Origin of the sequence: Actinomadura sp. 1N219 (assembly GCF_044326405.1) — a bacterium.
Classification (GTDB): Bacteria; Actinomycetota; Actinomycetes; order Streptosporangiales; family Streptosporangiaceae; genus Spirillospora.
In genome coordinates, this window is sequence record NZ_JBIRAY010000010.1 from 340,398 (window position 1) to 396,187 (window position 55,790).

57 protein-coding genes (2 of these 57 cut by a window edge) are annotated in these 55,790 nt (G+C 72.5%); 12 read left to right on the top strand and 45 right to left on the bottom strand.

Features of this window, described 5'->3' with window-relative positions; all coding sequences use genetic code 11:
* Positions 1-530 carry the 3' portion of a ferritin-like domain-containing protein gene (locus ACH35V_RS28790; protein WP_395976869.1) on the top strand. It extends 52 nt beyond the left edge of the window, so the window shows 530 of its 582 coding nt (coding positions 53-582); its start codon lies off the left edge, out of view; it ends in the stop codon at positions 528-530.
* On the opposite strand, the gene ACH35V_RS28795 is transcribed toward ACH35V_RS28790, so the two are convergent.
* The 29 genes from ACH35V_RS28795 to ACH35V_RS28935 all read right to left on the bottom strand — a co-directional run bounded on the left by ACH35V_RS28795 (position 479) and on the right by ACH35V_RS28935 (position 27,781).
* Positions 479-1,909, bottom strand: coding sequence for an FAD-dependent oxidoreductase (locus ACH35V_RS28795; protein ID WP_395976871.1), 1,431 nt, complete (start codon positions 1,907-1,909; stop codon positions 479-481). The genes ACH35V_RS28790 and ACH35V_RS28795 overlap by 52 nt on opposite strands.
* The gene (locus ACH35V_RS28800) at positions 1,906-2,700 is read right to left on the bottom strand and encodes an alpha/beta fold hydrolase (RefSeq protein ID WP_395976873.1); all 795 of its coding nucleotides are present in this window, start codon (positions 2,698-2,700) and stop codon (positions 1,906-1,908) included. The genes ACH35V_RS28795 and ACH35V_RS28800 overlap by 4 nt, the downstream gene beginning before the upstream one ends.
* Positions 2,700-3,548: a cupin domain-containing protein gene (locus ACH35V_RS28805; protein WP_395976875.1), complete on the bottom strand. Its 849-nt coding sequence runs from the start codon at positions 3,546-3,548 to the stop codon at positions 2,700-2,702. The genes ACH35V_RS28800 and ACH35V_RS28805 overlap by 1 nt, the downstream gene beginning before the upstream one ends.
* Before the next feature lie 2 nt (positions 3,549-3,550).
* Complete coding sequence (locus tag ACH35V_RS28810) at positions 3,551-3,820, bottom strand: hypothetical protein (protein WP_395976877.1); 270 nt, start codon at positions 3,818-3,820, stop codon at positions 3,551-3,553.
* Entirely contained in the window at positions 3,813-4,832 is a 1,020-nt protein-coding gene (locus ACH35V_RS28815) for a class I SAM-dependent methyltransferase (RefSeq protein ID WP_395976879.1), read from the bottom strand. Before ACH35V_RS28815 ends, ACH35V_RS28810 begins: the two co-directional genes overlap by 8 nt.
* On the bottom strand, positions 4,829-5,833 hold the full coding sequence (locus tag ACH35V_RS28820) for an ABC transporter ATP-binding protein (RefSeq protein ID WP_395976881.1): 1,005 nt from the start codon (positions 5,831-5,833) through the stop codon (positions 4,829-4,831). The genes ACH35V_RS28815 and ACH35V_RS28820 overlap by 4 nt, the downstream gene beginning before the upstream one ends.
* A complete protein-coding gene (locus tag ACH35V_RS28825; RefSeq protein ID WP_395976883.1) occupies positions 5,826-6,812 on the bottom strand; it encodes an ABC transporter ATP-binding protein in 987 nt (328 codons plus the stop codon). The genes ACH35V_RS28820 and ACH35V_RS28825 overlap by 8 nt, the downstream gene beginning before the upstream one ends.
* Positions 6,809-7,696: an ABC transporter permease gene (locus tag ACH35V_RS28830; protein WP_395976885.1), complete on the bottom strand. Its 888-nt coding sequence runs from the start codon at positions 7,694-7,696 to the stop codon at positions 6,809-6,811. Before ACH35V_RS28830 ends, ACH35V_RS28825 begins: the two co-directional genes overlap by 4 nt.
* Positions 7,693-8,700 carry an ABC transporter permease gene (locus ACH35V_RS28835; RefSeq protein WP_395976887.1) on the bottom strand — a complete coding sequence of 336 codons (1,008 nt, stop codon included), beginning with the start codon at positions 8,698-8,700 and terminating at the stop codon, positions 7,693-7,695. The genes ACH35V_RS28830 and ACH35V_RS28835 overlap by 4 nt, the downstream gene beginning before the upstream one ends.
* Entirely contained in the window at positions 8,697-10,211 is a 1,515-nt protein-coding gene (locus ACH35V_RS28840) for an ABC transporter substrate-binding protein (RefSeq protein ID WP_395976889.1), read from the bottom strand. Before ACH35V_RS28840 ends, ACH35V_RS28835 begins: the two co-directional genes overlap by 4 nt.
* Before the next feature lie 199 nt (positions 10,212-10,410).
* Entirely contained in the window at positions 10,411-11,208 is a 798-nt protein-coding gene (locus ACH35V_RS28845; RefSeq protein WP_395976891.1) for a VOC family protein, read from the bottom strand.
* Positions 11,205-12,032, bottom strand: coding sequence for an IclR family transcriptional regulator (locus ACH35V_RS28850; protein ID WP_395976893.1), 828 nt, complete (start codon positions 12,030-12,032; stop codon positions 11,205-11,207). Before ACH35V_RS28850 ends, ACH35V_RS28845 begins: the two co-directional genes overlap by 4 nt.
* Before the next feature lie 5 nt (positions 12,033-12,037).
* A complete protein-coding gene (locus ACH35V_RS28855) occupies positions 12,038-13,519 on the bottom strand; it encodes an aldehyde dehydrogenase family protein (protein ID WP_395976895.1) in 1,482 nt (493 codons plus the stop codon).
* A gap of 1 nt (position 13,520) precedes the next feature.
* A complete protein-coding gene (locus ACH35V_RS28860) occupies positions 13,521-14,942 on the bottom strand; it encodes an aldehyde dehydrogenase family protein (protein WP_395976897.1) in 1,422 nt (473 codons plus the stop codon).
* Positions 14,939-16,147, bottom strand: a complete 1,209-nt coding sequence (locus tag ACH35V_RS28865) for an FAD-dependent oxidoreductase (protein ID WP_395976899.1) — start codon at positions 16,145-16,147, stop codon at positions 14,939-14,941. The genes ACH35V_RS28860 and ACH35V_RS28865 overlap by 4 nt, the downstream gene beginning before the upstream one ends.
* On the bottom strand, positions 16,144-16,869 hold the full coding sequence (locus tag ACH35V_RS28870) for a hypothetical protein (protein ID WP_395976901.1): 726 nt from the start codon (positions 16,867-16,869) through the stop codon (positions 16,144-16,146). The genes ACH35V_RS28865 and ACH35V_RS28870 overlap by 4 nt, the downstream gene beginning before the upstream one ends.
* On the bottom strand, positions 16,866-17,150 hold the full coding sequence (locus ACH35V_RS28875; RefSeq protein ID WP_395976903.1) for a hypothetical protein: 285 nt from the start codon (positions 17,148-17,150) through the stop codon (positions 16,866-16,868). Before ACH35V_RS28875 ends, ACH35V_RS28870 begins: the two co-directional genes overlap by 4 nt.
* Before the next feature lie 14 nt (positions 17,151-17,164).
* Positions 17,165-18,169 (bottom strand): class I SAM-dependent methyltransferase, encoded by a 1,005-nt coding sequence (locus tag ACH35V_RS28880; RefSeq protein ID WP_395976905.1) that lies wholly within the window; start codon positions 18,167-18,169, stop codon positions 17,165-17,167.
* Positions 18,170-18,341: 172 nt separating this feature from the next.
* Positions 18,342-19,163: an HpcH/HpaI aldolase/citrate lyase family protein gene (locus tag ACH35V_RS28885; RefSeq protein ID WP_395976907.1), complete on the bottom strand. Its 822-nt coding sequence runs from the start codon at positions 19,161-19,163 to the stop codon at positions 18,342-18,344.
* Positions 19,160-20,314, bottom strand: a complete 1,155-nt coding sequence (locus ACH35V_RS28890) for an acyl-CoA dehydrogenase family protein (protein ID WP_395976909.1) — start codon at positions 20,312-20,314, stop codon at positions 19,160-19,162. The genes ACH35V_RS28885 and ACH35V_RS28890 overlap by 4 nt, the downstream gene beginning before the upstream one ends.
* Entirely contained in the window at positions 20,314-20,673 is a 360-nt protein-coding gene (locus ACH35V_RS28895) for a Zn-ribbon domain-containing OB-fold protein (RefSeq protein WP_395976911.1), read from the bottom strand. The genes ACH35V_RS28890 and ACH35V_RS28895 overlap by 1 nt, the downstream gene beginning before the upstream one ends.
* Positions 20,670-21,812, bottom strand: coding sequence for an acetyl-CoA acetyltransferase (locus ACH35V_RS28900; protein ID WP_395976913.1), 1,143 nt, complete (start codon positions 21,810-21,812; stop codon positions 20,670-20,672). Before ACH35V_RS28900 ends, ACH35V_RS28895 begins: the two co-directional genes overlap by 4 nt.
* Positions 21,809-22,213, bottom strand: coding sequence for a MaoC/PaaZ C-terminal domain-containing protein (locus ACH35V_RS28905; RefSeq protein ID WP_395976915.1), 405 nt, complete (start codon positions 22,211-22,213; stop codon positions 21,809-21,811). Before ACH35V_RS28905 ends, ACH35V_RS28900 begins: the two co-directional genes overlap by 4 nt.
* Positions 22,210-22,701 (bottom strand): MaoC family dehydratase N-terminal domain-containing protein, encoded by a 492-nt coding sequence (locus ACH35V_RS28910; RefSeq protein ID WP_395976917.1) that lies wholly within the window; start codon positions 22,699-22,701, stop codon positions 22,210-22,212. The genes ACH35V_RS28905 and ACH35V_RS28910 overlap by 4 nt, the downstream gene beginning before the upstream one ends.
* Complete coding sequence (locus ACH35V_RS28915) at positions 22,698-23,732, bottom strand: RidA family protein (RefSeq protein ID WP_395976919.1); 1,035 nt, start codon at positions 23,730-23,732, stop codon at positions 22,698-22,700. The genes ACH35V_RS28910 and ACH35V_RS28915 overlap by 4 nt, the downstream gene beginning before the upstream one ends.
* A complete protein-coding gene (locus tag ACH35V_RS28920; RefSeq protein ID WP_395976921.1) occupies positions 23,729-25,060 on the bottom strand; it encodes an MmgE/PrpD family protein in 1,332 nt (443 codons plus the stop codon). Before ACH35V_RS28920 ends, ACH35V_RS28915 begins: the two co-directional genes overlap by 4 nt.
* Positions 25,057-26,286: a CaiB/BaiF CoA transferase family protein gene (locus ACH35V_RS28925; RefSeq protein WP_395976923.1), complete on the bottom strand. Its 1,230-nt coding sequence runs from the start codon at positions 26,284-26,286 to the stop codon at positions 25,057-25,059. The genes ACH35V_RS28920 and ACH35V_RS28925 overlap by 4 nt, the downstream gene beginning before the upstream one ends.
* Positions 26,283-27,266, bottom strand: coding sequence for an LLM class flavin-dependent oxidoreductase (locus ACH35V_RS28930; RefSeq protein ID WP_395976925.1), 984 nt, complete (start codon positions 27,264-27,266; stop codon positions 26,283-26,285). Before ACH35V_RS28930 ends, ACH35V_RS28925 begins: the two co-directional genes overlap by 4 nt.
* On the bottom strand, positions 27,263-27,781 hold the full coding sequence (locus ACH35V_RS28935; protein ID WP_395976927.1) for a MaoC family dehydratase: 519 nt from the start codon (positions 27,779-27,781) through the stop codon (positions 27,263-27,265). The genes ACH35V_RS28930 and ACH35V_RS28935 overlap by 4 nt, the downstream gene beginning before the upstream one ends.
* A 152-nt stretch (positions 27,782-27,933) precedes the next feature.
* On the opposite strand from ACH35V_RS28935, the gene ACH35V_RS28940 reads away from it, so the two are divergent.
* Positions 27,934-28,977, top strand: a complete 1,044-nt coding sequence (locus ACH35V_RS28940) for a nitrilase-related carbon-nitrogen hydrolase (protein ID WP_395976929.1) — start codon at positions 27,934-27,936, stop codon at positions 28,975-28,977.
* Positions 28,978-29,002: 25 nt separating this feature from the next.
* Positions 29,003-29,455, top strand: a complete 453-nt coding sequence (locus ACH35V_RS28945; protein WP_395976931.1) for a DUF3598 family protein — start codon at positions 29,003-29,005, stop codon at positions 29,453-29,455.
* Between the two features lie 23 nt (positions 29,456-29,478).
* Here the strand turns inward: ACH35V_RS28945 and ACH35V_RS28950 are convergent, their stop codons facing one another.
* On the bottom strand, positions 29,479-30,207 hold the full coding sequence (locus ACH35V_RS28950) for a FadR/GntR family transcriptional regulator (RefSeq protein ID WP_395976933.1): 729 nt from the start codon (positions 30,205-30,207) through the stop codon (positions 29,479-29,481).
* A gap of 131 nt (positions 30,208-30,338) precedes the next feature.
* Here ACH35V_RS28950 and ACH35V_RS28955 point away from each other — a divergent pair, with 131 nt between their 5' ends.
* Complete coding sequence (locus ACH35V_RS28955; RefSeq protein ID WP_395976935.1) at positions 30,339-31,856, top strand: class I adenylate-forming enzyme family protein; 1,518 nt, start codon at positions 30,339-30,341, stop codon at positions 31,854-31,856.
* 55 nt (positions 31,857-31,911) lie between these two features.
* On the top strand, positions 31,912-33,198 hold the full coding sequence (locus tag ACH35V_RS28960) for a DUF4437 domain-containing protein (RefSeq protein WP_395976937.1): 1,287 nt from the start codon (positions 31,912-31,914) through the stop codon (positions 33,196-33,198).
* A gap of 76 nt (positions 33,199-33,274) precedes the next feature.
* Here ACH35V_RS28960 and ACH35V_RS28965 read toward each other — a convergent pair whose 3' ends face one another.
* The 7 genes from ACH35V_RS28965 to ACH35V_RS28995 all read right to left on the bottom strand — a co-directional run bounded on the left by ACH35V_RS28965 (position 33,275) and on the right by ACH35V_RS28995 (position 39,989).
* A complete protein-coding gene (locus ACH35V_RS28965) occupies positions 33,275-34,006 on the bottom strand; it encodes an ABC transporter ATP-binding protein (protein ID WP_395976939.1) in 732 nt (243 codons plus the stop codon).
* Positions 34,003-35,835: an ATP-binding cassette domain-containing protein gene (locus ACH35V_RS28970; RefSeq protein ID WP_395976941.1), complete on the bottom strand. Its 1,833-nt coding sequence runs from the start codon at positions 35,833-35,835 to the stop codon at positions 34,003-34,005. Before ACH35V_RS28970 ends, ACH35V_RS28965 begins: the two co-directional genes overlap by 4 nt.
* Positions 35,835-36,704, bottom strand: a complete 870-nt coding sequence (locus ACH35V_RS28975) for a branched-chain amino acid ABC transporter permease (RefSeq protein ID WP_395976943.1) — start codon at positions 36,702-36,704, stop codon at positions 35,835-35,837. Before ACH35V_RS28975 ends, ACH35V_RS28970 begins: the two co-directional genes overlap by 1 nt.
* Positions 36,701-37,891, bottom strand: coding sequence for an ABC transporter substrate-binding protein (locus ACH35V_RS28980; protein ID WP_395976945.1), 1,191 nt, complete (start codon positions 37,889-37,891; stop codon positions 36,701-36,703). The genes ACH35V_RS28975 and ACH35V_RS28980 overlap by 4 nt, the downstream gene beginning before the upstream one ends.
* 193 nt (positions 37,892-38,084) lie before the next feature.
* Positions 38,085-38,942 carry an IclR family transcriptional regulator gene (locus ACH35V_RS28985; protein WP_395976947.1) on the bottom strand — a complete coding sequence of 286 codons (858 nt, stop codon included), beginning with the start codon at positions 38,940-38,942 and terminating at the stop codon, positions 38,085-38,087.
* A gap of 13 nt (positions 38,943-38,955) precedes the next feature.
* Positions 38,956-39,300, bottom strand: a complete 345-nt coding sequence (locus ACH35V_RS28990) for a hypothetical protein (RefSeq protein WP_395976949.1) — start codon at positions 39,298-39,300, stop codon at positions 38,956-38,958.
* A 77-nt stretch (positions 39,301-39,377) separates the two neighbouring features.
* The gene (locus tag ACH35V_RS28995) at positions 39,378-39,989 is read right to left on the bottom strand and encodes a hypothetical protein (RefSeq protein WP_395976951.1); all 612 of its coding nucleotides are present in this window, start codon (positions 39,987-39,989) and stop codon (positions 39,378-39,380) included.
* Positions 39,990-40,067: 78 nt separating this feature from the next.
* On the opposite strand from ACH35V_RS28995, the gene ACH35V_RS29000 reads away from it, so the two are divergent.
* A complete protein-coding gene (locus tag ACH35V_RS29000) occupies positions 40,068-40,934 on the top strand; it encodes a VOC family protein (protein WP_395976953.1) in 867 nt (288 codons plus the stop codon).
* A 50-nt stretch (positions 40,935-40,984) separates the two neighbouring features.
* On the opposite strand, the gene ACH35V_RS29005 is transcribed toward ACH35V_RS29000, so the two are convergent.
* Positions 40,985-41,956, bottom strand: coding sequence for a hypothetical protein (locus ACH35V_RS29005; protein ID WP_395976955.1), 972 nt, complete (start codon positions 41,954-41,956; stop codon positions 40,985-40,987).
* Positions 41,957-42,072: 116 nt separating this feature from the next.
* On the opposite strand from ACH35V_RS29005, the gene ACH35V_RS29010 reads away from it, so the two are divergent.
* Positions 42,073-42,519 (top strand): hypothetical protein, encoded by a 447-nt coding sequence (locus tag ACH35V_RS29010; protein ID WP_395976957.1) that lies wholly within the window; start codon positions 42,073-42,075, stop codon positions 42,517-42,519.
* A 20-nt stretch (positions 42,520-42,539) separates the two neighbouring features.
* On the opposite strand, the gene ACH35V_RS29015 is transcribed toward ACH35V_RS29010, so the two are convergent.
* Positions 42,540-42,986: a nuclear transport factor 2 family protein gene (locus tag ACH35V_RS29015; RefSeq protein WP_395976959.1), complete on the bottom strand. Its 447-nt coding sequence runs from the start codon at positions 42,984-42,986 to the stop codon at positions 42,540-42,542.
* Positions 42,987-43,136: 150 nt separating this feature from the next.
* Between ACH35V_RS29015 and ACH35V_RS29020 the strand changes: the two genes are divergently transcribed.
* Complete coding sequence (locus ACH35V_RS29020) at positions 43,137-43,958, top strand: IclR family transcriptional regulator (RefSeq protein ID WP_395976961.1); 822 nt, start codon at positions 43,137-43,139, stop codon at positions 43,956-43,958.
* A gap of 12 nt (positions 43,959-43,970) precedes the next feature.
* On the opposite strand, the gene ACH35V_RS29025 is transcribed toward ACH35V_RS29020, so the two are convergent.
* On the bottom strand, positions 43,971-44,684 hold the full coding sequence (locus ACH35V_RS29025) for a hypothetical protein (RefSeq protein WP_395976963.1): 714 nt from the start codon (positions 44,682-44,684) through the stop codon (positions 43,971-43,973).
* A 103-nt stretch (positions 44,685-44,787) separates the two neighbouring features.
* On the opposite strand from ACH35V_RS29025, the gene ACH35V_RS29030 reads away from it, so the two are divergent.
* Complete coding sequence (locus tag ACH35V_RS29030; RefSeq protein ID WP_395976965.1) at positions 44,788-46,218, top strand: aldehyde dehydrogenase family protein; 1,431 nt, start codon at positions 44,788-44,790, stop codon at positions 46,216-46,218.
* Positions 46,219-46,241: 23 nt separating this feature from the next.
* Here ACH35V_RS29030 and ACH35V_RS29035 read toward each other — a convergent pair whose 3' ends face one another.
* Complete coding sequence (locus tag ACH35V_RS29035; RefSeq protein WP_395976967.1) at positions 46,242-47,072, bottom strand: VOC family protein; 831 nt, start codon at positions 47,070-47,072, stop codon at positions 46,242-46,244.
* A gap of 121 nt (positions 47,073-47,193) precedes the next feature.
* Here ACH35V_RS29035 and ACH35V_RS29040 point away from each other — a divergent pair, with 121 nt between their 5' ends.
* On the top strand, positions 47,194-48,624 hold the full coding sequence (locus ACH35V_RS29040; RefSeq protein WP_395976969.1) for an FAD-dependent oxidoreductase: 1,431 nt from the start codon (positions 47,194-47,196) through the stop codon (positions 48,622-48,624).
* Positions 48,625-48,666: 42 nt separating this feature from the next.
* Here ACH35V_RS29040 and ACH35V_RS29045 read toward each other — a convergent pair whose 3' ends face one another.
* Positions 48,667-50,289 (bottom strand): FAD-dependent oxidoreductase, encoded by a 1,623-nt coding sequence (locus ACH35V_RS29045; RefSeq protein ID WP_395976971.1) that lies wholly within the window; start codon positions 50,287-50,289, stop codon positions 48,667-48,669.
* A 156-nt stretch (positions 50,290-50,445) separates the two neighbouring features.
* Between ACH35V_RS29045 and ACH35V_RS29050 the strand changes: the two genes are divergently transcribed.
* Positions 50,446-51,138, top strand: coding sequence for an IclR family transcriptional regulator (locus ACH35V_RS29050; RefSeq protein WP_395976973.1), 693 nt, complete (start codon positions 50,446-50,448; stop codon positions 51,136-51,138).
* Positions 51,139-51,424: 286 nt separating this feature from the next.
* Entirely contained in the window at positions 51,425-52,729 is a 1,305-nt protein-coding gene (locus ACH35V_RS29055) for an MFS transporter (protein ID WP_395976975.1), read from the top strand.
* A gap of 124 nt (positions 52,730-52,853) precedes the next feature.
* Here the strand turns inward: ACH35V_RS29055 and ACH35V_RS29060 are convergent, their stop codons facing one another.
* The 3 genes in view from ACH35V_RS29060 to ACH35V_RS29070 are tightly spaced (at most 11 nt apart) and all read right to left on the bottom strand, a layout consistent with a single transcriptional unit that may run on beyond the window.
* Complete coding sequence (locus ACH35V_RS29060; RefSeq protein ID WP_395976977.1) at positions 52,854-54,038, bottom strand: homogentisate 1,2-dioxygenase; 1,185 nt, start codon at positions 54,036-54,038, stop codon at positions 52,854-52,856.
* Between the two features lie 11 nt (positions 54,039-54,049).
* Positions 54,050-55,006 carry an MBL fold metallo-hydrolase gene (locus ACH35V_RS29065; RefSeq protein ID WP_395976979.1) on the bottom strand — a complete coding sequence of 319 codons (957 nt, stop codon included), beginning with the start codon at positions 55,004-55,006 and terminating at the stop codon, positions 54,050-54,052.
* Positions 55,007-55,008: 2 nt separating this feature from the next.
* Positions 55,009-55,790, bottom strand: the 3' portion of a protein-coding gene (locus ACH35V_RS29070) for a mandelate racemase/muconate lactonizing enzyme family protein (protein WP_395976981.1). It continues 310 nt past the right edge of the window; the window shows 782 of its 1,092 coding nt (coding positions 311-1,092); its start codon lies off the right edge, out of view; it ends in the stop codon at positions 55,009-55,011.

Consider the following 55,790-nt stretch of genomic DNA (forward strand, 5'->3'; position numbering starts at 1 on the left):
TCCTGATCCAGAGACTGACGACGGCCGCCAGAGCGAAACTGGCCGCCCACTACCGGTGCACGATCCTGCACGCCGGATTGGCCAGTCTGATGGGCGCGCGGCTGCAAGAACTGCTCATGGACGTTCGTGCCGAGCACCTGAACCATTTCGACGCTCTGGTGACCCGGATCTACGAACTGGAGGGCCGCTTACCGGACGACCTCGACCATTTCGCGGCCACCGACCCCGCGGGCGAGAATCTGCCAGGCGATATCGGTGACGATCCGAACGCGCTGGTGGCCGCGCTCATCGACTCCAGCAGGAGAGGGACACGGCTCTACACGCGCCTCTGCGAACTCACCGAAGACAGGGACAATCGCACCTACGACATCGCCCAGGCGATCCTCTTCGAGGAGAGCGAGCACGAGGCCTGGTTCTACGAGTTCCTCGGGACGGGCCCGCCGCCCCGCTTCCAGCGCGGTTTCCGCGGCCGGTCTCCTTACCTGGCTCGGCTGCCATCCAACGATGCCGCGGACAATGCCTCGCCGTAGAGGAGGCCCAATGTCATTGCGGGGGTCGCCATCATTCCGCCGCAGAATGATTTGCCCATGAGCTGTCCGGAGCCCAGCAGTTCACCGGCGGCGCTGAGGTTCGTGAACGGTTCGCCTGCGGTGTCCAGGACGCGCAGATCGGAGTCGACGGCGAGGCCGACGGTGCTGGTCACCGATGAGCCTTGGACGCGGATGGTGTAGAACGGCCCTTCCTCGATTCGGACGGGCCGGTGTCGCCGTCCGAGCGGGTCGGGGCCTCCGGAGTCGAGCGTCGTGTTGTATTCGGCGACGGTTTCGGCAAGGGCGGTGGGCGGGAGCCCGGTTCTTGCGGCGAGGTCGTCCAGTGTTGGGGCACTGGTGAACATCGGGTGGACGTCGAACAGGTCCCGCAGTTCGTCGTTCGTCCGGCCGGTGATCATCGGTGGGGATTCGCGCAGGATCCGGGCGTCGAACACGACGTAGCGGCGTAGCTCGGGTTGGTCGAGAAGGGCGTGCTCGCGGGCGTTGACGCTCGGCTCGTCCTCGGCCACGAAACGGCGGCCCTCGGTGTTGACGTAGATTTCCCAGGGCGCGCGGTCTTGCGGGTGGTGGATGTGGCGGAATTCCAGCTTCGCGCCGAGGCCCGGACGGTCCATCACCACGCCGAAGGAACTCAGGTAGTTCTCGTGGCCGCGCAATGCCGCTCCGGCGCGGCGTGCCGCCTGCAATCCGCCGCCGGTGTTGTACGGGTAGGAATTGGCGCCGTAGGCCGGGTGCCCGCTCAGTTCGTGGAACAACTCGGGGTTGGCGTTGTAGCCGCCGGTCGCCAGCAGTACTGAGGATGCCGGGTAGGTTCGCTCGCCGTCGGGAGTTGTCGCCGTCACGGCCGTCACGCGGCGGTCGGACATGACTAGCCCGGTGAGCCTGGTGTTCAGCGACAGTGTGATGCGGCCCGCGGTGACCTGCGCGTCGAATGCCTTTCGCAGTACTTGCAGGATTGAGCGGCCGAAATCGGGGCCCCAGTAATAGCGCGCCACCGTGTACGGCTCGTGTGCGAACCCTTCGACGGGGTGGTCCGGCATGAACTCCATGCCGTTCTCGGTCAGCCAGTCCAGTGTCCGGGCGGCGTTGTCCACGGCGAGGCGTACGAGTGTCGGGTCGGCGGTGTTCTCGCTGATGCGCATGATGTCGGCGTAGTGCGCGTCCGGCGAGTCGATGATGCCGCGCCGCCGCTGGAGCAGCGTCCCGGCCGCGCTGAGCTGCCCGGACGAGATGTTCAGCGACCCGCCCAACACGTCGGCGGCGTCCAGGACGAGAACCGGCACCCCGCGCTCGGCGGCGGTGAGCGCGGCCATCATGCCGGCCGCTCCCGCGCCGACGATGACGTGCGACGGTGTCACAGGCTCCTCCACAGGTCGCGCAATACGGCCGCGAGCGCGGCGGGGTCTTCGGTGAGGACGAACGTCCCGCCTGGAATTCGGGTGACGGGCGCGTCGAGGATGTGCCCGACCTCGTCGGCCAGCGCCGACAGCGCGTCGGCGTCCGGCGCGATGACGGACGTCGGGCGCCCCGGCGACCGCGCCCCGGCCAGGACGGCGCGCAGGTCCGCGTTCCACAGGGCCACGTAGCCCTCGTACCAGACGCGCCCGGCCTGGACGCGGTCGGCGAAGGCGTCGAACACCAGGTCGGGGTCGGCGTCCTCGGTGAACGCGCGCGCCATGAAGCGCCACACGTCCGCGACGCCCTCGGGTGTGGCGGGCACCGGATTCAGCCGCTCGTACTTGGACAGCTTCGTCCGCCAGTCGAAATACGCCGGATACCCGACGAGCCCGAGGCCGACGACGTCGCCGGGATGCTCGGCCGCCATGACCGCCGCCAGCGCCGCGCCGGTGTGGTGGCCGACGACGACCTTCGGCCCGGGACGCGCCTCCTGGACGGCGTCCCACAGCAGGCCAGCGTGCTCGGCGAGGCTCAGCGGGCGCGACGTGGCGTCGGACTCGCCGAGGTTCAGCATGTCCGGCGCGACGCACGGCAGCGGCGCCAGGCTCCGCATCACCGGCAGCCACAGCCGTCCGGACGCGGGCACCTGGTGCAGGAGCAGCAGGTCAGGGCCGTCGCCGGGGGTGGTACGCAGGTGGACGTAACCCTCCGGGGTGAGGACGAGCCGGCGCTCTACCGGGGGGACGTCCATCAGAAGCACAGGCAGCCGGGCTGGTCCGGGAGGGGCTCGGCGCCGTAGGCGGCCAGGTCGGGCGGCAGGATCGGGCGGTGCTCGGGCGTCCAGGTGAAGTCGACGTCGTGCTCGGTGTAGACGGTGCTGAGCGGGCCGCCCTTGGTGCGGAACAGCATGAGGTTGCCGGTGGGGGAGCCGAACGGGCCGTGCCACTCCTCCGGCGGGCGCCAGAAGTAGCAGCCCGCGCGCATCAGGCCGAGCGGCCCGGCGAGCTCCCCGGCCAGCAGGTACATCTCCTCCACGACCGGGTGCTTCTCCGGCTTGCGGCCCGACCGCAGCGGCATCGTGCCGAGCAGCCACGTCTCCTCGCCGTCGACCGGGTCGCGGCGCAGCCACTTGCGGCCCGCGCCGGGCGGGAACGTCGGGTGGAAGTTGCCGCCCCACTCCCCGGCGAACCCGTCGACCTTGGTGACGAGGCGGCGCTCGTCGAGCATTCCGGCCGGGGCCTCGCCGTCGCGGAGCCGCGGCTCGCCGGAGAAGAACGCGAGCACCACGGCGCCCGTCCGGGACGCGACCCCGGACGTGTTCGTCCCGGCGGGGAAATGCCCGTAGGAGTATTTGCCGTATTCGACGCCGGAGACGGTCAGCGTCCCGTGCAGGACGAGGAATTCCTCGTCCACGTCCAGGTGGTGGACGCCCTCCTCGCGCGCATATCCCGCCGGATAGCGGACGAGGAGGCTGGACGCGCCGCTCTCCTCGTCCAGGCTGAGCAGTTTGCTGTCGATTCCGGGGTCGTTGCGGCCGTAGAGGCCGTCCTTCCAGGGCAGGGCCTGCGATTGGATGAACTCGATGAAAGGGCGTCCCACGGTCAGCTCCCCTTCCGGTCGGCGGGGAGGGGCGCGCGGGCGTCGTCGCGTTCGGCGGCGATGGCGAGCAGCCGCGCGATCGACCGGTTCAGCTCCTCGGCCAGGTCGGCGCCGGACGGCACGCCCAGCCGCCGCTCCAGCTCGCGCACCCGCGCGCGTTCCTCGTGCAGCTGCCCGGCCAGCTCGAACACCATGGCGGCGAGCTGGTCCACCTGGGCGGGGCCCAGCGCGCGGAGCTCCGGCGCGGGGGGCAGGGGCTCGATCTCAGACACGGGCGTCCTCCGGCTTGCGTGCTTCCAGGACGGCCCACGGGAAGTGCCATTCGGCACGGTCGGGCCATCGCGTCGTCTCCAGCCGCCCGGCGCCGCGCTCGTCGAACGCGACCCAGCGCGCGTCCGCGAGCCCGGCGTCCGCGCACAGGGCGAGGCAGTCGGTGTCGAACAGCATCGGCAGGTACGGCTCGTTGTTGCGGTCGCCGTGCTCGACCAGCGCGAGGTCGCGGACGGCGTCGCCCGTCGGGTGGAAGTCCAGGACGCGGAGCACCCCGCCCGGGGCGAGGACGCGCGCGGCCTCGGCGAGCACCCCGGCGACCACCGGCGGAGGCAGTTCGTGGACGAGCATCGTCGCGGTGACGAGGTCCGCCGAGCCCGCGGGCAGCCCGGTGTCAGCGGCGTCGGCCTGGACGTACCGGATGCCGAGCCCTGCCGTCCGGTGCGCGGCCAGCCGCAGCACCGGCGCGGACAGGTCGACGCCGATCACCTCGGCGTCCGGCCAGCGCCGCTTGAACGGGCGGGTGCTCTTGCCGAAGCCGCAGCCGAGGTCCACGATCCGCTCGTACGGCCGGTCGGGGACGGCGGTGTCAGTGAACAAAGTGTGGAACGCGTAGTCGTCGTTCTCGCCGAGCATCACGAGCTTGGCGCCCGCCTCGTACACCAGGGCGTCGCGGTCGGCGCGCCAGATGCCGCCGGGCTGGATGTGGATGTCCACGTCGGTGTACCAGGCGGGCAACCGCAGGCCGGGGTTCAGCTCCAGGCCGGGCGCGGACGCGGGCAGGTCGTCCTCGGCGTCGGCCGCGTCGACGGCGTCCTCGACCGCGCGCCACAGCATCTTCTGCGCGGACCGCTCCAGCCACGCGAACCACGGGTACACCGGCGCGGCGTGGACGGCGGCGCGGTCCGGGTCCGCGCCCGCCTGCCCGACGAGCGCCGGATACAGCGTCCCCGCCCACTGCCGCCGGAGCGCGAGCGCGAATTCCACCCGCGCCTGGCGTGCGACGTCGTTCAACGGACCTCCTCAAGGCCGAGTCCGGAATCCACCTCACCGGGGAAGAAGCAGGCCACCGAGCGTTCCCCGGACACCGTCAGCGGCGGCACGTCGGTCGCGCACACGTCCCGCGCGACCGGGCACCGGGTGTGGAAGACGCACCCGGACGGCCGGTCGATCGGCGACGGCGGGTCGCCCGACAGCACGATCCGCTCCCGGGGCCGCTCGTCCGTCGTCGGCGTCGCCGACAGCAGCGCCGCCGTGTACGGGTGCTGCGGCGACGCCACGACCGACGTCGTCGGGCCCTCCTCCAGCACGCGCCCGAGGTACAGCACGACGACGCGGTCGGAGATGTGGTGGACGAGCGACAGATCGTGCGCGATCAGCAGGAACGCCAGGTCGTCGGTCCTCTGCACCTCGCCGAGCAGGTTGACGATCTGCGCCTGGATGGACACGTCGAGGGCGGACACGGGCTCGTCCGCGACGATCACCGAGGGCCGGGCGGCGAGCGCGCGGGCGATCGAGATCCGCTGCCGCTGCCCGCCGGAGAACTGCGCCGGATAGCGTCCGGCGGCCGACTCCGGGAGCCCGACCTGGCCGAGGACCTCCGCGACGCGGGCGCGGATCTGCTCCCGCGTCCCGAACCCGTGGGCGTGCAGCGGCTCGGCGACGATCCGGTCGACGGTCATGCGCGGGTCGAGGCTGGCGTACGGGTCCTGGAGGATCATCTGGAAGTGGCGGCGCAGCGGGCGCAGCCGCCGCTCGGGCATGTGGGTGATGTCGCGGCCGTCGAAGGTGATCCGGCCGGTCTGCGGGGACGTGGCGCGCATCAGCGCCGTCGCGGCCGTGGACTTGCCCGATCCGGACTCGCCGACGAGCGCGAGCGTCTGCCCGCGGTACAGCGCGAGCGAGACGTCGTCGACCGCGGTGAGCGTCCGCCCGCCGACCGGGAACCGGACGGAGACGCCGGACATCTCCATGATGGGCCGCCGGTCCTTGCCGGCCACGGGCGCGTCAGTCATGGGGGTTCCAGCAGGCCAGGCGGTGCGAACCGGACACGGTCAGGACGGGTTCCTCCGTGCGGCAGGCGTCCTGCGCGCGGTCGCACCGCGGGTGGAAGGGGCAGCCGTCCGGGCGGGCGAACGGCGACGGCGGGGCGCCGGAGATCGCGGCGAGCGTCCGCGTCCGGTCGAAGTTCGGCGCCGCCGCCAGCAGCGCCGCCGTGTAGGGGTGGCGCGGGTGGCGCAGCAGCTCGCGGGTCGGCCCCTCCTCCACGACGCCTCCGGCGTACATGACCGCGACGCGGTCGCACAGCTCGGCGGCGACGCCGAGATCGTGCGTGATCAGGATCATCGACGCGCCGCGCGCCTGGATCTGGTCCCGCATGAGCTGCGTGATCTGCGCCTGGATGGTGGTGTCGAGCGCGGTGGTCGGCTCGTCGGCGAGGATGACCGACGGCTCGTTGATCAGCGCCAGCGCGATCATCGCGCGCTGCCGCAGCCCGCCCGACAGCTGGTGCGGATACGCCCGGACGCGGTCGCCCGGCGAGGGGATGCCCACCGCGGCGAGCGCCTCGACGGCCTTCTCGCGCGCGGCGGACCGGGACACGTCCTGGTGCCGCAGGATCGTCTCCACCAGCACCGACCCGATCCGGCGCACCGGGTTCAGCCCGGTCATGGGGTCCTGGAACACCATGCCGATCTCCGACCCGCGGACGCGCTCCAGCTGCTTCTCGGAGCGTCCGGTGAGGTCCTCGCCGCCGAGCCGGACGGTCCCGGTCCGCGTCAGGCCCGGCGGCAGCAGCCCGATCAGGCTGAGCGCGGTGAGGGACTTGCCCGACCCGGACTCGCCGACGAGCCCGAGGATCTCGCCGCGTCCGAGGCGGAACGACACGTCCTGGACGATCCGGGTGCCGCCGTCGTGGACGACCGACAGGCCGTCCACGTCGAGCAGGGCCTTGTCCATCGTCTGCTCTCTCGGTTCGACGGGCGCGGCTGTCACGGGCCCACCTGCTTCAGCCGCGCCCTGCTGCGGGCGGCCATGCCGTCGCCGACGAGGTTGGCGGCGGTCACGGCCAGGACGATGACGGCGGCGGGCACGAGCACCAGCAGCGGCGACCCGACCAGGTGCTGGCGTCCCTCGGACAGCATGTTGCCGAGCGACGGCGAGCCGAGCGGCGCGCCGATGCCGAGGAAGGACAGCCCGCTCTCGGCGACCAGCAGGTCGGCGAACACGAACGCCCACATCACCATGATCGTGTGCCGCAGTCCCGGCAGGACGTGCGCGAGCAGGATGCGGGGCCGCGTCACGCCGAGGAGCCGCGCCGCGCGGACGTACTCGCGCTGCATCAGGCCGCGCGTCTCGGCGTAGATCACGCGGGCGAAGATGGGCCAGCCCACCACGCCGAGGGTGATCGACAGCGGCAGGAACCCGCGGCCGACCGCCGCCATCGCCGCGACGGCGATGACGAGGTAGGGCAGCGACAGGCACACGTCGATGACGCGGGAGATCGCGGCCTGGACGTACCCGGTGGTCGACCCGGCGAGGACGCCGAGCGTCAGGCCGATGACGGTGACGATGCACGCGGCGGTCGCGGCGACCGACGCCGTCCAGCCGAAGCCGGCGATCGTCCAGGTCAGCAGGTCGCGGCCGACGCCGTCGGTGCCGAGCAGGTGGCCGTCCTCGCCGGGGGACAGCAGCCGCGACTCGACGCCGGTCTTCACGTCGGTGATGCCGCCGAACAGCAGTGCGACGAGCGTCCCGCCGACGAGCACGACCGCGATGCCGAGGCCCGCGATCAGCCGCGCCGACTCCGCGCCCGGCCGCCGGGGGACGAGCCGGCGCCGCACGAGCCCGCGCGGGGCCTCCTCCCGCACCGCCGTCATCGCCGCCCCCGCAGCCGCGGGTCGAGGACGCCGAGCAGCGCGTCGGTGGCCGTGTTCGTCAGGAACACCAGGCCCGCGATCGTGAACACGGCGGCCTGCACGATCGGGAAGTCGAGCTGCCGCACCGAGTCGATCATCAGCGCGCCGAGCCCCGGCCACGCGAAGATGACCTCGATGATCAGCGCGCCGGAGACCAGGATCGCGAGCTGGGTGCCGACGAGCGCGGCGGCGCCGAGCAGGGCGTTCGGCAGCACGTGCCGGAGGATGACGGTGCGCCTGGACGCCCCGGCGGCGCGGGCCGTCCGGACGAAGTCCTCGTCCATGGTCTCGGCGACGTTGGCCGACACGACGCGGGTCAGCCGCGGGACGAGGAACGCCGCCAGCGACACCGCGGGCAGGATCGCCGCCGAGGCCGTCGCGTTGCCGATGCTCGGCAGCAGCCCGAGCTGGACGGCGAAGATCTGGATGAGCACGAGCCCGACGACGTAGCCGGGCATGCCCTGGCCGATGAAGACGAGCCCGGACGCCGCCGACTGGGCGCGGCCGTCGGGACGCGCGCCGATCCACGCGCCGAGCGGGATCGCGATCAGCATGTTGAGCAGCACCGCCAGCATCGCGAGCTGCAGCGTGGCGGGGAGCCGGTTCAGCACCTCGGTGAGCGCGTCCGCGCCGGACTGGACGGACGTGCCGAAGTCGAGCTGGGCGGCGCGGACGATGAACGTCGCGTACTGCTGGACGAGCGGCTCGTCCAGGCCGTACTGCTCCCGGACGGCCGCCACCTGGTCCGGGGTGGCGTCCTGCCCGGCCAGCGTCGTCGCCGGGTCGCCGGTGAGCCGCAGCAGGAAGAACAGCAGTGTCGACACCGCGAACAGCAGCACCACGAGCTGGGCCAGCCGGGACGCGAGCATCCGGGCCAGGCTGCCGGCCCGTCCCCCTTTGCGGACCGGAGCCCCGGCCGCCGCGGCGGTGCCCGCGGCGGCCGGGACGGGTGCCGTGTCCGTCACTTCTTGGCCATCTGGTCGTAGCGGAAGAAGCGGTTGTTGTCCTTGGCGCCCTCAAGGGATGAGGACTTGCCGACGATCGTGATCTGGTGCACCAGGAACAGCGCCGGCGGGTTGTCGTGCATCTCGGCGACGACCTTGCGGAGCTGCTCGTCGCGCTTCTGCCCGTCCATGTCGGTGAGGGCGGCGGACAGGTGGTCGGCGGTCGGCTTGTCGCAGAAGAACGTCGACGGGCGCAGGCAGGTGAAGTTGGTCATTGCCCGGCCCGCGTCCATGGTGGGCAGCGCGTTCCACGACAGGCCGAACGCCTGGGTCTTCCAGGTGTTGCCCGTGTAGTTCTGCAGCCACGTCGGGAACGTCATCTGGTTGAGCGTGAGGTTGACGCCGACCTTGGCGAGGTCCTGCTTGACCGACTGGTAGATGTCGGCGTCACCGGGGAAGGCCCCGACGACGACGTCCGCGCTCATCGCGAAGCCCTTCGGGTGCCCGGCCTGGCCCAGCAGCGCCTTGGCCTTGGCGGGGTCGTGCGGGTACGCCTGCACGTCCGGGTTGTGGCCGCGCACCTTCTCCGTCGGGCCCTGGCCGACCGGCTTGGCCTTGCCGAGCAGCAGGTTGTCGGTGATCGCCTGCTTGTTCACCGCGTAGTTGAGGGCCTGCCGGACCTTCTTGTCGGTGAGCGGCGAGTCGACCGGGTCCTTGCCCTTGACGGTGCGGAACGCCAGCGACATGACCTGGTTGCCCGGGTTGACCTCCGCCTGGATCGACCCCTTCATCTGGTCGACCTGGTCGGGCGAGACGCCGGTGATGAGGTCCACCTGACCGGACTGCAGGGCCTGCAGCCGGGAGGCGGGGTCCTGCATCGCCTGGATCTCCAGGCCTGCCTCCTTCGGCGCCCGCCAGGACTTCTCGAACGCGGTGAGGCTGATCTTGTTGCCGCCCCAGTTCTTGACCTGGAACGGTCCCGTCCCGACCGGCTTCGCGGCGATGCCCTTCACGCCGCCCGCCGCGAGGGCCTTCGGCGCCGGGATCATCAGCTCGGTCACCTTGTTCGGCAGCACCGGGTCCGGGACGGCCGTGGTGATCTCGACCGTCTTCGCGTCCGCCGCCTTGGCGGACTTGACCGTCGCCAGGTCGTTGGACACGACCGACCGCTTGGCCTCGGGGTTCTGCTTCAGGAAGTTGACGACGTCCGCGACGCCCTGGGCCGTCAGCTTCTCGCCGTTGGAGAACTCGACGCCGTCGCGGAGCGTGAAGCTCCACGTCGTGTCGGAGGTGTTCTTCCATTCGGTCGCCAGCCACGGTTTCACCTGGCCGGTGTCGTCCACGAACGTCAGCGGGTCGTAGATCGCGGCGTAGGTGTAGATCCCGGGGGAGACCGCGGAGTTGAACGGGTTGCCCTGGGACGCCGGAAGCGAGTCGACGCCGATCTTCAGCGTCTGCGCGCCGGCCGTTCCGGAGCCGCCGCACGCGCTGAGCGCCGCCATTCCCAGGACGAGGGCCATGCCGCCCCGCACTGCAAGACCGCCTCGCACTGCCATACCGCCCCGTACTGCAATGCTTCTGCCCACCAGGCCCTCCATTTGTTCCACTGAACGGAACAATAAAATCGCTCAGTGGAACGGTAGATTGACGTCCGCCACAGTGTCAAGGGGTCGAAAAGAAGAAACATGCAGGTAACGGAGCCGAATTACGCCGAGCCGTGGCGCGGGCGGATCAGGTGCACGCGATCAGCGCGCCGCCCGCGCCGGGAACGGTCCATGTTCTCTTCGGCCCGTCCCCGCGCAACGTGACGGCGACGATCCCGCCGTCGTACGGCGATCTTCGGGCCCGGACGGCCCGGACGGCCGGGTCGTCCGCGGGGTACTGATCGACCTCCACGGCGCAGCGGTCCGGAAGCTGGAGCGTGCTGACGCGGTGCAGCGTCCCCGCAGGACGGCCGAGCTGCGCGTTCAGCGCCCGCACCGGCAGGGGATGGTCCGTCACCCGCCGTGCGGGCAGCCGGGCCTCCAGCGCGCCGCGCGCCGTCTCCAGATCCTCCGCCGCGAGCACGGCGATGAACACCGGGCCCACCGGCCCGCGCGGGCGCGGCAAGCTGAATCCCTCCGGGGCACGGTCGACCTGCGTCAGATAGAGCGCCTCCCCGGCCGGGCCCGCGACCTGCACCGCCCGCAGCCCACCGCCCGCCCCGACCGGACGCGGCTCGGCCAGCACGCGCAACCCTGCGTCACGGGCCCGCTCGGTCGCCTCGTCCGCGTCGGCCACGAGGATCTCGGCGGCGGCCCACCCGAACGTCGTGAGCGGCTCGGGCACCCGCGCTCCCGGAAGCTCCACGACGTGGACCACGCCGCCCGTGCCGGTGCCGGACAGCACGACCGAGCGGCGGCCGTCCAGCTCGGGCAGCGGGGCGCCGGACGTCCGGTGCTCAGCGCCCGGCTCCAGCCCGACGCCGTCCCGGTACGCGGAGACGGCGGCGTCCAGGTCGGCGGTGACGACGGTGACGGACGCGATCATTCCGAGGGCGCGCCGTCGGCCCGTCCGCCGACCCGTTCGGTCAGGGTCGCGGCGGCCTGCTGCAGCAGCTCCACCAGCCGTTCGACCTCACCGCGGAACCGTTCCAGCGGTCCGGCGATCGAGATCACGGCGAGCGGCGCCCCGGTGGGGCCGAACACCGGCGCGGCCACCGAGCCCGCGCTCGGATCTCGCTCGCCGTAGGAGATCGCGTAGCCGACCTCCGCGATGTGCGCCAGCTCGTCGCGCAGCGTGGGCGGCTGGGTGATGGTGTTGCCGGTCAGCTTGCTCATCGGCTGCGACGCCAGATACTGCTCGCGTTCGGCGGGATCCAGGAACGCCAGGAACGCCTTGGACGACGCGCCCGCGTGCAGCGGGAACGCCGCGCCGAGCTGCACCATCATCTTCACGTCGCGGTCGGGGGTGACCTGGTCGACGTAGACGCGGTGCCAGCCCGACCGGGTGGAGAGCGTCGCCGTCTCCTGGGTCTCCTGCGACAGCCGCGTCAGGACCGGACGCGCCTCGGCGCGGATGTCGATGCGGTCGAGGTAGCCGAGCGCCAGGCTGACGATCCGCGGGCCGAGGCTGTACCGGCGCGTCGACGGATGGAACGTGATGAAGCCCTTGGCCCGGCAGCTCGTCAGGCCGCGGTGCACGACCGCCTTCGACAGCCCGAGCCCTTCGGCGATCTCGGTCACGCCGAGCGTGGGCTGCTCCGCCTCGCCGAGGAAGATCAGGATGTCGAGAACCCTGTCGATCCCCGTGACCGTCTGCCCCTTGACCGGTTCGGCGCTGCCGGCGCCGTCGTTCACGCGCACAGTGGACATCCCGTTCACCCCACCATGTGGAAGCTCTGGTACTGGACATACGCCTCGAACCCCTCGGGCCCGAGTTCCGTGCCGAGCCCGCTCGACCGGCGTCCCGCGAACGGCGCGGCGGTGTTGAAGCCGAACCCGTTGACGCCGACCGTTCCGGTGTCCAGGCGCGCCGCCACGGCGAGGGCGCGGGACTCGTCGGCGCTCCACACCGAACCGGCCAGGCCGTACTCGGTGTCGTTCGCGATGGCGACGGCCTCGTCCTCGTCCGAGGCCGGGATGAGCGTCACCACGGGCCCGAAGACCTCCTCCTGGCAGATCCGCATGCCGCTGCGCGCGTCGGTGAGCACGGCGGGCGTCAGGTAGAACCCGGCGTCCAGATCGGGTGGACGCTCGCCGCCGGACACCAGCCGCGCGCCCTCGGCCACGCCCGACGCGATCAGCCCCTCGACGCGGTCGCGGTGCGCGGCCGAGATGAGCGGGCCGAGCCGGGTCGCGGGGTCGAACGGGTCGCCGACCGGCAGCGACTCCGACACCGCCGCGACGCGGTCGGCGACCTCCGCGAGCAGTTCGCGCGGGACGATGACGCGGCTCTGGATGAAGCAGTTCTGCCCGCTGAAGGTGTAGGCGAGGAAGGGGAGCGCCGCGGCGAAGCGGTCGAGGTCGGCGTCGTCCAGGAGGACGGCGGCGGACTTCCCGCCGAGTTCGAGGACCACGGGAGTGAGCGTTTCGGCGCAGCGGGCGGCGATGTGCCGTCCCGCCTCCGACGAGCCGGTGAAGCCGACGATGTCGACGCCCGGATGCCCGACGAGGGCCTCACCCGTCTCGCGCCCTCCGGTGACCACGTTGACGACGCCCGGAGGAAGCCCGGCCGCGGCGGCGCACTCGGCGAACAGGAAGGCCTCCAGCGGTGCCTGAGGTGGCGGTTTCAGCACCACCGTACCGCCTAGAGCGAGGGTCGGCCCGATCTTGTACATGCCCATCGGGAGCGTCCCGTTGTAGGGCGTGATCGCCGCCGTCACGCCGCGCGGGCCGCGCCGCACGAGCGACCGCCGGACGCTGCCCGGACCTCGCGGTTCGGGCACCGGGCGCAGCTCGTCCACGACGAGCGAGCGGGCCATCCCCGCGTAGTAGCGCAGCAGTTCCGAGGCGCGGTTCGCGCGGGAGGGCGCGCCGCCGACCGGGCGCCCGATCTCGTGGGCGAGCAGGACCGTCAGCTCGGCGTCGCGCTCCTGGAGCAGGTCGGCGAGCCGCTCCATCGCGGCGGCGCGGTCCGCGGGCTCCCAGGTCCGCCAGCCGCGCGGGTCCTCGAAGGCGGCGCGGGCCGATGCGACGGCCGCGTCCACGTCGGCGGCGGACCCGTCCGGGACGCTCCCGACGACCGTCCCGTCGGACGGCGACACGACCTCGACCACCGCGCGGGACGCTGCCGGGACGACCTTCCCGTCCACGAAGACGCCGTCGCGGTGCGCGATCTCGGGCGCGAGTGCGGGACGCATCTCAGTCCTTCCGGTAACCGGCGGGCACGCCGGGCGAGGTGGAGAGCCACACGCTCTTGGTCCAGGTGTAGAGGTGGACGGCGTCGGTCCCGCCCTCGCGCCCGTACCCGGACGCGCCGACCCCGCCGAACGGCACCAGGTCGGACAGGACGCGGTAGGTGTTCACCCAGACCGTCCCGACGCGGAGCGCGCCCGCGAGGCGGTGGGCGCGGCCCGGGTCGCCGGTCCAGACGCCCGCGCCGAGCCCGAACCGGGTGTCGTGGGCGAGGCGGACGGCGTCGTCCTCGCCGTCGAACGGCTCGGCGCACAGCACCGGCCCGAAGACCTCCTCGGTGAGCAGCGGGTCCCCGGCGGCGACGCCGCTGAAGACGGTCGGCGCGACCCAGTTGCCGCCCGCCAGCCCGGGTTCGCCGGGCGTCGCGGCCTGGGCGACGATGTGCCCGCCGCGCGCGGCGCCGTCGCCGACGAACGCGCGGGTCTTGGCGGCCTGGGCGGCGGTGACCTGCGGCCCGACCTGGACGCCCGGCACGCGCGGATCCCCGACGCGCAGCTTCTCGACGCGCCGCGCGACGCGGTCCAGGACGTCGGGGAACGCCTCGCGCTGCACGTACAGGCGCGATCCGGCGATGCACATCTGCCCGCACGACCCGGTGAAGCCCTCCACGATCCCGTCCGCGGCGGCGTCCAGGTCGGCGTCGGCGAAGACGAGCTGCGGGGACTTGCCGCCCAGTTCGAGCGCGGACGGGGCGAAATGCGCGGCCGCCGTGGCGCCGACCCGGGCGCCGGTGGCGTCCGAGCCGGTGAACACCACCAACCGGACGCGCGGGTCCTCGACGAGCGCGCGGCCGAGGTCGCCGTCGCCGTGGACGACCTGCGCGACACCCTCCGGATGCCCCGCCTCCGCGAGGACCTCGGCGACGATCCGGCCGAGCGTCAGCGCGGTCAGCGGGGTCTCGGCGGCGGGCTTGAGGACGACGGCGTTCCCGAACGCCAGCGCGGGCGCGATCTTCTTCGCGGCGAAGAAGTACGGGACGTTCCACGGGATGATGCCCGCGACGACCCCGTACGGCTCACGCGTCGTGTAGGTGTGGAACGGGCCCGGGACCGGCACCACCGTCCCGTGCGCCTTGTCCGCCCAGCCGCCGTAGTACTCGAAGCACGCGGCCGCCCGCTCGGCCTCGCGGCGCGTGTCGGCGGGCAGCTTGCCGGTGTTCAGCGTCTCCAGCTCGGCGATCTCGGCGGCACGCGCCCGCATCCGGCGGCCGATCTCCACCAGCAGCCGCCCCCGCTCGGACGCCGGGACGTCCCGCCAGCGCGGCGCGGCGTCCTCGGCCGCGCGCAGGACGGCGTCGAGACCGTTCGGCGTCGTGGCGGGAACGTCCTCGATCAGCTCGCCCGTGATGGGCGACAGGACGGCGGTCAACGGCTCGCTCCTTCAACTGCGTCGAGCATGCTCATGGCGCTCAAATGGCGCGTGGCCGCAGCCGGATCGGCGGCGGTCGCGGCCAGGTCCCGGAGGCGCGCGAGGCGGGCGTCCCGGTCGGTCGCGTCGACGCCCGCGCGGACGGTCCGGGTCGCGGGCTGGACAACGCGGACGGCGGCGTCCCGGCGGGCGGCGGCGTACGCGCCCGCCTCTGCCTCGCCGTCGCCGCCCGCCCGCAGCGCCGGGCCGAGCCGGGCGGCGAGGTCGAACGCGTCGTGGACGCCGGAGTTCAGCCCCATCCCGCCGGTCGTGCTCGACAGATGGGCGGCGTCGCCCGCCAGCAGCAGGCGTCCGGCGCGGAACCGGTCGGCCACCCGCTGGTGGCTGCGGTACAGCTGGTGCTGCTGGAGCGGGCTCGCGGCCCAGCTCCGGTCCCCGACGAGCAGGTCGAGGGCGGCGGCCAGTTCGGGATGGGTCTCCTGCGTTCCGTCCGCGGACGCGGCGGCGTCGACCGTGGTGCTGGTCGCGACGCGCCACACGTCCGGGGTGCGGATGAGGGACAAGCGTCCGTTGGGACCGCTCCAATAGGAGATGGGGCCCAGGTCGTCCACGACGTCCTCGAAGGGGAACGGCGTTGCGGCGACCAGGCTCTGCGACGGGTAAGTGTCGCCGGGGAAATCGATGCCGGCGAGCTTGCGAAGCGCGCTGTGCGCACCATCGGCGGCGACGACGTACGGCGCGGTCAGGCGCGTGCCGTCGGCCAGCGTCACGGTCGCGTCCGCCGCGTCGTCGTCCGCGCCGGTCAGCCCGATGACGCGTTGCTCGTGGCGCAGGTCCACATGCGGGGACGCGTCGGCCAGCTCGCGCAGCAGCCGCAGCAGCTTGTACTGCTCGTACTGGACGCGGAACGGGAACCGCGTCCGGCCCTCCAGCACGCTGTAAGAGAAGGTCGCGCGGTCGGGCAGTCGCAGGTCGCGGAACTGGAGCCGGTCCACGCGGACGCCGTGCGCGATGGCGTCGGCGGCGGCGCCGATCCGGTCGAGCAGCGCCAGCGTCGGCGGATGCAGCGTCGAGCCGCGCCATTCCTTGCCGACCCCGGCCCGCTCGGCCTCCAGCACGGTGACCGGCACCTGCTCGGCGGCCAGCGCGAGCGCGGCGGCCAGCCCGACCGGCCCCGCCCCGACGACGATCACGGGCGCGGTCATCCGGCCTCCTCGGTCAGCCGGGCGAGCGCCCCGGTCGCGAATGTCAGCGCGGACGACGCGTCCGCCGTGTGCAGCAGCGCCCACGTCCCGGCGAGATTGGACGACAGCAGCAGGGAGCTGGAGGGGGTCAACTCGTCCAGCACATCGAGGCTGGCGGCGCCGGTCCCCGCGACCACGACGGCATGCCCCGGCCCGGCCGTGTCGGAATCCAGGGCGGCCCGCACCGCGTCGCGGACGTCGTCGGCGCCGGTGGTGTAAATGGAACGGCCGCCTTTGATTTCGTGCACGTCCACCTTTATCCCGGCGGCACGCCAGAACTCCGCGCACTCGTCGGTGAGCCAGGACGGGTACGGCGAAACGACTGACACGCGGTCGACGGCGGCGGTGTGCAACGCCTGGACCAGGCCGCCCGCCGAGGTGACGACGGGGACGCCGGACCGCTGCGCGAGCGCGTCCGACCACCGCCGGTCGCCGTCCGGACCGAGGCGGTAGGTCGCGCCGGTGCAGGCGACGAGCACGGCCGCCAGGTCCAGCCCCGACAGGGTCTCGATCGCCTCCCCGGCGTTGTCCCGGTACCAGCCGAGGCGGGCGCGCAGGTCAAGGCCGCGCGGCGCCGCCATCCGCGCGACGTACGGGAGGACGCCCGGCGGCAGCAGCCGCCGGGTCTCGGGCTCGACGGTGGGGTTCGCGGACGGCACCACGATCCCGACGCGGACCGTCACGCGGTCAGTCCGCCGAAGACGCGCCGGATGAAGGCGTCCCGCTCCGCCCGCTCGGCGGCACGGTCAGCGGCGCCGTCGTCCGGCTGGAGGGTGTCAGGCGACTCGACCAGGCCACCGGCCACGAGCTGGGACTCCAGCGCGGCCAGGCGGCGCCGCGTCACCCACAGCTCGGCGGCGAGCTGGACGCTGATGTGCATGAGCTGGTCGTTGACGCCCTCGCCGACGAAGTGGCCGAGCGGCTGCGGGCCGTCCACCCGCCAGGTTTCCGTCTCCTGGGTCATGCCGTGCTCCTGGGTCATGCCGTGCACACCCACGTCGCGGTCCGGCCGTTGGCGAACTCCACGGCTGAGAACAGCCGCTCCAGTTCGGCGCCGATCCCGCCGTGGACGAACCGGAACGCGAACGGCTCGCCGTTGAAGCGGGTGTCGAAGTCGCGGTCGTAGGTCGCCCACGGCTCGGGCGGGTCGTCGGGCTGGCGCATCTCGTGGACGACGAGGACGCCGCCCGGCCGCAGCACGCGCCGCGCCTCCGCGACCGCGCGCAGCGCGATCTCCCAGGGGACCTCGTGCAGGATCGTGCGGAGGTAGGCGACGTCGAAGGAGCCGTCGGGGAGGCGCAGGTCCTCGGCCAGCCGCTGGGCGAAGACGACGTCGGCGCCGAGCCGGACGGCGCGCGCGTGCGCGTACCGCAGCAGCGGCGCGGCGGAGTCGACGCCCCACACCTCCGCGTCCGGCCAGCGGTCCTTGAACGCCACGGTCATGGCCCCGATCGAGCAGGCGATGTCCAGGACGCGCGTCACGGACCCGTCGGCGGGGCCGGGCACCGCGCGGGCGCGGGCGATCTTGGCCTCGTCGCGGTCGTTGGTCCCGAGGTGGAAGACCTTCGTCCCGTAGTGGTAGACGTACCCGGCGAGCGGCTCGTCGTGGTAGCCGCCGGGCTGGCGGTGGAAGTGGACGTCGGCGGAGTAGGCCGGGTGCTCCCAGTCGTCGGCGAGTTCGAGACGGCCGGGGCCGCGTCCGGCGGCGGCGTCCAGCTCGGCCTCCAGCGCGGGGCGCAGCCGTTCGTAGGCGGCCGTCACCCGCGCCCAGTTCATGTCCTGGGTGGAGCGCAGCAGCCGGTTCCGCAGGCCGACCAGCGGCACGGACTCGGCGGCGGCGCGCAGGTCGTCCAGGTTCTCCGGACGCCGTTCGGCGACCCGGTCCCGGACCGCCCCGGCCGCCACGGGGTTGATCTCCGTCAGCGTGAAGCGGCGCAGCCCCTCGACGAAGTCGAGGTGGCTCTCGTCGTCGAACTCCGGCATCGCCGTCATCGTGCCGAGCCGCCCGCGCGGCGCCGCCTCACTCGGACCTGACCCTGGACCCATGGACCGACCCCTCCATCCGGTGTGGTCCGCTCAGCGGAACATGTGTTCCACGATTGTGGTGTGCTGTGACCTTAACAATCGACACGCCCCGATGTACATCCCTGCCGGCTCAGGTGCGGAGCAGGCGGCGGGCGGCGCGGACCACGGCCTCGTCCACGAGGCGGCCGTCGTCCCCGACGAGGACGGCGGAGCCCGCCGCCAGGCTCGACTCGTAGGCGGCGACGAGCGTCCGGGCGCTGTCGAGTTCGGCCGGCGACGGCGTGAAGACCTCGGCGGCGACCGGGACCTGGGCGGGATGGATGCAGGCGCGTCCGCGGAAGCCGAGGCGCTTGAGGCGCTCGGTCGTCGCGCGGAACGCGTCCAGGTCGCGGAACTCGGTGGAGACGGGCGCGAGCGGCGGGCTCAGACCGGCGGCGGCGCACGCGGCGACGATCTGGGAGCGGGCCCAGAGCAGCTCCGACCCGTCCGGGGACGGGGTGACGCCGAGGTCGGCCGCCAGGTCCGCCTCGCCGAGCTGGAGGCTGGTGACGCGGGGCGCGGCGGCGATCGCCGGGGCCGCGAAGACGGCCGCGGCCGACTCCAGGAGCGGGACGACCGGCAACTCCGGCATCCCCGCCGCGGTGAGCACGCCGTCCAGGGCGTGCATCTCGGCGGCGGTCTCGGTCTTGGCGGCGAGAACGCCGTCCAGGCCAGGCCCGGCGATGGCGCGGACGTCCGCGTGGCCGGGCTCGCCCGGGTTGATCCGGACGGTCACGACCGGCCGCTCCGCGGGCAGGCCGCGCAGCCAGGCGGCGACCGACGCGCGGGTGCGTTCCTTCGCCGCCACCGGGACCGCGTCCTCCAGGTCGACGATCAGCTGGTCGGCGCCGGACCGCAGCGCCTTCTCCAGCCGGTCCGGACGGTCGCCCGGGACGTACAGCGCCGTCTTCATCCGACGCTCTCCTTGCCCGACGTCAGGGCCTTGGCGATCACGGTCCGCATGATGTCGTTGGTGCCCTCGCCGATGCTCATGAGCGGCGCGTCCCGATAGAGGCGCTCGACCGCGAACTCCTTCGAATACCCGTATCCGCCGTGGATCTGCATCGACGCGAGCGCACAGTCGATCGCGGCCTCGCTGGCGAACGTCTTCGCCATGCCCGCCTGCATGTCGACGCGGTCGCCCGCGTCGGCGCGGGACGCGGCCCAGTACACCAGCAGCCGCGCCGCCTGCACCTTGATCGCCATGTCGGCGATCTTGAGCTGGACGGCCTGGAAGTCGTGGATCGGCTGCCCGAACGCCTCGCGCTGCCCCGCGTACCGCAGTGCCTCGTCGTAGGCGGCCTGGGCGATGCCGAGCGAGCGTGCGGCGATGTTGATGCGCCCCGTCTCCAGCCCGGACAGCACCTGCTGCATGCCGCGCCCCTCGACGCCGCCGAGCAGGTTCGCGGCCGGGACGCGCACGCCGTCGAACACCAGCTCGCACGACTCGGTGCCCTTATAGCCGAGTTTCGGCAGGTCGCGCAGCACCTCGAAGCCGTCCTCGACCAGCAGCACGGACATGCCGCGATGCGCGGGTGTCGTGGTCGGGTCCGTCTTCACCAGGACGGGCAGCGGGCTGGCGTGCCGCGCGTTCGTGATCCACGTCTTGCGGCCGTCGATCACGTAGTGGTCGCCGTCGCGGCGGGCCACGGTCGCGATGCCCTGCAGGTCGGTGCCCGCGCCCGGCTCGGTGAGGCCGATACCGGTGCGGCGGCGCCCGGCGGCGAGGTCGGGCAGGAAGCGCTCCTTCTGCTCGGTCGTGCCGTGCCGGGCGATCATCCAGCAGGACAGCGAGTGGCTGCCGAGGATCCCGGCGATGCCCATCCACCCTTTGGAGATCTCCTCGAAGACGAGCGCGAACGAGACCATGTCGGCGCCGAGCCCGCCGTACTCCTCCGGGACGGTGAGGCCGAACAGCCCGAGCCCCTTCATCGTCTCCACGATCTCGGCCGGATACCGGTCGGCCGCCTCCCACTCGTGGACCACGGGACGGATCTCCCGGTCGACGAAGTCGCGGAGCGTGTCGCGGAAGAGCCGCTGCTCTTCGGTGAGTTCGAAGTCCATCAGGCGTCCTTGGTGAAGATGGGGAGGTGGCGGCCGTCGGGGAGCGGGCGCCAGCCGAGCCGGACGGGGTCGTCGCAGGCCCACGGGCCGGGTCCGGCCAGCCGGGTGAGCATGATCGGGCCCTCGGCGAGCCTGACCCGGGCGATGACGTAGGGCGTCTCGACGTCCGGGGACGGCGCGCGGTGCACGACGGTGAACGAGTCGACGCTGCCGCGTCCGGACGCCTCGGCGAACGCCAGGTCCGTCCCGCCGCAGCGGGTGCACAGGTCGCGCGGGTAGTGCTGCGCGTGCCCGCACGAGCACCGCTGGACGAGGAGGCGCCGCTCCCGGGTGCCGTCCCACCAGTCGTCCTCGATCACCGGTCCACCCCCAGCAGGACGGTGGCGTGGCTGGACAGGATCCCGCCGGTGCCGTGCGCGAGCGCGATCTCCGCGTCCGGGACCTGCCGGTCGCCCGACTCGCCCCGCAGTTGCCGGACGGCCTCGATCAGCAGCAGCAGCCCGTACTGCCCGGGATGGCAGTACGACAGGCCGCCGCCGTTGGTGTTGAGGGGGAAGTCGCCGCCGGGCCGGATCCGCGCGCCCTCGACGAACGACGCGGCCTCGCCCGGCGCGCAGAACCCGAGCCCCTCCAGCGTCAGCAGCACGGTGATCGTGAAGGAGTCGTACACCTCGGTGACGTCCACGTCGGACGGGTCGAGCCCCGCCATCGCGAACGCGCGCCGCCCGGAGTCGGACGAGCCGGGGCGGAGCAGGTCGTCCGCCGAGGTCATGCTGGTGTTGGTGGTCGACTCGCCGTACCCGAGGACGATCACGGGCGGGCGGCGCAGGTCCCGCGCGCGGTCCAGGGAGGTGACGACGACGGCGCCGCCTCCGTCGGTGACCAGGCAGCAGTCCGCGGCGGTCAGGGGCGTCGAGATCATCGGCGCGTCCAGCACGTCCTCTGTCGTGAGCGGGCCCTTCCCGTAGCGGAACGCCTTCGGGTTCAGCAGCGCCCATTCGCGGGCGGCGACCGCGACCTCGGCGAGCTGCTCCCGCTTCGCGCCATAGACGTGCAGGTAGCGCTGCGCGGCCATCGCGTAGTACGAGATCGGGTACAGCGGCGCGTACGGCGCCTCGAAGACCGCCTCCGGGGTGTGCGCGTCGGTGACGCCGCCGAGCGTCCGGGACCGGGCGGACCGCTGGTTCGACGCGAACGTGATCAGCACGGTCTCGCACTGCCCCGCGTCGATCGCCTGCGCCGCCCGCGCCACGAACATCTCGAACGCCGCGCCGCCGGCGAACGTCGAGTCCGTCCAGGACGGCTGAATGCCCAGGTAGTCGGCCATCTGCGTGGCCGAGAAGCGGGACACGCCGGTCGTGGCGATGCCATCGACGTCGGCGAGCGCGAGGCCCGCGTCGTCCAGCGCGCGAGTGATCGCCTGCGCCTGCAGCCGCAGGATCGACGCGTCCGTCACGCCGAGGTCGGACTCGGCCGCGCCCGCGATCGCCACCGTCACAGCCGGACCTCGCAGCCCGCCGGCGCGACCGCCACGCGTCCGTCGCCTCCGTTATTGACCACCTCGACCTTCTGCTCGATGGTGAGCAGGCCGCCGTCGACGGCGGTGACGACGCCGGTGCAGCGGACGGTCTCGTCCGCGAAGACCAGGTTCTTGAACCGGAACCGCATCTTCGTCAGCCGCGCGGACGGCCCCAGCCAGTCCTGGACCTGTTCGGCGAGCAGCGCGCCGAACACCTGGCCGTCCACGACGGGGGCGGGCAGCTTCCTCGGCTCCAGGAAGGCGGGGTCGTAGTGCATGCGGTGCCAGTCCCAGGTCGCGCCCGCGTAGGCGACCATGTCGGCCAGCTCGAAGCGCCGGACCAGTTCCGGGACGGCGTCTCCCACCGCCACGCCGGTCATGTGATCTCCACGTAGATCAGGGTCTCCTCGTTGGTCGCGAGCGGCTCGCCGTGCTGGTCGGTGTAGTCGGCGGCGGAGGTGACGACGAGCATCGCCTGCCCCCGGCCGTTGACCCGCTCGGTGATGTCGCTGATCCGCCAGGTCGCGGTGATCACGTCGTCCGGGCGGACCGGGCGGTGGAACGCGTAGGAGTTGCCGCCGCGGACGAGCCGCGTCCCCGGCACGTCGAGATGCCAGGAGTGCCCGGCGAACCCGTCGTCGTCCCTGGCGAGCCCGGCGTACTGGTTCGTCTCGAAGATCAGCGTCGGCGGGGCGATCACGCCGCCGTAGCCGTGCTCGCGCGCGTACGCGTCGTCGGTGTAGAGCGGGTTGTGGTCGCCGACGGCCTGCGCGAAGTAGCGGATGGACGCGCGCCCGAGCTCCTCCGGCGCCGTGTAGACGACCTCGCGCCCGACCAGCGCCTTCATCTCGTCGGTCAGGAGGCTCATGAGAGCACCGCCGTGGGCACGACCTCGATGAGGAAGTCGGGGCGCAGCAGTGCCGAGCACACCACCGAGGTCAGTGCGGGCGCGTCGCCGAAGTACTTCGCGCGGATCTCGGCGATCTGGTCGTAGCCGTCCACCGCGTCCGGGGTGATGTACTCCACGAGCCGGACGACGCTCCCGTACGGCGGACGGTCCCCGAGCCCCGCCTCGCGCAGCGTCGCCGCGATGGACGCGTACGTGTACTCCGCCTGCGCGGGCAGGTCGCCGTCGAAGATGCCCTTCTGGGTGGCGGGTTCGAGCGCGCCGAAGCCCGACATGAACAGGGTGTCGCCCGCCGCGACGCCGGGCTTGTAGGTGAGGGTGTCGTACCGCTTCCAGCCGGGGTTGACCGTCCGCAGCTTCGCGGTGGACGCGATCGCGTCCAGCGACACCATCGCGCCCGGCATGACCGGCTGGTCGACGATGATGCCCGCCGCGCCGGGGAACACGCCGTCCTCGGTGCCGAGCAGTTCCTTGCGCGGACGTCCGCAGCGCGGGTACTCGGCGCGGGTCGCGCTCGCCGTGTAGTCCGTCGTCTGGACGAGCGAGCCGAGCCCGAGCCCGGCGGCTTTCAGCAGGTCGGCGGCCTGTTCCAGGCACTGCCTGTACTGCGCGCGGAAGTCGCCGCCGCGCGGGTGGACGCTCGGCAGGTAGACGATCCCGCCCGCGATCCGGAGGCTGCCGCGGTGCATGCCGTCGTCCGGCGCGGCCTCGATCAGCTCGCCGCCGCCGGGATAGGCGGTCAGCTCGACGGACAGGTCCTCGCCGCCGGGCAGCGCCTCCACGGCCACCGTCGCGACCGGCGCGCGATGGCCGCCGAGCGCCGCGCGGCGGGCGTCCTCGACGTCCGGGTACGCGCCGAGCGCGGCGGCGGTCGCGTACTCCACGACGTGGACGACGTCGCCGGGCGCCGCACCGGCGGCCGCCAACTCGGCGGACGCCCGCTCGTAAGCGCCGCCGATCGTCCCGGCGAACGCGGGCAGCCGTATCGTCACTGTTCCTCCAGGGCCTTGATCAGCGGCTGAATCGTGGTGAGGTCGGGCAAGGAGAGGATCCGTTCGACGCTGTCGGCGGAGCCGAGATTGGCGAGCGCCTTGTCCCGTACGAGCCGGTCGATGCCGAGGTCGTCCGGGCCGCCGCCGCTGCGCGGCACCTCGGCGCGGATCTCCGCGCCGTCGCGGGTGACGGCGCGGAGCCGTCCCGGCTGGTCGGCGGCGGCTCCGCCGAAGGCGACGACCTCCGTGCCGACGCGGGCGGCGAGGGCCAGCACGTCGGGACGGTCGATCTCGTCGTAGGTCGCGGCGGTCACCGTCCCGTCGACGACCATCGCGGCGACGCTCCACGGCAGGCTGAACTTGGCGTCGTAGGACGTGCGCGGACGTTCCTTGCCGTCGCCGCAGACGATGGACGCCGCGTCCGGGTGCACCTCGGCGGTGATGCTCGCGACGTCCGCGCCGTGCAGCTGCCGGGCCGCGTCGAGCTGGGCGTGCATAAGCTGGCAGGCGGGATACGGCTTGACGGTGATCCGGGTCAGTTCCCAGCGTTCGCCGAGCCCGTCCAGGACCGCCGCCGGTGGGACGCGGCGTCCGAGCAGCGCCCCGTACAGGCCGTACTCGCCCTCCACGACCGAGCCGGGCCCGGACGCGCCGTGCGAGGCGAGGGACGCCGCGAGCACCCCGCCCCGCGCGGCGAACCCCGGGTGCAGCTGTTTCGTGGACGCGCCCGTGTTGAGGAACTCCAGCAGCCCGCCCGCCTGGCTGCCCGCGATGCCGAGCGCGTCGACGGTCTCGGCGACGCTCAGCCCCCGCAGCCGCGACGCGGTGAGCGCCGCCGCCAGCACCCCGCACGCGGCGGTGGCGTGCAGGCCGCGGGCGTGGAAGCCGTGCGGGACGGCGGCGCCGAGCCGGCACACGGTCTCCAGCCCGGCGACGGCCGCGAGCAGCAGTTCGGAGCCGGTGCGCCCCAGCGCCTCGGCCTCCGCGAGCGCGACCGGGACGACCGGCGCGGACGCGTGCACGAGCCCGCCCGCGTGCGTGTCGTCGAAATCGAGCGCGTGCATCAGGACGCCGTTCGCGAACGCCGCCTCCGCGCGCGTCACGCGCGCCGCGCCGGGCGGCCGCCCGATGATCGTCGCCTCGGGGCGCCCGCCGCCCAGCTCGCGCGCGGTCTGGACGGCCGGGTCCGCCGCGCCCCGCCTAGCCGCCGCGACCGCGCAGCCGAGACCGTCCAGGACGTGCCGGACAGCGGCGTGCCGCACGGCCTCGGGGACGTCCTCGACGTCGAGCCCGAGCGCCCATTCCGCCAGCTCGCGCGCGACCGTCATGCCGCCGGCTCCGGCCCGGCCGCCACCTGCTCCGGGCCGAAAGCCCCGGCCGCCGCCAGTTCCGCGACGCGTTCCCCGGTGAAGCCGAGCACCTCGGACGTGACGTGCGCGAGGTCCTCCCCGCGCCGGGGGGCGCGCCGGTAGACGGGCGGCTCGGCGCCCGCCCGCACCGGGGAGGCGAGGTTCTTCAGCGTCCCGTAGCGCGGGTGCTCGGTCTCCACGACGAGGCCGCGGGCGGCGGTGTGCGGCTCCGCGAGCGCGGCGGCGACGTCGTTGACCGGCGCGCACGGGATGGACGCGGCGTACAGCGGCTCCAGCCATTCGGCGACCGTCCGGTCGAGGAACAGCGGCTCCAGCAGGGCGAGCAGCGCGGCGGCGTTGCGCTGCCGGTCGGCGAACGTGGCGAAGCGCGGGTCGTCCGCCAGGTCGGAACGATCCAGCACGGCGGTGAGCCGCCGCCAGAACTTCTCCTTCGCGCAGCCGACGACGAGCCAGCCGTCCTTGGCGCGGAAGTTCTGGAACGGCACCAGCGACGGGTGCGCCGAATGCCGCGTCCGCGACGGTGCGAACCCCGCGTTCAGGTGCCACACCCCCGGATAGGTCAGCATCGAGATCGCCGTGTCGTACAGGGAGACGTCGCAGTCCATGCCGACGCCGTCGCGGCGGGCCGCGTGGAGGGCGGCGATCATCGACAGCGCCGCGACGTACCCGCCGGAGTAGTCGACGAGCGAGAGCCCGGACTTGGCGGGCGGCCCGTCCGGCTCGCCCGTCAGGTCCATCCATCCGGCGAGGCCTTGCAGGATGTAGTCGTAGCCGGGTTCCTTCGACCGCGGCCCGGTCATCCCGAACCCGGTCAGCGAGCAGCACACGATCCGCGGGTTGAGGTGCTTCAGGTCGTCGTAGGTGATGCGGAGCTTGGCCGGGACGTCGCCGCGCAGGTTCGAGTAGACCGCGTCGGAGACCCGCACCAGCTCCTCGAACACCGTCCGCCCGGCGGCGGTGGACAGGTCGACCGACACCGACCGCTTGTTGCGGTTGAACGCCTCGTGGAACAGCGAGTCCTCGCCCTCGGCGTACGGGGGGACGTAGCGTCCGACGTCGCCGCCCGTCCGCGGGTCCTCGATCTTGATGATCTCGGCGCCGAGGTCGGCGAGGTGCAGGGAGCCGAACGGTCCCGCGCCGTACTGCTCCAGCGAGACGATCCGCACGTCCTCCAGCGGCCTCATGCCAGCTCCTTGATCAGCTCGATGATCCGGGCCTGCGCCGTCCGGGTCTCCGCGGGCGCGAGCCCGTGGGTGGGGGGAGTCAGCTTGATCGTCGTGGCGTGGCCCTCGTACGCGGCGATGCGCTCGGCGACCTGCTCGGCGGTGCCGGAGAGGGTGAGCGCGTCGACCATCCGGTCCGGGACGGCGGCGGCGAGGCCGTCCGCTCCGGCGCCGCCGCGGAACGCCTCGACGACCTTCTCCTGCTCGGCGGCCAGGTCGTGGAAGGCGAAGAAGTCGGCGTAGGTGCGGACGGAGGCGTAGAACCCGGCGAGCCCGGCCGCGCGGCGGCGCGCCTCGGCCGGGTCCGGGTCGATCGAGCAGGCCGCCGACACGACGGCGTCCACGCCGGGACGCAGCAGCGGCAGCGCGCGCTCCCTGAGCCACGCGGGGGAGCACAGCTCGTGCGAGATCCAGCCGTCGGCGATCTCCCCGGCCAGCCTCGTCATCACCGGCCCCATCCCCGCCAGGTACACCGGGAACGGGACGGCGGGGAACGGCCGCTGGTAGCCGCGCACCCGCAGGCTCGCCAGCTCCCCCTCGACGGTCATCGGCTCGCCGGACGCGGCGTGCGCGGCGAAGTGCCGGATGATCGCCACGGTCTCGCGGAGCCGCGCGGCGGGCCGCTCCCAGCGGACGCCGTGCCAGTCCTCGTTGAGCCGCCGCACGCCGGAGCCGAGCCCGAGGACGAACCGCCCGCCGGACAGCTCCGCGAGGTCGAGCGCCTCCAGCGCGGTGGTCATCGGGCTGCGGGTGAACGCCAGCGCGATCGCGGTGCCCACCTGGACGCGCTCGGTGCCCGCCGCGACGGCCGCGGCCTGGACCGTCGCGCTGCGGTGCAGCTCGGGCACCCACACCGCGTCCGCCCCGGCCTCCTCGGCGGCGCGGGCGGCGGCGACCAGCTCGGCGAGGGTCTCGCCCCACGGCCCGTAGGTGATCCTCATGCCGTCAGCGGCCCGGTCTTGGCCTCGGGGAAGTAGTTCTTGTCGTGGGGCGCGTCCCGCTTGTAGACCATGACGGTGCGCGTCCAGGAGACGACCTCGTCGCCGTCCTGGTTCAGGCCGCGGGTGCGGGCGGTGATGATGCCCGCGTAGGGCCGCGACCCCGACTCGCGCATCTCGGTGATCAGCGACTCGGCGTAGACGGTGTCGCCGACGAACACCGGGTGGGTGAGCCGGATGTCCGTCCAGCCGAGGTTGAGCAGCGCGTTCTGGCTGACGTCGAGCACGGACAGGCCGAGGACGAGCGCGACCGTCAGCCCCGAGTTCACGATGATCCTGCCGTTGGGGGAGCGCCCGGCGAAGTCGGCGTTGAAGTGGTTCTGGTTCGTGTTCAGCGTCAGGAGCGTGAACCAGGTGTTGTCGCTCTCGCCGATGGTCCGGCCGAGCGGATGCCGGAAGACGTCGCCGACGGCGAAGTCCTCGTAGTACCGGCCGATCTGGGCCTCGTGGACGGTCAAGCCGCACCTCCTCGGATGCGCCCCTGCCGCAGGGGCTCTCCCGAACCTAAAGGTCAGACTTTTATGGCGTCAACCCCTCGGACCCCTTGCGTGGCCATTCGCATTCCGCTTAGCGTAACGGCGTTCCGACATGGATGGGGAGGTGGGACGTCGTGAACAACGCACCGGACCTTGCGCGCCCGGCCCCGGCGTACCGGGCCCTCGCGCTGCAGACGCGGACGCGGGCCGTGAACGGGCTGTCGCCGGCCGAGGCGCGGGACGCCATGACCGCGTCCATCGCCCGCATCGGCGGCGAGGTCGCCGCCGCGAAACGCTGGGTCGGCCCCGACCTGCGGCTGGCGGTCCTGCCGGAGTACGTCCTCAGCGGCTTCCCGATGGGCGAGCCCATCGAGCGCTGGCGCGACATGGCCGCGCTCGCTCCCGACGGCCCCGAGTACGAGGCGCTCGCCGCCGTCGCCGTCCGCGAGGAGCTGTTCCTGTCGGGCAACGCCTACGAGAGCGACCCGAACTTCCCCGGCCTGTACTTCCAGGCGTCCTTCGTGATCGACCCGTCCGGCGAGACGGTGCTGCGCTACCGGCGCCTGCATTCGCTGTATTCGCCGTCCCCCTACGACGTCTGGGACCGCTACCTCGACCTCTACGGCATGGACGCGGTGCTCCCCGTCGCCCGCACCGAGATCGGGAACCTCGCCTGCATCGCGTCCGAGGAGATCCTCTATCCCGAGCTGGCCCGCGCGCTCGCGCTGCGCGGCGCCGAGGTGTTCTGCCACGCGACGTCCGAGGCGACGAGCCCGATGCTCACCCCGAAGGCGATCGGCCGCCGCGCCCGCGCCGTCGAGAACCTCGCCTACGTCGTGTCGGCGAACAGCGGCGGCCTGCACGGCATCCCGATCCCGGGCGACTCGACGTCCGGCGGGTCGCAGATCCTCGACTTCGAGGGACGGGTGCTCGCCGAGGCCGCGGGCGGGGAGAGCGTCGTCGCCTTCGCCGAGCTCGACCTCGCCGCGCTGCGCCGCAACCGGGCCCGTCCCGGCATGGGCAACCTGCTGTCGCGCGTCAAGCCGGGCCTGTGGGCGGACGAGTACGCCCGGCACGACGTGGAGCGCCCGAACGGGCTGGCCGGACGCCCGCCCGAACGCGCCTGGTTCGCCCGCAGGCAGCAGGAGTCGATCGACCGCCTCGACCAGGCCCGCTGAACCCTCTCGCACCGAAGGGAAGACCATGGGATCGATCCGCGAAGAGATGCCGTTGCTCGCCAAGCACGAGGGCAAGTGGAAGGGCGCCTACACCTACGTCGACGCCGACGGCAACGTCACCGACCGGCACGACTCGCTCCTCACCTGCACCCTGCCCGTGGACGGCGAGCACGACTACCACCAGGTCAACGAGTACACGTGGGCGGACGGACGCACCGAGACGCGGGTGTTCCCCGGCGTCTACCGGGGCGCGGGCCGCTGCACCTTCGACACCGAGCGGCTGCGCGGCGAGTTCTGGGAGCTGGACGACCGCGTCATCTACCTCAACTGGATCTACAAGGACGAGGGCGAGGACCTGCGGCTGTTCGAGCTGATCCACCTCAGCGAGGACGGCACGCGCCGCAACCGCGTCTGGCAGTGGATCAGGGGCGGCGTCTGCTTCCAGCGCACCCTCATCAACGAGACGAAGGTCAGCTAGGAGGGTCAGTCGGGTCAGTCCGGTCAGTCGCCGAGGCGGGTGCGGTCGATGGAGGTGTAGGTCTCGCGGAGGTTCTCCAGGTGGGCGTGGCACGCCTCGCGCGCGCCCGCCTCGTCCCGCGCCTCGATCCGGGACAGGATCTCGCGGTGGTCGTGGTCGACGCCGTACCAGAACCTGGCGGGCGCGTTCTCCCGCAGGAACCGCTCGTTGAGGACGCGGAACACCGGCTGCGTGACCACCTCGAGGAACGGGTTGCCCGCCATCTTCAGCAGCACCGCGTGGAAGTGCCGGTTCGGCGCGAAGGTCTCGGCCGGGTCGAGGGCGCTCGGGTCGAACAGCGACTCGCGCAGCTCGGCCAGGCCCTCCTCGCCGCCGCGCAGCGCGGCCAGCCCGGCGGCCGGGACCTCCAGCATCTCGCGGATCTCCAGCAGCTGGTCGACCGTGATCCGGGTGTCGAGGGTGAGCAGGTTGAGGCTGGTCGCGAGGTACTCGGTGATCTGGTCGGGCCGCGGGTAGGCGACGAAGCTGCCGCCCGCGACGCCGCGCGTGGTGGTGACGAGGTTCTGGCTGGCCAGCAGCCGCAGCGCCTCGCGGACCGTGCTGCGGCTGACCCCGTGCTCGGCGGACAGCGCGGGCTCGATCGGGAGCCGGTCGCCGGGCTTGAACTCGCCGGCGATGATCCGGTCGCGCAGGCTGGCGGCGATCTCCGCGTACGCGGGCGCGCGCCGGTCGGGTGGTCTCTCGGCGGTCACGCGGCCATCGTACCGGTAAACGTCAGACTTTCTGTCCGGAGGGCATTGACGTGCGGCGGGACCACCCGGCAAGCTCTCCGATAACGCTCATCGGAACTCAATTCCGATTTACGGAACACGGAGGTGGTGTCGTGGCACTCCGCCGGGGAGGCGCGCCGCTCTCGATGGCCGGGGGCGTGCGCGAGTTCGCCGCCGCCACGCCGGACACCGTGGCCGTCGTCGAGGGGGAGCGGACCCTCACCTACCGGGCGCTGGACGAGCGGTCGAACCGGCTCGCGCAGGCGCTGCTCGCGCGCGGGCTGCGGCCGGGCGACCGCTGCGCCGTCCGGCTCGGCAACCGGCTGGAGTTCCCCGAGATCATCGCCGCCGCGGCCAAGGCGGGCCTGGTGCTCGTCCCGCTCGGGACGCGTCTCACCGAGCCCGAGACCGCCTACATCCTGGAGCACTCGCGGGCCCGCGCCCACATCTCCGACGAGGAGCCGCCGGTCCCGATGGACGTCGCCCTCCGGATCGGCGGGAACGGCGGGAGCGGTGCGAGCGGGACGGCCTCCCACGACTATGACAAGGCGCTCGAATCCGCGTCCGCCGCCGACCCGATGGCGCCCGTGGACGAGAACGACCCGTGCTGCCTGTACTACACGTCCGGGACGACGGGGAAGCCGAAAGGCGTCCTCAGCAGCCACCGCGCCCGGACGCTCATGTGCTATTTGTCCGCCATGGAATGGGGCCTCGGCGCCCGCCGCGTCAGCCTCGCCGTCGCGCCGATGTACCACGGCGCCGGGATGGTCTTCGACTACGCGCCCGTCGTCGCCGGCGGCACCGTCGTCATGCTGCCGAAGTGGGACCCGGAGCACATGCTCGCGCTGGCCGAGCGGCACCGGGCGCAGTCGGCGTTCCTCGTCCCGACCCACGCGCAGACGCTCCGCGAGTCCGGCGCGGTCGGACGGCACGACGCGTCCAGCCTCGACACCCTCTACTTCAACGCGGCCGCCTTGCCCGCCGTGCTGAAGGAATGGGTGACGGAGACGTTCCCGCGCGCGGGCGTCCACGAGCTGTACGGGTCGACCGAGGCGGGCATCGTGACCAACTGCCGTCCGGACGACGCGTCCCGCACCGGCTCGGTCGGCCTGCCCTGGTACATGACGGAGCTCCGCGTGGTGGACGACGCGGGCGAGCCCGTCGGTCCCGGCGAGCGCGGCGAGCTGTTCAGCCGCTCGCCGTTCCTGATGAACGGCTACCTGCGCGACGACGCGGCCACCGCCGCCTGCACCACCGGCGACGGGTTCCTGTCCAGCGGCGACATCGTCGTCCGGGACGAGGACGGCTTCGTCTACGTCGTCGACCGGAAGAAGGACATGATCATCTCCGGCGGGGTGAACATCGCGCCCCGCGAGGTCGAGGACGTCATCGGCGCCTTCCCCGGCGTCGCCGACTGCGCCGTCGTCGGGCTGCCGGACGAGCGCTGGGGCGAGCGCGTCGCCGCGTACGTCGTCGTCCGGCCCGGCGCGCCCGTCACCGCGGAGGCGCTGGACGCGCACTGCCGCGAGCGGCTGTCCGGCCCGAAGGTGCCGCGCACCGTCGAGTTCCTCCCCGTCCTTCCCCGCAACGCCGCCGGCAAGGTCCTCAAACGCGAACTGCGCGACCGCTGACCACCGGCCCGCCGCATTTTCCCCCATAACCGAAATCCGGAAGAGGTGCTCTTTCTTGCGACCCCACGTCGAACTCATCCAGGAGGCCGACTACGTCTGGCACGGCGCCGAACTCGCCGGCGGCGAGGGCCGGGCCAGCGAGCGCCGGCTGTCGGTCGACGAGGAGGACGGCTCCTGCTCGCTCCGCGTCGACTTCCACACCGACTGGGGCCGCGGCCCCGGCATCCACCATGCCAACACCGAGTACTACGTGCTCGAAGGGTCGATGACCTACGACGGCAGGGAAATCGGCCAAGGCGGCTACGTCTACGCGCCGAAGGGCGTCCCCACCGAGGCCATCACCTTCCGCGAGGGCACCCGGCTGCTGCACTACCGCGAGTACGGCGACGCCGGGTTCGACCCCGTCGAGAACACGAACGCGCCGCGCTGGGAGGACGCCCGCGAGGACGTCCTCGTCGTCGACTCCGACGCCATGACCTGGGACGCGGTGCCGAACCCCGGCCCCATGCCCGGCCTGTTCATCAAGTACCTGCACGTCGACCCGGTGACCGGCTTCTACACGCGGCTCGTCCACGCGCAGGAGGGCTGGACCGACCACCGCCTCGCGCACCACCCGTGCTACGAGGAGGCGTACACCGTCCAGGGGCACATGGAGTACAACTTCGGGACGCTGGACCTCGGCACGTACTTCTTCCGTCCGGCGCGCGTGAAGCACGGCCACTTCACCAGCATGGAGGGCGGCGCGACGTGGCTGCTGCGCTCCGACGGCGAGCTGTTCAACTGGTACACGCAGAGCGAATGGGTCCGCTGGGGCGGCGAGGCGATCAACTGGGGGCCGGGGGAGACCCGGCTGCGCTGGTCGACGTCGTCGCACGACCTGGGCGCCGGAAGCCCGGGACGCAGCGACCGGGACCTGGCCGACCTCCAGGCGTCCGTGCGGTACCAGCGGGAGCAGGGGGAGATCGACGAGGACTACGTCCAGCACGGGACGGGCACCGACAAGAGCCTCCTCGCCATCGCGAAGGCCATGGACGCCGCCCGCCTCCAGGGCGGCCACGGACACGACCACGACCACGACCACGACCACGACCACGACCACGACCACGACCACGACCACGACCACGATCACGACCACGACCATGACCACGACGACGCCTTGAAGGCCGACTGGGGCGCCGAGCCCGCGTCCCTCGAACACCCCGCCGACCGCACCGACGACCAGGCGCACGTCTGGGGCGCGGGCCGGAGCTGGCAGAAGGGCGACCCCATTCCGGCGCCGATCCTGTCCAGCCGCCCGATCCGCAGCCGCAGCGCGGGCCGCTGGAACGGCGACGGCATGTGACACCCGCTCCACAAGGAAATGCCCGGGCCGAACGGCCCGGGCATTTCCCTTATGCGATTCAGGTCCCTTATGCGATTCAGGCGGCGGATTCGCCGCCGAGGTAGAGCGTCTTGACCATCGGGTCGGCCTCCACTTCCGCGGCCGTCCCGGAAAGGCCGATGCGGCCCCGCTCCAATACATAGGCGCGGTCGGCCAGCCGCAGCGCGATCAGCGCGAGCTGCTCCACCAGGAGCACCGAGATGCCGCGTTCGGCGTGCAGCCGCTTGATGTAGGAGAACAGCTCGGCCGCCTTGAGCGGGGCCAGGCCGAGGGACGGCTCGTCCAGGACGAGCAGTTTCGGCTCGCTCATCAGCGCCCTGGCGATCGCGAGCATCTGCGCCTCGCCGCCGGACAGGGTGCCGCCCGCCTGGTCGCGGCGTTCGGCGAGGCGCGGGAACAGCTCCAGCGCCTCGTCCATCAGCCGCTGCGTCCTGGCCCGGTCGCGGCGCCGCGAGAACCCGCCGAGCTGGAGGTTCTCCAGCACCGTGTGGTCGGGGAAGATCCGCCGGCCCTCGGGGACGTGGCCGATGCCGAGCCCGGCGCGGCGCCATCCGGGGACGCGGGTGATGTCCGCCCCCGCGAAGGACACCGTCCCCTGGGACGGCTTCAGCAGGCCCGACAGGACCTTCAGCGTCGTGCTCTTCCCGGCGCCGTTCGGGCCGAGCAGGACGACGAACTCGCCCTCCCCGACCGTCACGGCGACGTCGTCGAGCACCCGGACGCCCTCGTACCCGGCCCGGATCCCGGCCATCTCCAGCAGCGCCGTCATGTCAGGTCCTCCACCAGGTCGGGGCGGCCGAGGTAGGCGTCCAGCACGGCGGGGTCCGAGCGGACGTCCGCGGGCGGGCCGGACGCGATGACCTTCCCGCTGTCGATCACGGTGAGCTCGTCGCACACGTCCATGACGAAGTCCATGTTGTGCTCGATCAGGACGACGGCGAGCCCGTGGTCGCGGAACGCGCGGCACAGCCGGGCGAGCGCCTCGATCTCGGCGGGGACGAGGCCGGTGGCGGGCTCGTCCAGGATCAGCACGCGCGGCCCGGACGCGACCGCCCGCACCACCTCCAGCAGGCGTTTCTGCCCGTGCGACAGGGACCCGGCGGGCTGCTCTGCGCGTCCGGACAGCCCGGCGAACGCGAGCAGCGCGGCGGCCTCCGCGCGGGACGCGGCCTCGCGGCGCCGGTAGCGCGGCAGCCGCAGGACGGCCGACGGCAGCCCGTACTTCTCGCGCCCGCGCATCCCGGCGAGCACGTTGTCCAGGACGCTCTGCTGCGCGAACAGGTGCGGCGCCTGGAAGACGCGGGTGACGCCCCGCTCGGCCACCGCGTGCGGACGGCCCGGCGCGGGCTCGCCGCAGATCAGCACCTCCCCGGCGTCCGCCCGGTGGAACCGCGTGAGGCACGCGACGGTGGTGGACTTGCCGGAGCCGTTCGGCCCGATGATGCCGTGCACGCTGCCCGGGGCGACGGAGACGTCGACGCCGTCGACGGCCTTGACGCCGCCGAAGTGCTTGACGAGCCCGCGCCCTTCGAGCGCGGGGACGTCCGGGTCGACCGCGCCGGGCAGTACCGACTCGGGCAGCGCGCCGGACGGCTCGTGGTCCTCGCCCTCGGGCGGGCGGCCGAACCGGGTGCTCCGCCACGTCCCGACCAGGCCCTTCGGGACGAGCATCATCGCGAGCAGCAGCGTGCAGCCGAGGAACAGCGTCGTGTACCGGGCATGGTCCTTGATCAGCTCGACGACGGCGGCGATGACCGCGACGCCGAGCACCGGCCCGGCGAGGGTGCCGATGCCGCCGAGGAACAGCCCGACGAAGAACACCAGGCCGTTGTCGAGGATGCCGACGTCGGGGTTGATGAAGCCGAGCTGCAGCGCGTACAGGCCGCCGGACAGCCCGGCGATCGCGCCGGATAGCGTGAACACGAGCACCTTGGTGCGGGTCGGCCGGATGCCCATGGCCGCGGCCGTGTCCGGGCTCTCCTTGACCGCCATCATCGCGCGCCCGACGCCGCTGCGGACCACGTTGCGCTGGACGACGTACACGATCACCAGCGCGGCGAGCGTCACATAGTAGAACTGGACCTTCGACAGCCCGCCGGGCGCGACCCCGACGATGCCGTTGACGCCGCCGGTGACCCCGTCCCACGCCTTGCCGCCCTCCACCACGATCAGGTTGGCGGCGAGTGTGATCATGCCGAAGTACAGGTAGGTGGCGCGCAGGCTGATCATCAGCACCAGGCCGGAGAAGACGGCGCCGAGCAGCATCGCGAGCGCCACCCCTATGGGCCATGGCAGCCCGGACTCCACGGTCACGTACGCGACGGCGTACCCGCCGAGCAGCTGCATGCCGGTGTGCATCATCGACAGCAGCCCGCCGAACCCCATCGACAGGTTCAGCGAGATCGTCAGGATCGCGCTGATCGCGGCGGACGCCACGAGCCCGTTGTAGTACGAGGCGTTGTAGCTGTAGAAGTCGGTGATCGCCGGCCACGCGAGCAGGATCACGGCCGCCGCGGCGGTCAGGACCGTCGGCAGCCGGCGCAGCGCCGCGTCCAGCACGGCCGTCCCTGCGGCCGCCGTTTTCGTCGGTGCGCTCATCAGTGCGCCTCCATGGGCTTGCCGAACAGGCCGGACGGGAACGCGACGAGGATCAGCGCCAGCAGCCCGAACACGACGAAGTCGCCGGTCGTGGCGCCGGCCAGGTTGCGGACGACGGCGTCCAGCAGCCCGACGACCAGCCCGCCGACCAGCGCGCCGCGCGGCGACCCGACCCCGCCGATCACCGCCGCGGTGAATCCCTTGATCGTGAACAGCAGCCCGGACGCGGGCCCGATGAACAGCAGCGGCGCGGCCAGCACGCCGGCGAACGCGCAGATCACCGCCGCGATCACGAAGCTGAGCAGGATGACCCGGCGGACCGGGACGCCCATGATCACGGCGGCGTCGGCGTCGTGCGAGGCGGCCCGGATCGCGCGGCCGTACGCGGTCCGCCGCAGGAACACGTCGTACCCGGCCATCACGGTCAGCGCGACGCCGACCGTGAGCAGTTGCTGCCAGGCGATGCGCTGCCCGAGGAAGTCCAGATGCCCCGGGGCGAGGGCGCGCGGGCGGAGCGCGTCCACGTCGAAGTAGCGCAGCGTGAACAGCGCCTGGAAGATCATCGCCGCGGCGAGGGTGGCGATGATCCACGCGTACCGGGAGCCGGACAGCCGCACCGGCATCATGATCATCCGCTCGCTGAGCAGCCCCATCCCCGCGCCGAGCACCAGCGTGACGAGCAGCGCGGCCGGCCACCCCCACTGCCACAGCGCCACCACCTGGTAGCTGATGGCCGCGCCGAGCACGAGCGGCTCGCCCTGCGCGAAGTTCATCACCCGGGTCGGCTGGAAGACGATCGCCAGGGCCAGCGCGACCAGCGCGTACACCGACCCGGCGAACAGCCCGTCGATCCAGACCTGTGCGCTCACGACGAGCTGATCTCCTCCGTGTACCAGCCCTTGCCGTCCTTGTTCCACTGGTAGAGGTGCACCTGGCTGTAGAACTCGTGCTTGTCGCCGGGCTTGATCGCGTTGCCGGACGGGCTCTGCTGCGCCGTGACGTCGAGCTTCTCGATCGCGTCCGCGAGCTTGGCCGCCTCGGTGCTCTTGGCCGACTTCACGGCCTGCTCGAAGGCGAACAGGCAGTCGGCGGCGATGGCGGCGCCCTTCGGTGACGTCGCGCCGCTCTTCGGCCCGACGTTCTTGCCGTACTTCGCCTCGATCGCCTCGATGTGCTTGCGGTAGCCGGGCATCCACTCCGCGCGGGGTTTGCGCGTCGGGTACTCGTAGAGCGCGGCGGGGAACACCGCTCCCTTGGCGGCGTCGCCCGCGGCCTCGATGAACGAGATGTTCTGCATGCCCGAGCCGGCGCCGACGATCTTGCCCTTGTAGCCGGACTGCGCCGCGGCCGCCATCGTCTTCGCGCCGCCGACGCTGCTGGACACCATGATCGCCCCGGCGTTCTTGAACTTGTCGACGTGGGCGCGGTGGGACTGGTCGTCCGCGCGGCTCTTCTCCCAGCCGAGGTACTTGATGCCGGCCTGCGGAAGCAGCGTCTTCAGCAGCGCGTCGGTGTTCTTGCCGGTGTCGTCGCCCTCGTAGACGAGGCCGAGCGACTTCGCGCCCTCCTGCTTCAGCCAGCTCACGACCACCTGGGCGTCGAGGGTGAAGGGGTCCTGCGAGCGGAAGCCGTACTTGAGGCCGGAGAAGTCGCCGGTGGAGACGGCCGGCTGGCAGTTGAGCTTCGCGTTCTTCTCGTAGGTGCCCTTGGCGGCGTCGTAGAAGGCGGTCAGCGACGGGCCGACGACCAGCTTCACCGCGTCGTTCCCGGCCAGCTCGTTGGCCGCCTGGACGGCCTTGCCCGGGTCGAGGGCCGAGTCGCGGACGACGAGCTTCAGCTTGGAGCCGTCCAGCCCGCCGGCGGCGTTGATCCGCTCGATCTCCACGTTCAGGGAGTTCTGCTGCGAGATGCCCAGCACGGCGAAGGGCCCGCTCATCGGGGCGATCAATCCGATCTGCAGCTCCGGCTTGTCACCCGCGGCCTTTCCCGAGCATCCGGCCGCGGTCACGGCCAGCGCCGCGAGCCCCGCGGCGACCGTGACGACTGATCTGCGCATCTGCACCTCCGCCAGGACGTTCCTGTTATCGGAACGCGGTTCCGTAGAGATGGACGCTATAGAGCGCTCTCAACGAGTGTCAATAGGTCTGACTTTTTCGCTCCATGACGTTTCTGTTACATGGTGAGCTGCGATAACAGGGGCCCTCGCCGCGCCCGCCGGAGCGGGCGCGGACCGTGGCCGCCGGGGCCCGTCAGCTCGGATCGGTAACGTGGCCCATGAGAGCGGAAAGCCGTCCCGTCACGGCGAGCAGCGCCTCCGCGCACGCCTCCGCCTCGCCGCGGAACCGCTCCACCGGCCCGCACACGCTCACCACCGCCGCCGGGACGCCGTGGTGGTCGAACACCGGCGCGGCGACCGACGCCGCGCCGGACTGCCGCTCGGCGAACGAGCGGGCGTACCCGCGCCGCCGGATCGCGGCCAGCTCCGCTCTGAGCGCGTCCCGGTCGACGACCGTCCGGTCGGTGAGCCGGCTGAGATGCCCGGCCGCGAGGCACTCGTCGATCTCCGGCCCCGGCAGGAACGCCAGGAACGCCTTCGAGGACGCGCCCGCGTGCAGCGGGAACGGCACGCCGAGCGACACGGACATGATCACCTCCCGGTCCGGCGTCACCTGGTCGACGTACACGCGCTGCGCCCCCGCCCGGACGGACAGCGTCGCCGTCTCCCGCGTCGAGCCGGACAGCGCGACGAGATCCGGAGCGGCGAGGCGGCGCACGTCGATGTGGTCCAGGTAGGCCAGGCCGAGCCGCATCGCGGTCAGGCCGAGCGCGTACCTGCGGGTCTCCTCGTCCACCTGGAGCAGCCCGCGGCTGCGGAGCGACGTGAGGATCCGGTGCACGGCGGGCTTGGAGAGCCCGAGCGCGTCGGCGATCTCGGTGACGCCGAGCGTCCGGGAACCGGCCTCGGCGAACAGCACCAGCACGTCCGCCGCCCGCTCCACCGTCGAGGCCGACTGCCCGCTCCGCTCGCCGCCGCGGGCCTGCTCGGCGGCACGGGTCTGCTCGCCGCCGCCGCGGGTCTGCTCGGCGGCGCGGGTCTGCCGGGGCATCGCGGGTCCCGGCTCAGTCGCGGCGCAGGCCGACGGGCACCGGCGGGTCGGTGACGATCCGCGTGTCGAGGAACTCCCACCAGTCGTCCTGCGTGACGCGCTCGCCCTCCCATTCCGCGTCGGACTTCAGCCCGCCGAGCGCGGCGCGGTAGTCGCCCCACGCGGCCTCGTCCTCGAACGCCGCCCAGTTCTCGATCGTGTAGACGTCGCCGATCACGCTGTAGTACCAGCGGACCTCCTTGACCATCGGCAGATCGCGGTAGAACCAGCGCTCGCGGTCCTCCAGCCAGGCCCAGAACTCCTTCTGGTTGCGGCGGGACCGCTCGCTCAGCTTCATCCGGTAGACGAGGTAGATCATGCAGAGTCCTCCGTGTGTTCCGCTGTACGCAACGACGTCACATCAGGTCGCGAAGGTCATCCTGTAACAGCTTTCCGCTAATTGGAATACCTCAGGTGGACGAAGGCGCGGCCCGTCCGTCCGGGCGGGACCGGCTCGCCCGGCCCGAGCGCCGTCCAGCGCGGCCCGTGCGGCGCGGCGAGCCAGAGAACCCGAGCGGAGGCCCCGAACGAGGCGGGAACCTGCTCGTACACCCACGTTCCCCCAGACCGCGCCGAACGGAGCGGCAGCCCGCCGTCCGGGACCGGGACCGTGAGCAGCGGCGTCCGCGCGGCGCCCTCTGCGCCTCCCGCACCGTCGAACCAGTCCGGGACGCCGGAGAACCAGGCCAGCGCCGTCACCCCGGTCGACGTGCGCGAATCGGTCCGGGTGCCGCGCGCCGGGATCCAGCCCCGGTCGCCCGGCCCGTAGCCGGCGCCGGAGACTTCGAGTTCGCCGTCCAGGACGACGAACTCCTCGTCGCACCCGTAGTACCCGGCCCCTGGGCGCGACCATCCGGCAGGGAACCGCACCAGCGAGAAGGACGACCCGTCCCCGCGGTCCACCTCCAGCCTGACCAGCGCCACCGGAGGCGCGGACCCCGGGATCGTGAACGTCCGCCACGGCAGCCAGCCGCCGAGCGGATCCACGTCATCGAGGTAGAGCGCCATGCCTGTTCCTCATTTCGGAACGATGTTTCAGTTAGTATGCCCGCGTCCCGTCCGGTCGTCGATCCTGGAGAGCGCCCCATGCTCAGCAGCCCCCGGTACGCGGTACTCGGATGCCACGACCTCGCCGCCGGCGCGCGGTTCCTGTCCGTCCTCGGCTTCGCCGAACGCCGCCGCGGCACGCTCGACCCCGCGGCCGCCGAAGCCCTCTACGGCCTCCCCGGCCCGGCCGAGGAGGTCCTCCACCTCCCGGACGGCGCCGACACCGGCGGCCTGCTCCTGGTCGCCGCGCCCGAAGGCTCCCCGGCCATCGCCGCCGGAGGCTACGCCGTCGACGTCTACACCCGCGACATCGAGGCGAGCGTCGCCGACCTGGTCGCCGCGGGCGGCGTCCCGTCCCCGATCGCCCGCTGGGAACTCGGCGGCCGCCGCTTCGCCGAGTGCGGGGTCGTCGGCCCCGGCGGCTTCAGGGTCGTCCTGGTCGAGGGCGACTCCCGCCGCGCCAGCCTCCTGGACGGCGACGAGACCCGGCGCCACTCCGAACTCCAGGCGGCCGTCCACCTCACCCGCGGCTGCGACCACGCCTTCTGGACGAGGCTCGGCCTCGAACCGCTCTACTCGCAGCGCCTGGTCAACCCGGCGGTGGCCGCGCTGATCGGCATCGACGCCCCGGACGCCGAGATCGTCCTGGACCTCTTCTGGGACGGCCGCGGCGCCCGCGTCGAGCTGATCAGCTTCCCCGGCCTAGACCTCCCGGAGGGCGACGCGTCGTTCACGTCCGGCATGCACGCGGGCGCCTTCCCCGTCCAAGACCTGCACGCCGCCCATACCCTCCTAACCACCGCCGGAGCCCACACCGGCGAAATCGTAGAAAGCGCCCTACGCGGCGGCCACGCCTTCACCGCCACCTCCCCAGACGGCGCCCACCTAGAACTCTGGACCGCCTAACCCACCGCCCACTCGGATGGGCGGCGGTCGGGGTGGGTGGGGGGCTTGGGTCAGGGGAGTGGTTCGTAGAGGGTGACTGGCACGCCGTTCGGCGTGGTCGCGGTGGTGGCGGTGGCCTTGCCGTGTAGGGGGTCGTCGGTTTCGATCGGTGCGGCGGTGACTTGGCCGCCGGTGCGGCGGACGGTGTCCAGGGCCGCGGCGAGGTCGCGGGTGCGGACCGTCCAGCCGCTGTGCCCGAGCGATCGGCCCGGACGCTGGACGGGACGCCGGTCCACCCGGTGCTCGCCCTCCGCCGACGTGACCTCGATCCTCGCCGTGCGCTCCCCGGCGAGGAACGCCAGCCGCATCCGGGTGCCCGGCGGGAGGTCGGCGACGGCGTCGAAGCCCGGCGAGGAGAACACGACGTCGTACCAGAGGGACATGCCGAGGCCGTCCGGCCCCCAGAACGCGATCTCGGCGTCCGCGTCGGGGACGTGGCAGACCACCGAGGTCAGCTCGGTGTAGAGGCGCTCGGGGTCGGCGTCCCAGGCGGCGGTGCCGCGCGCGGCGGCGGGCTGCACGAACACGACGGCCGTCCCGTCGGGCGCGGGGCACACGCCCTGGGTGACCGTCACCTCCTGGTCGCCGGCGGCCACGGCGTAGGTGGCGGGCGGCGTCGACCAGCCGATGCCCGCCTCGGCGAACCGCGCGTGCGCGGTCTCGATGTCCCTGGCGTACATGTCGATGCCGATCAGGCCGATGTCGAGGTTGTGCGGGCGTGCGGCCGGGGCGAGCGGCTCCGGGACTCGTACGAGATGGATCTGTCCGGTGTCGGCGCCTGCCGCGCTCAGGGCGATCGCTTCGACGCCTGACGGGCCGGTGCCCCAGAGCGCGGCGGCCACCGGGCCCGGGACCTCGCCTTCGGCGGCGACCTCGTAGCCGAGCCGGCCGCCGAAGAAGTCCAGATGGGGGGCGAAGTCGGTGACGCCGACGAGTGCGGCGGTGATGCCGTCCACCAGCGGGTCCGTGGGGCGGTCGTCCATGGCGGTATCCTCGATGTTCCGTTTTGCGGAATGGTGTTTCGATTTCTCGGCGGTGACGTTAGGCTCGCCGGAGCCGGGCTGTCAACGTCCGGCCGACCCCGCGGACAGGAGGACCCATGCGCGCCGGAGTTCCGGGCATGCCGATCAACAGCAGGCACCTCGGGGAGTGGCGGGGCGAGTACGTCCACCTCGACGCCGCGGGGACGGTCGTCGACCGGCACGCCTCGCACCTGCGCTGCTGGGTGCCGGCGGACGGCTCGTACGACATCTTCCAGGTCAACACCTACACCTGGGCGGACGGCCGGGTGCAGGAGCTGGAGTTCGGCGGCCGCCTGCGCGGCGACGTCTGCCACTTCGACAACGACCGGATCGTCGGGGAGATGAGCCAGGTGGACGGGCAGGCGATCGTCCTCACCTGGTCGTACAAGAGCGACCCCGGCAACTACCTCTACGAGCTGATCCAGCTGTCGCGCGACGGGCTGCACAAGTGCCGGACCTGGCACTGGATGGACGGCGACCGGCTCGTGCGGCGCACGATCATCAACGAGTCCAGGGTCGCCTGAGCCCAGTCGGGCGCGGCGGGTCAGGGCTGAGTGCCGAGCGGGCGGGCGCCGTCCGGCCACCAGTCGCCCGCGCCGTAGGGGTCGGCGAGCGGCTGCGAGCCGTGCTCGTGGACGACCCGCCACCGGTCCCGCTCCAAGCGCAGCAGCCAGGTCATCCGCATCCGCAGCCGGCCCTCGCGGCCGTCGCCGTGGACGTCGTAGTCGACGACCCCGGTCACCTGGCCCAGGGCGCCGCTCTCGAAGAGGTGCGGGCCCTCGGCCCACCGGAAGGCGTCGATCCCGACGGGCGCCTCGAAGTACGCGCGCCAGCCCCGCTCGATGCGGTCGCCGCCGCGCGTCGTCCAGCGCGGGCCCTCGGGGAAGACGTAGGCGTCGGGTTCGCTGGAGAACGCGTCCAGGACGGCGTCGAGATCGCGGTCGATGACGGCCTGGATCATGTCCTCGACGGCGGCGAGCGGAGTCTTCATCGCTGTTCCTCCCGGATCAGGCGGCTTGATCGTGGATGCTGCGGCGAGTGGGCTAGGGTTCTCGAAGCGCTCGGGACCGTCCTCGGGGACGGAACGGTTTTACACTGATCGAAACGGATATCGTCCTGGCGTCGGGAAGGAACCACGTCCATGAGCAGCAGCGCTCAGCCGAGCGAGCGTTCCCCGGGCTCGCGCCAGACCGCCGGGTCCGGGCAGACGATCGCGACGGTGGAACGGGCGGCCGACGTCCTGATGTTCTTCGCCGAGCAGCGGTCGGCGACGCTCGGCGTCACCGAGGTGGCGAACGCGCTGGGGATGTCGAAGGCGGCCGTGCACCGCATCCTCTCGTCGCTGCGCCTGCGCGGGCTGATCGAGCTGGACGAGGCGACCCGCCGCTACTCGCTCGGCATCGGCGCGATGAAGCTCGGCATGGCGTACCTGGAGCGGATCGACGTCCGGACGGTCGCCCGGCCCGAGCTCGTCGCGCTGTCCGAGCGGACGTCGGAGACCGCGACGCTGTCGGTCAGGTCCGGCTGGACGCGCTCCTACATCGACCAGGTCACCCCGCGCCGCGAGCTGATCATGTCGGTGACGCTCGGCCGGCCGTACCCGCTGCACGCGGGCGCGTCGTCCAAGGCGTTCCTGGCCTTCCTGTCCGACGACGAGATCGCGCACTACCTGGCGCAGCCCGCGCTGGAGCAGCTCACGCCGGCGACGATCGCGAACGCGTCGCGGCTGCGGCGCGAGATCGCCGAGATCCGGGCCCGCGGCTACGCCCGGTCGGCCGCCGAGCGGCAGGCGGGCGCGGCGTCGGTGGCCGCGCCGATCCTCGACCAGCACGACCGGCCGATCGCGGTCATCAGCGTCAGCGGGCCGGTCGAGCGGTTCAGCGAGGAGGCCGAGGCGTGCGCCGCCGCGCTGCTGCAGACGGTCCGGCGGCTGTCGGAACGGTTCGGCCACCGCGCCGCGTGATGCCCCGCGCATTCAGTAGGCCGTCGTCCCGGGCTTGACGACGCCGAGCAGCGCCGCGATGACCACGAGCGTCCAGATCGCGAGGACGTACGGGATGCTGCCCTGGACGGCGCCGCGGATGTCGCGCTCCACCGCCGGGTCGCTGCCCTTGCTGACCAGCGTCGCCCACGCGGCGCCGAACGGCTGGAGCTTCACGCGGATCATCAGGCCGCCGGCGATGCAGAGCGCGTACGCGACGACCTTGCCCGCGAGCCATTTGGGGTTGGACGTCACGCCGAACGGCTCGTCCGCCGCGAACGTGTAGGCGGCGGCGCCGAGGAGGATGGCGACGAGTCCGATGCGGACGGCGAGGTCGGTCCGGTGGACGAGGGCGCCGAACCGTCCGGGTCGCCGCCGGTAGTCGGCGATGACGAGCCACAGCCAGACCAGCGCGAGGGCCCAGACGGCGGCGAGCCGCCAGCCGCCGAAGACGTCGCGGCCGAGGTCGTCGGCGGCCATCAGCGTGATGCCGCTCGGCAGGAACAGCACCAGGCAGATCCGCGGCGACATGTCGACCACGTGCATGATCTTGACGGCGATCCCGCGGGCCTCGGCGGACAGCTCCGGCTTCAGGATGAACCGGCTGGAGTAGAAGACGCCGAGGTCCCCGCCCAGCCAGTAGGCGAACAGGACGATGTGCAGCAGGATCGCCCAGCTGTGCAGCGTCCATCCGTGCGTGCCGATCACGAGGCCCTCCGTCGGGGGAAACGTCAGACTGTTATTCGTACCATCATTCCGAGAAGGACGGAACAGCGTTACAGTCGGCGGAACAGGTTCTCGGGAGGCTCCGATGGGACGACAGCTCGGCGTGCGCGACCCCCGCACGGGACGCGTGGACCACACCCTCACCTGCGCGGACGCCGAGGACGTCCGCGCGGCGGCGGCCCGCGCCCGCGCCGCACAACCGGCTTGGCAGGCCCTCGGAGCGCAGGGGCGAGCCGACGCTCTGCGCGCCCTCCGCGACGCCGTCGCCGCGGGCGCGGAGACGATGGTCGCGGCGCTCGTCGCCGACACCGGGCGGCTGCCGGTCTCCCGGCTGGAGGTCGACAGCGTCGTGGCGTCCCTCGGCCGCTGGTGCGACCGCGCCCCGGCCCTCCTCGCCGCGGACCTGCTCACCGCGGACGCTGCCGTCCCGACCTCGATGCCGGGCATCGCGCTGCGCCAGGACCCGCTGCCGTATCCGCTGGTCGGCGCCATCAGTCCGTGGAACTTCCCGCTGCTCCTCGCCATGATCGACGCCGTCCCCGCGCTGCTCGCCGGGTCCGCCGTGCTGCTCAAGCCGAGCGAGATCACCCCGCGGTTCGCCGACGTCCTGCGCGACCGCGTCGCGACCGTCCCCGAGCTGGACGGCGTCTTCACCGTCATCGACGGCGACGGAACGACGGGCGCCGCGGTCGTCGACACCGTCGACCTCGTCTGCTTCACCGGCAGCGTCCGCACCGGACGGGCGGTCGGCGCCGCCGCGGCGGCCCGGTTCATCCCCGCGTTCCTCGAACTCGGCGGCAAGGACCCCGCGATCGTCCGCGCGGACGCCGACCTCGACCGCGCCGCGCAGGCGATCCTCTACGGCGGGACGGTCAACACCGGCCACTCCTGCATGTCGATCGAGCGCGTCTACGTCGCCGAGCCGGTGCACGACGAGTTCGTCGACCTGCTCGTCGCGCGGGCGCGCAAGGTCGGCCTCGCATACCCGGACGTGGCGGACGGCGACCTCGGCCCCATCATCTCCGCCGCGCAGATCGCGATCATCGCGGACCAGCTCGCGGACGCCGTCGCCCGCGGCGCGGCGGTCCGCTGCGGCGGCGAGATCCGCGAACTCGGCGGCGGCGTCTACCTGGAGCCGACCGTCCTCACCGGCGTCGATCACGGGATGAAGGTCATGCGGGAGGAGACGTTCGGCCCGGTGCTGCCCGTCATGCCGTTCGCGGACGACGACGAAGCGGTGGCGCTGGCCAACGACAGCGAGTTCGGGCTGTCCGCGGCCGTGTTCGCGTCCACCACGGAGGCGGCGCTGGCGGTCGGCGCGCGGCTGGAGGCGGGCGGGATCAGCGTCAACGACGCCTCGCTCAGCGGGTTCGTCCAGGACGGGGAGAAGAACGCCTTCAAGTCGTCCGGCCTTGGCGGGTCGCGGATGGGCGCGGCGTCCATCCGGCGCTTCCAGCGGCAGCGCTCCTTCCTCATCCGCTCGCCCGACGACAGGGCGCCCTGGTGGTTCAGCTGACCGGGCCGGTTCGCCTGATCCGGTCAGCCGCGCAGTTCGATCTCGATCCCGGCCGGTCCGCGCAGCGCGTTCGCGCCGAGTGGGGCGGCACCGGCCTTGAGCAGGGCGTTCCGGGTCTCGTCCGGGCTGTCGGACGCGAACACCAGGCGGCGCAGCCCGAGCGGCCCGCCGGTGCGGTCCGCGGCGTCCACCCCGGCGAACGACATGATCTCCAGCCGCGCGGGCGCGTGTCCGGGCGAGACGAGGAACGTCAGCCGGAGGGACGCGCCCGCCGGCATGCCCGTCATCCGGTCGAACGGCGCGCCGGACATCTCGCCCTCGAAGAGGATCTCCAGGCCGCCCGCCCCGGCGAAGAACGCGACGGCGGCGTCGTGATCGTCCGGGACGATCACCGCGGTGTGCAGTTCGCCGTGCAAGCGTTCGGGGTCGGACTCCAGGGCCGGGCTCGGCCGGTGGCCGGTCGCGGCGCGCGGGATCGTCCACCAGACGCCGTCCGCGTCGAGCGCGACGAACTCGCTGAGCGTCGCCGCGCCGTACGGGTACGTCACGCGCGGAAGGGAGCGGCCGCCGGCCGCGTCGATCGCGGCGGCCGTCCGCTCCAGGTCGCGGGAGTAGATGCCGAGCAGCCGCGGCCCGACGTCCCAGAGCCTGGGGGAGGACGGCTCCGGCGCGCCCGGCGCCCCCGGAACGGCGGCCAGGCGGAGCAGGCCGGTGTCGCCGCCCGGTCCGCCGAGCAGTGCGCCGCCCGCGTCGCGGCCGAGCACCTCTAGGCCGAACGCACGGGTGTGGAAGGCGACGGACGCGTCGAGATCGCGCGTCCCCACCACGGCCTCGACGACGGCCCCGAGCGGCATGTCACCACCTCCAGCGGGACGACATTCCAGTAAGTGAGACGCCCCTTGTGTCTGACCTTTAAAGTCAAGCAACATATCAGCATTAATGAAACATCGTTCCCGTGACCGGAACGGAGGGATCGTGACGGCGGTCCAGCGGTACGACCTCGTCATCGTCGGAGCGGGCACCGGGGGGATCCCGTGCGCCGCCGAGGCGGCGGGACGCGGCGCCCGCGTGCTGCTGGTCGAGAAGGACTCCCGGGTCGGCGGCACCCTGCACACCACCGGCGGGCACATGTCCGCCGCGGGCACCCGGCGCCAGCGCGATCGCGGCATCGACGACACCGTCGAGGCGCATCTGGCCGACATCGAGCGGATCAGCGGCGGCACCGCCCGCGCCGACCTCGTGGACCTCGCCGCCCGCAACGCGCCCGAGACCATCGACTGGCTGGACGACCTCGGCTTCGAGTTCGCGCCCGAGACGCCGCGCCTCGTCTACGGCCATGAGCCGTACGGCGTGCCGCGCACCTATTACGGCAAGGACGCCGGGCTGTCCATCCTGGCCGTCCTCAAACGGCTGCTGGACGAGCAGATCGCCGCCGGACGCGTCGACCTGTGGCTCGGCAGCACCGCCGTCGGCCTCACCGAGCAGGCCGGCGCCGCGCCGTGCGTCACGGTGCTGCGCGGCGGCGTGGACGAGATCGAGGTGACGGCTCCCGCGATCGTCCTCGCCACCGGCGGGTTCGCGTCCGACGACGACCTGTTCCAGGAGATCGAGGGGGTCCCGCTGGTCAGCGCCGCGCACCCGACGTCCACGGGCGACGGCCTGGTCATCGCCCGCGACGCCGGCGCCGCGATCGCCGGGCGCGGCCGGTACCTGCCGACCTTCGGCGGGCTCCCGCACCCGACCACGCCGGGCAGGGCGTACTTCGGCGAACGCCCGCTGCTGGTCGCCACCGAGCGCCTCCCCTGGGAGATCTACGTCGACCGCGCCGGACGCCGGTTCGTCGCCGAGGACGAGCCCAGCATCGACCGCAAGGAACGCGCGCTGGCCGCGTCCACCGGCGGCGCCTTCTGGACGGTCTTCGACGACGGCGCACGGCTCAACTCCGTCCCGATGGTCATCGGCTGGAGCCCGGATGACCTGCTGGCGAAGGCGGGCGTGCGCGCGGGCGTCCACAAGGCGGACACGCTCGCCGGCCTGGCCGCGCTCACGGGTATAGACCCGTCCGGCCTGGAGGACACCGTCGACCGCTACAACAAGGCGGTCGCGTCAGGCCACGACGCCGATTTCGGCCGCGTCCACCTGCCCGCCCCCATCGCGGACCCGCCGTTCTTCGCGATGGAGAACCATGCGATCACGCTCGTGACGTTCGCGGGCGTGGACATCGACGAGCACCTGCGCGTCCGCCGCACGGACGGCGCCCCGATGGAGGGGGTCTACGCGCTGGGCGAGCTGATCGGCGCCGCCGCCACCTGCGGCAACAGTTTCTGCGGCGGCATGCTGGTGACCCCGGCGCTGACCTTCGCCCGCCTCCTGGCCCGCCGCCTGACCCCGGCCGCCGGCCACTGAGCACCCGAAGCGCCGCCCTCGCCGGGCTCGCCGGGCTTGCCGTCAGACCGGCATTTGGTCAGGGGCGGCGGGTGCCGAGACCTTCGGGGTGAGCGCCGTGGCCAGGGTCTGAGTCACGATCGCGGCGGTTTCGCCGGCGGTCTGGGGGAGCGGGAGGCAGGCGGCGACATAGCAGTCCGGCCGGACGATCAGCAGATGGTCGGTGTGGGCGGGGAGCCAGCCGGTGAGCGTGCCCGTCCGGTCGTGGAGGGTTGTGGTCTCGGTGGTTTCCGGCGCGGGGCCTTCGGGCCTGACCAGCGTCAACCTGCGGCCTGCGGTGATCGCGGTGGCGGACGCGAGCCGCTGCGCGACGTCCTGCACCGACGCTCCGTCGCCCGGGACGGCCAGCAAGGAGAAGTCGCCCGCCAGATGGGCGCGCAACGTGGTCGTGCCCGTGGGCCCGTCGGGAACCAGGGTGCCCGCGCCGTCGCCGGGGACGGTCAGCGGGGAGTCGACGTAGGGGAACGGCTCGTACAGGCGACCGCTGTCCACGTCCGAGTGCCGCGCCGGGTCGGTCGCCGCGGCGGCGAGGACCGCGTCGCGCCGGGTGACGCCCTCGGCGGACGCGGGCGTCATGAACCGCATCGTGGCGCCGGTGACCTCGACGTGGTGCTCGGCCGCGGCCCGGCGCTCCATGTCGTAGGTGTCCAGCAGCGCGGGGTCCGCGCGCCCGGCGAGGACGAAGGCCAGTTTCCAGGCGAGGTTCTCCGCGTCCTCGATCCCGCTGTTCATCCCGCGGGCGCCGAACGGGGAGACCACGTGCGCGGCGTCGCCCGCGAGGAACACGCGGCCCTCGCTGAAGCGCTCCGCGCAGCGCTGCTGGAACGTGTAGGTGTTGGCGCGCAGGATCCGCGTCTCGTGCTCGCCGATGACGCCGCGCAGCATCTCGTCCAGCCGGGCGAGGTAGTCGTTCTCGTCGGCGTCGGGCTCGATCTGCCAGTCGACGCGCCACCGGTCGGGGCCGAAGCTGTGCATGAGGACGATCCGGCCGGGGTGGAACGGCGGGTCGAACCACAGCCGCCGCTCCCGGCTGAAGGGCAGGTCGGCGGCGAAGTCGCAGACGAGGAAGCGGCCTTCGGTCTGCCAGCCGGAGTAGGCGATGCCGAGCCCGCCGCGCACCCGGCTGCCGATCCCGTCGGCCGCGATGACGTAGGGGGCCCGGTGGGTCTCCGCGCCGTCCGGGCCGGAGGCGTGGACGGCCACCTCGCCGCCGCTGTCGTCGACCGAGGTGACGGTGCATCCGTGCCGGAATCGGACGAGGCCGCACGCCTGCGCCTGCGCGTGGAGGAGCTCTTCGGTGCGGAACTGCGGGAAGTTCACGAACGGGGGATACAGCTCGCCTTCCGAGGTGGGGAAGCGGAGCTGGAGGAGCTCGCGCTCGCGGAAGTACGTCCGGCCGAGGGACCAGCTCGCGCCGTCCCGCATGATCTCCGCCGCGACGCCGAGCCTGTCGAGGAGGGACAGGACGTCGCGCTGGACGGTCACCGCACGCGACTGGCCGCAGCTCGGGGTGGTGCGCCGTTCGAGGACGGTGCTGCGGACGCCCTGACGAGCCAGCAACAGCGCCGCGGTCATCCCGACGGGTCCGGCCCCGATGATGACGACCGGGCTCTCGGTTGTCGACACTCGTCCACCTCCGACGTTCGATTATCGGTTATGCAGATCGCATATAGAGCAATCCTGACAACTGGCGGCGGAATGTCAACCCCCACCAGCGTTTTTGCATCATTCGGTTGCCGTGTGCGATAATCGGTGGCCGATTGGCGGACGGGCGGGGGCGTCATGAACACACGTGCGGGCAAGCCGGTCGAGGTCGCCCAGACACTCGACCGCGGGCTCCAGGTACTCGAAGCTCTCGCGGACGCCCAGGACGGCCTCACGGCCACCGACGTCGCCGCGAAGCTCGGCGTGCACCGCTCGATCGTCGCCCGGCTGCTGACCACGCTGCTCAGCCGGGGCTATGTGGGCAAACGCCGCGACGGCCGGTACGTGCTGGGCACCACGCTGCTCAGCCTCGCCCGGCAGGTCTCGAACAACCTGCTCGTCATCGCGGGCCCGGAGCTCGCCGACGCGGCCGAACGGCTCGGGCTGACCGCCGTCCTGCACATCGCCGACGGCGCCGACGCCGTCGCGCTGGCGTCGGTGGAGCCCCGCAACGCCGCCTTCCACGTCGGCATCCGCCCGGGGTCCCGGCATCCGCTGCCGCAGGCCGCGTCCGGCCAGGCGATCCTCGCCGGCAGGCCGCCGGTCGAGGGCGAGGACCCCGAGATCACCGAGGCCCGCGCCAAGGGGTTCGCCCAGACCACCAGCAGGCTGGTGCCCAACTTCACCGGCATCGCGGCCCCGATCGGGATCGCCGGCGAGGCCGAGGCCGCCGTCGGGCTGATCGTCCCGGCGCACGAGGTCCACGACTACGACCTGCTGGCCCGCGAGGTCGTCGCCCTGGCCGACCGCATCGGCCGCGCCCTGCACTGACCGTCCGGCCGCGTCGCGCATCTCATCCGGGCGCGTCCCGCGCCCCGGCACCCCTGATCCCGCTCTCCGGCACGCCCCGCCGCAGCCCACTGCTTGCGGCGTTTCCGCTTGCCTTATGACGCGCTCACCTGGCCGTTCCCACGCTCTCGTGCGCGCGCGGGGGCGGCGCGGTTCCGTCCGCCGGAATGCGGGCGACTCGTTGACAGTGGCCGCCGTCACGGTGCATGCTCTCGCTATCCGGTCTACGAAACCGATTATCGGTGAAGACTTCGGCGAAAGGCGGCGCATGTCGGTCCCCACCCCACCCACACCCCGCGACCTCAGGCGCGTCGCGCTCGCCAGCCTCGTCGGCACGGCGATCGAGTGGTACGACTTCTTCATCTACGGCACGGCCGCGGTGCTAGTGTTCGCGCCGCAGTTCTTCCCCGGGTCGTCCGACCTCGCCGGGACGCTCGCGGCGTTCAGCACCCTGGCGGTCGGCTTCCTCGCCCGGCCGCTGGGCGGCGCGCTGATGGGCCACTTCGGCGACCGCGTCGGACGCAAGTCGATGCTGGTCCTCTCCCTGCTGCTGATGGGCAGCGCCACCTTCGCCATCGGTCTGCTGCCCACCTACGCCGACATCGGCGTCTGGGCGCCGATCCTGCTGGTGCTGCTGCGGTTCCTGCAGGGCTTCGGCGTCGGCGGCGAGTGGGGCGGCGCGGTCCTGCTCGCCGTGGAGAACGCACCGGCCGGCAAGCGCGGCTTCTACGGGAGCTTCCCGCAGATGGGAGTTCCGGCCGGAGTGATCCTGTCCAACTCGGTCTTCCTGCTCATTCTCGCCACGGCCGGAAAGCAGGGCTTCATCGACTGGGCCTGGCGGCTTCCCTTCCTGGGCAGCATCGTGCTCGTGGCGGCGGGCATGCTCATCCGGGCCAAGATCGGCGAAACTCCGGAGTTCGAGGAACGCCAATCCCGGGGCGTCCAGCGGAATCCGCTGCTGTCGGTCATCAAGAACAACCCGCGGCAATTGCTGCTGGCCGGCGGGACCTTCCTCGCCAACAACGCCATCGGCTACGTGATGATCGTCTACATGCTCAGCTACGGGACGAAGACGCTCAAGCTCAGCCAGAACACGATGCTCACGCTGGTCCTTGTCGCCAGCTTCGTGTGGCTGGTCACGCTGCCGATCTTCTCCGCGATGTCCGACCGCGTCGGCAGGAGCCCGGTGTTCCTCGGCGGCGGGCTCGTGCTGCTCGTGTGGTCGATTCCGTTCTTCGTCCTGCTGGACACGAAGACCATTCCGCTGATGGTCGTCGCGGTCGTCGTCACCGCGCTCGGACTGTCCGCCACCTACGGGCCGCAGGCCGCCCTTTTCGCGGAACTCTTCGATGCCGACGTCCGCTACAGCGGCGCTTCTCTGGGATACCAGGTCGGCGCCATTTTCGGCGGAGGTTTCGCGCCTTTCATCGCGGCCTGGCTGCAGGGGACGACCGGTTCCTCGTTGTGGGTCGGCGTCTATCTCACAGCGCTCGCGCTGATCAGCCTCGTCTCCATCCACGTTCTGCGCGGGCAGGCCCGGACCACCGTGGAGGCCACTCCCCAGCTCGTGTGACGGCGTCGCTCACACGCAGTCTCAGGGCCGCCGGCCATCTCATGGCCGGCGGCCCTCACACGCTTTTCCGGGACGACGAATGGGCCCCGCCACCATGTGGCGGGGCCCATTCGCGTCTGGGGCGTCAGGCGTCCACGTGGATTCCTTCGCCGCGTGCCCAGCTCCACGCGTAGTCGTGGTCCTCGATCTCCGTCGCCGCGGCGCCCAGGAGCAGCGGACGGAAAGTGTCGAGCATGACCGCGTACTCCTCCGTGCGGACCGCGTCCCGGCTCTTCTCAGCGCTGCCGGGTTGCGGGCCGTGGATGTAGCCCGCCGGGTGGAGCGACATCGAACCCTGGCCGATTCCACTGCCCGACCGGCTCATGAAGTCGCCCTCGTAATAGAACAGCACTTCGTCGGAGTCGACATTGGCGTGGTTGTAAGGCACCTTCACCGCGTCCGGGTGATAGTCGAACATGCGCGGCACAAATGAGCAGATGACGAATCCGGGGCCCTCGAAGGTGATGTAGGTGGGCGGCGGCAGGTGCAGCGCGCCCGTCGACGGCGTGTAGTCCCGGATGGACAGCGCGTAAGGGTAGTTGTAGCCGTCCCAGCCGACCACGTCGAACGGGTGGTGGGCGTAGGTGTAGCGGGTCATGCCGCCCCGGTGGCGGACGAAGACCTCCGCCTCGCCCGACCGGTCCGGGAGGGGTTCGGCCGGGGCGCGGAGGTCCCGCTCGTTGTAGGGCGAGCCGTCCAGGAACTGGCCGATCGGCGACAGGAATCGCTTCGGCGGACGGACGTGCCCGCCATCGGCCGCCGCGATCACCAGCAGCCGCAGCTCCGGCCCGTCCAGCACCCAGCGGTGCGTAGTGGACGTGGGGATCACCACGTAGTCCCCGCTGGTCACGGCGAGGGTGCCGTAGGCGGATTCCAGCACTCCCGAGCCGCCCTCGACGAACACCAGCTCGTCGCCTGACGCGTTGCGGTACAGCACGCCGTCCCGGTCCGCGCACACCGACGACACGCGCACCTGCGAATTGCCGAGCAGCACGCGACGGTCGAGCACCGGGTCGCCGCCCGGCTTCAGGTCACGCGTGCGCAGGTGGCGGGGGAGGAGCGGGGCGTTGTCGACCAGCCCCTCGTCCGGAAGCTCGACGGACGTCGCGGACGTGATCACCGTGGGGGCCTTGCGGTGGTACAGGAACGACTGCGTCCAGCTGAACCCCTCCTCGCCCTGCATCTCCTCGTGCAGCAGCGCGCCGTCCGCCCCGGTGAACCGGGTGTGGCGCTTGCGCGGGATCTCGCCCGCGCTGCGGTAGAAGACCATGTTCTCGTCCTTCAGCCGGTGAGTTCGTCCCAGACCAGGTGGTCCCGGTCCGTCGTCCAGATGGCGGGCGGCTCGCCGGCCAGTTCCTCCCACGCCCGCTGGGTGTCGAACACCAGCGCGTGCTCGAACACGGGCATGCCGCCGTAGACGGGCAGCAGCGCCTCGCGCGCGGCCCGGTAGGCGTCGCGGCGGGAGCCGCCCTTGTCGCGCACCTCGCCGACCGCGCGCAGCAGAGTGGTCAGGAAGTCGCGGGTGCTCTCGACCGCCTGGGCGCTCTCGGCGGCGGTGTGCGCGATGTCGCCGCGCCCGCCGACGAGGATCTCCGGGCGCAGCGCCTTCACCGCGTCCAGCGTGGTGGTGCTCCACTCCTGGTGGTAGGCGTCGCCGGTGTAGACGGCGGAGCCGTTCTCCACCAGGTCGCCCGCGTACAGGACGCGCTGCTTCGGCAGCCAGGCGTAGATGTCGCCCGAGGTGTGGCCCCGTCCGGCGAAGCCCAGCTCGACGGTGCCGCGGTCGCCGCCCAGCTCGATGGACATCTGGTCGGCGAAGGTCAGCGTGGGCCAGGTCAGCCCGGGGATCTCCTCGTGCCCCTCGAACAGGCGCGGCATCCGGCCGAACTCCACGGCCCAGTCCTCCGCGCCCCGCTCGCCGATCAGCCGCTTGGTCTCGGCGTTCGTCACGACGATCTCCGCGTCGAACCCGGCGGCGCCCAGCACCCGCACCGCGTGGTAGTGCGAGAGGACGAGGTAGCGCACCGGCTTGTCGGTGTGCTCGCGCAGGCGGTCGAGCCAGCGCCGCGCCATCAGCGGGGTCGCGCGGGCCTCGAAGCAGACGAGGAAGTCCTCGCCCTCGATCGCGCCGACGTTCGGGTCGCCGCCGGTCGTGAGGGCGTAGACGCCGTCGGCGAGCACCTCCAGCGTCTCGGTCTTCTCCGCCGTGTCGGCGGTGGACGCGAATGGCTTGCTCATGTTCACTCCTCGGGAAGCTCGATGTGATGGCGGTCCAGCGCGTCCGGGTCCCAGCGGATGCCGTGGCCCGGACGGTCGGGAGGCGTCGCGTGCCCGCCGCTGATCGCGACGGTCTCGGTCAGCACGTCGTCGATCAGCGGGAAGTGCTCGACGGTGGGGCAGTTCGGCACCGCGGCCGCGAGGTGGACGTGCAGCTCCGGCAGGAAGTGCGGCGCCAGCACCGCGCCGAACGGCTCGGCGATCGCGCTGATCCGCAGCCACTCCGTGACCCCGCCGGTCAGCGGGACGTCCGGCTGCAGCACCGACGCCGCGCCCGCCCGCAGGTAGGCGGCGAACTCGAAGCGCCCGTGCAGGTGCTCGCCGACCGCGATCGGCAGCCCGGCCCGCTCCGCGAGCTGGACGTGCCCCGCGACGTCGTCGGACACCAGCGGCTCCTCCATCCAATACACGCCGAGGTCGGCCAGCTTCCTGCCCATCCACAGCGCGGTCGGCAGGTCGAGCCGCTCGTTGCAGTCGACCATGATCCGGATCCGGTCGCCGAGGGCGGCCCGGACGGCGGCGACGCGCTCCACGTCCTCCGCGGCCGGACGCGCGCCGACCCGCAGCTTGACCGCGTCGTAGCCCTCGGACACGTACGCCTTTGAGCCTTCGATCAGCTCGTCCACGCTCATCGCATGGGTGGCGCGGCCGCTGCCGTAGATCGGGACGCGGTCGCGGTGCGCGCCGAGGAAGCGGTAGAGCGGCTGCCCGGCGCGGACGGCGCGCAGGTCCCACACCGCGATGT

Excerpts from the sequence above, each read along its gene's own strand:
- ACH35V_RS28830 (WP_395976885.1), bottom strand. The coding sequence starts at position 7,696 with ATGACGGCGGTGCGGGAGGAGGCCCCGCGCGGGCTCGTGCGGCGCCGG.
- ACH35V_RS29055 (WP_395976975.1), top strand. The coding sequence starts at position 51,425 with ATGTCGGTCCCCACCCCACCCACACCCCGCGACCTCAGGCGCGTCGCG.
- ACH35V_RS28875 (WP_395976903.1), bottom strand. The coding sequence starts at position 17,150 with ATGACCCAGGAGACGGAAACCTGGCGGGTGGACGGCCCGCAGCCGCTC.
- ACH35V_RS28930 (WP_395976925.1), bottom strand. The coding sequence starts at position 27,266 with ATGAGGATCACCTACGGGCCGTGGGGCGAGACCCTCGCCGAGCTGGTC.
- ACH35V_RS28855 (WP_395976895.1), bottom strand. The coding sequence starts at position 13,519 with ATGCGTCCCGCACTCGCGCCCGAGATCGCGCACCGCGACGGCGTCTTC.
- ACH35V_RS29065 (WP_395976979.1), bottom strand. The coding sequence starts at position 55,006 with ATGAGCAAGCCATTCGCGTCCACCGCCGACACGGCGGAGAAGACCGAG.
- ACH35V_RS28970 (WP_395976941.1), bottom strand. The coding sequence starts at position 35,835 with ATGAGCGCACCGACGAAAACGGCGGCCGCAGGGACGGCCGTGCTGGAC.
- ACH35V_RS28850 (WP_395976893.1), bottom strand. The coding sequence starts at position 12,032 with ATGTCCACTGTGCGCGTGAACGACGGCGCCGGCAGCGCCGAACCGGTC.
- ACH35V_RS29005 (WP_395976955.1), bottom strand. The coding sequence starts at position 41,956 with ATGGACGACCGCCCCACGGACCCGCTGGTGGACGGCATCACCGCCGCA.
- ACH35V_RS28880 (WP_395976905.1), bottom strand. The coding sequence starts at position 18,169 with ATGCCGGAGTTCGACGACGAGAGCCACCTCGACTTCGTCGAGGGGCTG.
- ACH35V_RS28920 (WP_395976921.1), bottom strand. The coding sequence starts at position 25,060 with ATGACGGTCGCGCGCGAGCTGGCGGAATGGGCGCTCGGGCTCGACGTC.
- ACH35V_RS28820 (WP_395976881.1), bottom strand. The coding sequence starts at position 5,833 with ATGACTGACGCGCCCGTGGCCGGCAAGGACCGGCGGCCCATCATGGAG.
- ACH35V_RS28890 (WP_395976909.1), bottom strand. The coding sequence starts at position 20,314 with ATGGACTTCGAACTCACCGAAGAGCAGCGGCTCTTCCGCGACACGCTC.
- ACH35V_RS28990 (WP_395976949.1), bottom strand. The coding sequence starts at position 39,300 with ATGATCTACCTCGTCTACCGGATGAAGCTGAGCGAGCGGTCCCGCCGC.
- ACH35V_RS28800 (WP_395976873.1), bottom strand. The coding sequence starts at position 2,700 with ATGGACGTCCCCCCGGTAGAGCGCCGGCTCGTCCTCACCCCGGAGGGT.
- ACH35V_RS29000 (WP_395976953.1), top strand. The coding sequence starts at position 40,068 with ATGCTCAGCAGCCCCCGGTACGCGGTACTCGGATGCCACGACCTCGCC.
- ACH35V_RS29030 (WP_395976965.1), top strand. The coding sequence starts at position 44,788 with ATGGGACGACAGCTCGGCGTGCGCGACCCCCGCACGGGACGCGTGGAC.
- ACH35V_RS28845 (WP_395976891.1), bottom strand. The coding sequence starts at position 11,208 with ATGATCGCGTCCGTCACCGTCGTCACCGCCGACCTGGACGCCGCCGTC.
- ACH35V_RS28965 (WP_395976939.1), bottom strand. The coding sequence starts at position 34,006 with ATGACGGCGCTGCTGGAGATGGCCGGGATCCGGGCCGGGTACGAGGGC.
- ACH35V_RS29010 (WP_395976957.1), top strand. The coding sequence starts at position 42,073 with ATGCGCGCCGGAGTTCCGGGCATGCCGATCAACAGCAGGCACCTCGGG.
- ACH35V_RS29015 (WP_395976959.1), bottom strand. The coding sequence starts at position 42,986 with ATGAAGACTCCGCTCGCCGCCGTCGAGGACATGATCCAGGCCGTCATC.
- ACH35V_RS29050 (WP_395976973.1), top strand. The coding sequence starts at position 50,446 with ATGAACACACGTGCGGGCAAGCCGGTCGAGGTCGCCCAGACACTCGAC.
- ACH35V_RS28980 (WP_395976945.1), bottom strand. The coding sequence starts at position 37,891 with ATGCGCAGATCAGTCGTCACGGTCGCCGCGGGGCTCGCGGCGCTGGCC.
- ACH35V_RS28985 (WP_395976947.1), bottom strand. The coding sequence starts at position 38,942 with ATGCCCCGGCAGACCCGCGCCGCCGAGCAGACCCGCGGCGGCGGCGAG.
- ACH35V_RS29035 (WP_395976967.1), bottom strand. The coding sequence starts at position 47,072 with ATGCCGCTCGGGGCCGTCGTCGAGGCCGTGGTGGGGACGCGCGATCTC.
- ACH35V_RS29060 (WP_395976977.1), bottom strand. The coding sequence starts at position 54,038 with ATGGTCTTCTACCGCAGCGCGGGCGAGATCCCGCGCAAGCGCCACACC.
- ACH35V_RS28925 (WP_395976923.1), bottom strand. The coding sequence starts at position 26,286 with ATGAGGCCGCTGGAGGACGTGCGGATCGTCTCGCTGGAGCAGTACGGC.
- ACH35V_RS28945 (WP_395976931.1), top strand. The coding sequence starts at position 29,003 with ATGGGATCGATCCGCGAAGAGATGCCGTTGCTCGCCAAGCACGAGGGC.
- ACH35V_RS28865 (WP_395976899.1), bottom strand. The coding sequence starts at position 16,147 with ATGACCGCGCCCGTGATCGTCGTCGGGGCGGGGCCGGTCGGGCTGGCC.
- ACH35V_RS28905 (WP_395976915.1), bottom strand. The coding sequence starts at position 22,213 with ATGACCGGCGTGGCGGTGGGAGACGCCGTCCCGGAACTGGTCCGGCGC.
- ACH35V_RS28885 (WP_395976907.1), bottom strand. The coding sequence starts at position 19,163 with ATGAAGACGGCGCTGTACGTCCCGGGCGACCGTCCGGACCGGCTGGAG.
- ACH35V_RS28910 (WP_395976917.1), bottom strand. The coding sequence starts at position 22,701 with ATGAGCCTCCTGACCGACGAGATGAAGGCGCTGGTCGGGCGCGAGGTC.
- ACH35V_RS29020 (WP_395976961.1), top strand. The coding sequence starts at position 43,137 with ATGAGCAGCAGCGCTCAGCCGAGCGAGCGTTCCCCGGGCTCGCGCCAG.
- ACH35V_RS28995 (WP_395976951.1), bottom strand. The coding sequence starts at position 39,989 with ATGGCGCTCTACCTCGATGACGTGGATCCGCTCGGCGGCTGGCTGCCG.